Consider the following 42,510-nt stretch of genomic DNA (forward strand, 5'->3'; position numbering starts at 1 on the left):
GCGCCGGGCGCATGGGGCGGGCGCACGCGCCGCGCTCAAGCTTGTCGATGGCGAGGCGCGCGATCCGGGGAAGCGGACCGGCCACGGTATCGTGTGCGGGATGTGCCGTTCGGGGACCTGAGGCGGACAAAAGGGCGGGAAAGAGGAGGGGGCACGGCCCCCTTTTTTACGCCGGAACGCGGGAAGGTGAGAAGGGATGTGTTCCGAGGGCCATTGCCCTCGGGCTCCCCAAACTGTCGACCTCACCGTTCTCATCAAGCGTTGGCTGAACGCGGTGAGGTGGACAGTAGGGGGTCAAGGGGTATTAACCCCTTGAATCGATTTCTCTAATAATAATCATATAAAACAGCTAGTTGAATATTTCTTGGCGCCTTTTTCGGAAAAATTTGCCGACCGTGCGGATGAAGTGCGCCGGGCCATCCGTTCCTTTGTGCAGACACCCCTGAGGTCTTTCGGGGGCAGAAAACGACATCGCAAAGGAGAAGTCTCATGACCAAGAACATTCTCAGCACCGCCGCTCTTGCTCTGGCGCTGGCCGCCGTTCCGGGCGCTGCCCATGCGCAGCTTCTGGGTGGGGGCGGCCTTGGGGGTGGCCTGGGCGGCGGCCTTGGTGGTTCGATGAGTGGTACGCTCGGCGGCGTTGGCAGTTCGCTCGGCGGGATGGGCAGCGCGGCGGGCGACATGAGCGTGACGCGCAGCGCCAACACGGTCCGCTCCAAGGTGAGCAAGACCGCTTCGGGCAGCAGCGAAGCGGCGACCACGACCCCGTCGGTTGCGCTGCCGGACACCTCTTCGGTGGCGGGCACGGCGACCGGTGCGGTCTCGGGCGCGTCGAGCAAGGCGAGCAACCTGGCAGGTTCGGCGCGTTCGGCGGCGGGCAACCAGACCGGCGCGCTGACCGATACGCTTCAGTCCGCGCAGGGCAGCGCGAGCAGCGCCGCGAGCAGCACGGCGAACGGTGCGGCGAATGGTTCGGCTTCGGCTTCGCAGCAGGGCCTGGGGCTGACCGGGTCGGGCAGCGGTTCGTCGGCGAGCGGTACGTCCTCTTCGTTGACCGCGCCGCTGGGCACGGTGGGTTCGGGCGTTTCGCAGGCGCGCAGCACCGCCACGGGCGCGGCGTCGGGAGTGAAGGACAAGGCTACCAGCGCGCTGGGTTCGGCCCGTTCGACCGCCTCGAACGCGGCGAGCGGGGCCAGGGGCAAGCTTACCGATACGCTTGACGAAGCCAGCGCCTCGGGCAGTGGTTCGGGATCGGGCAGCGGCTCGGCCGACACGCCGCTGGGTTCAAGCAGCGGTTCGGGGACCGGTTCGGCCAATGGATCGGCTTCGTCGCGCGGCGTGAGCCTGGGGGCGAGTGCGAGCGCGGACGGTTCGACCTCGGGCTCGGTTTCGGCCTCGTCGGGCAGCTGATCGCGGATCGAGGTGGCGCGTGAGCGCTGCCGACCGCCCGTCCCGCGCTGCGGGGCGGGCGGTTTTCGCGTGTCCTGCTCCGCGCGGATGGTAGCGCTCGCCAAGTGCGTCGAAAAAGTGCTGCAATGCAGCGATTGCCTTTTCGCGGGGAGACGTTATCTCATGGCCCCGCAAGCGTTTCGCGGTAGGTTCGCGTGCGGTTTTTCCGGAGTACTGGAAAAGCTGCGCACGGTGTTGACGGCGAGGCGTACCCCGCCTTCGAGCCGATGGAATTGACGACGCCATGATCTCCCGCCGCTCCCTCATCCATTCCGCGGCCGGGTTGGCGGCGGGTGCCGTGGCGGCTCCGGCCATCGTTCGCGCGCAGAGCTGGTTCACCGCCTATCCCTTCACCCTGGGGGTCGCCTCGGGCGATCCGGCGAGCGACGGTTTCGTAATCTGGACGCGCCTTGCGCCCGATCCTTACGCGCCGCACGGCGGGATGCCGCTCTCCGCGCTGCCGGTGGAGTGGGAAGTGGCGAGCGATGAACGCTTCAGGACGATCGCCGCGAAGGGCACCGCGATTGCCCGTCCCGAGCTTGGCCATTCGGTCCATGTCGAAGTGGCCGGGCTGCAGCCCGACCGGCCTTACTGGTACCGCTTCACGAGCGGCTCGGACCGGTCGCTGACCGGGCAGGCGCGCACGCTGCCGCCGGTGGGCGCTGCGGTTTCGGCGCTGCGTTTCGGGATCTGCGGGTGCCAGCATTTCGAGGCGGGCTTTTACGCCGCCTACCGCCATCTCGCCGCCGAGGACCTCGCCTTTGTCTTCCACTACGGCGATTTCATCTACGAATACCAGTACGATCACCGCTTCGCGCAAGACGGCCTGCCGGTCCAGAAAGTGCGCCAGCACCGGCTGCGCGCGCTCTATTCGGTGGAGGACTTCCGCGCCCATTACGCGCAGTACCTGCAGGATCTCGACCTGCAGTCCGCGCGCATGCGCCACGCCTTCCTGGCGACGTTCGACGACCACGAGATCGAGGACAACTGGGTCGGTGACCATGACAAGGACCCCAGCGTCCCGCCCGAGGTCTTCGCCCTGCGCCGCCAGGCCGCGATGCAGGTGTGGTACGAACACATGCCGGTGCGCAAGGCGCTGTTTCCCCGCGGCGAACTGATCCACGCCAACCGGCGGCTGACGTATGGCAACCTGGCCGCGCTCAACCTGCTCGACACGCGCTCGTTCCGTTCGGACCAGCCGTGCAACGATGGCTGGAGCCCGGCGTGTCCCGGCGTCTACGATTCCAAGGCCGAAGTGCTGGGCGCGGCGCAGGAGGCCTGGCTCGACGCCAACCTCCACCGCAAGGACGCGACCTGGAACGTGATCGGCCAGCAGGTGATGATGATGCCGATCGACCGGCGTATCGCGAACGAGCCCGAGAAGCTGCTCAACCTCGACAGCTGGGCGGCCTACGATGCGCCGCGCAAGCGGCTGATGAAGCGGCTGGGCACGGTTGAGAATGCGGTGGTCTTCACCGGAGACGAGCACCAGAATTTTGCCGGGCTTTTGCTCGATGGGGATAGGCCGGTCGCGGTCGAGAACGTGCTGACCTCGATTTCGAGCGGGGGCGATGGCAGTGACCGGCGCAAGGGCAGCGATCGGATCATGGCCAACAACCCGCAGGTCAAGTTCCTCAACGACCAGCGCGGTTATGGCGTGTGCGAAGTCTCGCCCGAGGCGCTGACGACGCGGTTCATGGTCCTTGACAAGGTCTCTGTACCCGATGGCGCGATCCGCCAGCGCGCAAGCGCCACGGTCGAGCGCGGCAAGGTGGCGCTCGCCATCGCCTGATCCGGCGCCTGATCCGCCGCCTGATCCGCCACGCGCGATCGACTTCGTTTTCCAACGGGTCCGCAGAAGGCCCGCTTTTCCAAATGGGTGCAACACCACAAGGGGGTGGGCCATGCCGGGCCATCCCGACGCAACTCAAGCTCATGGGGCGCTAATACAGATGAGGTACAACAGGATTTCACGTCGTTCGCTGCGGGTCGCGGCGTGCGTATCGGCGTGCGCGGCGCTGGGCGTGGCATCGTCTTCGGCCTTTGCCGACTACAACCCGCGCGAAAGCTTCGCGCCGTTCGCGATGCCTGCTCCCGTCAACGCCTACCGTTCGGCGAGCGGCGTTCCCGGCCCGGCCTACTGGCAGAACGAGGCCGACTACGAAATCCACGCCAGCCTCGATCCCGAGACCAAGGGCCCGTCGCTGAGCGGGTCGGAAGTCATCACCTACACCAACAACAGCCCCGATCGGCTCGACGTGCTGTGGCTCCAGCTCGACCAGAACATGTACAAGGCGAACAGCCGCTCGACCTTCGCGGGTGGCCGCTCGCGTCCGGTCTCGACCGACGGCTTCGTGCTCGACAAGGTCGAGGTGGACATGGGGGACGGGCACTTCGTCGCCGCGCCTTTCCTCGTCAGCGATACCCGCATGCGCGTGACGCTGCCCGAGCAGCTCAAGGGCAAGGGCGGCGCGCTCAAGCTGCGTGTGGCGTGGCATTTCGCGATCCCCGGCAAGTGGGGCGGGCGCATGGCCTGGGGCCAGTCGAAGAAGGGCCCGATCTACGATCTCGCGCAGTGGTATCCGCGCATGGCGGTCTACGACGACGTGCGTGGCTGGGACACGGCGCCCTATCTGGCGCAGGAATTCTACCTCGAATACGGCAACTTCGACTATTACGTCACCGTGCCGTCGTCGATGATGGTGTTCGGCTCGGGCGATCTGGTGAACCCGCAGGAGGTGCTCACCAAGCGCCAGCAGGAGCGGCTGGCCAAGGCGCGCACGAGCGATGCGACGGTGATGATCCGCAGCCCCGAGGAAGTGTCCGATCCCGCGACCCGGCCCAAGAAGGGCGGCACGCTGACCTGGCACTACCACATGAACGACACGCGCGACGTCGCCTTCACGGCGTCTTCGGTGTTCGCCTGGGACGCGGCGCGGATCAATCTGCCCGAAGGCAAGACCTCGCTGGCGATGTCGGTCTACCCGGTCGAAAGCCAGGGCAAGGAAGCCTGGGGCCGTTCGACCGAATACCTCAAGAACGCGGTCGAGAATTTCTCCAAGCGCTGGTTCGCCTACCCCTGGCCGGTGGCGATCAACGTGGCGGGGCCGGCCAGTGGCATGGAATACCCTGGCATCGTGTTCGATGGCATCAACGACAAGGGCAAGGAGCTGTTCTGGATCACCGCGCATGAGATCGGGCACGGCTGGTTCCCGATGATCGTGGGCTTCGACGAACGCCGCGACGCGTGGATGGACGAGGGGTTCAACACCTTCATCGATACCTACGAATCGGATGACTTCAACCACGGCGAATACGGGCCCAAGCGCGACAGCGAATACGCCGAAGGCGGCGGCAACCCGGTCGATGAGATCCTGCCGATCCTCCAGGACCCGCAAGCGCCGATCCTGCTGTCGCGCTCGGACACGGTGATCGAGAAGTACCGCCACGCGATGAGCTACTTCAAGTCGGCGCTGGGCCTGCGCCTGCTGCGTGAACAGATCTTGGGGCCCGATCGTTTCGATCCGGCCTTCCGCCGCTTCATCAAGGCCTGGGCGTTCAAGCATCCCAAGCCCTCGGACTTCTTCCGCGCGATGGAGAGCGAAGGCGGTGAGGACCTGTCGTACTTCTGGAACGGCTGGTACGCGCACAACTGGACGCTGGACCTGGCGGTGGACTCGATCGCTCCGGTCGATGGCGATCCGGCCAAGGGCACGCTCGTCACCGTGGGCAGCCACGACAAGCTGGTCCTGCCCGCGACGCTGCGCGTCCGCTTTGCCGACGGCAGCCACGAGGACTTCCAGATGCCCGCCGAAAGCTGGATCCGCAACACCACCAGCTCGGTCACCATCGCGCCGGGCAAGACCGTCGTCAGCGCCGAGATCGACCCCGATCACGCGCTTCCCGACACGACCCGCGCGAACAACTTGTTCAAGGTTGCGGGACGCTGAATCGGACCGGGACGCCGGGGTTGCGATCCCGGCGTCTCGCGATCGCTGAAACACGGACGGGCTGTGGCGCCAGGCCGGTGCCACAGCCCGTTTGCGTGAATTTGTCGCGGCGCTCAGGCCGGGGTGACGATAATCGCACCGACGTAGGAGCCGGGCTTTTCGGCGTTCATCGTCTTGCCATCGACAGTGATGGTCACTGCCCCGCCGTTCTTGCCGATGAGCCTTGCGCCGGGAAGGATCGTCAGCTTGGTGAGATAGGACGTGCCGGTGACCATCCAGGTGCTGCCCAGATCGAGCGTGACGCCGGTGCCGAATGGCCCCTCGGGCGGGCCGAAGGTGTTGGCGACATCGCCGATCAGGCGGAAGCTGGCCTCGCTTGGCGTTTCGCCGTTGGCGGGGATCAGCACGGCGTCGTCGATGATGACGATGCTGCCGGTTCCCTTGGCCTCGATCAGGCCCTATTCCACGGTCATGCGCACGTGCGTGGGGCATCGACCGTCAGCGTGAGCGATTTGCTCTGCGGCGCGTCCAGGCTGGGCCCTGGGCACGCGCCGCAATCCCGGCGGAACTGGTCGCACCCGCGGTCGCTGGCGCGTTCTGGGCCAGCACGCTGGCGGGCGCGAGCGGGTGGCGAGCGTAAGCGCGGCGCGGGAGGCCCGCAGGGCCTTCGCAAAAGGCTCTATCGGGGTATTCCTCTCGCGTTCTGTCGCTGGATTGGCCCTAGGCTGCGGGTAAAGCCGGGGCAGATGCCGGCGTGTGCGTTGGCGATCGAATTGACGATGTCCGGACCGCCGCCACGGCCGTAGAGCCAGACCGGATCGATCAGGTCGGGCACGCTCGGCGCGCGCGTCGTGGTCCTGCGATCCTCGCGGCCGCCGTGAAGATCGCGCCGCGCTGCGCGAGGACCGGCGCTCCGTCCGTCCGCGCGTGGCGCGCCAGTTCGGTGCTGCCGAGCAGGATTTCGCGATCGCCTCGCAGGATGCGGGCGCGCTCGGTGCTGCGGGCCTGGAGGCTCCAGAAAAGGCGTGCGCCGGCCACCGGCAACAGGCTGGCCAAGGCCGCTCAGCGTGGGCTACTCGGCCCTTTCGCTCGGTCAGTGCGGGGTGAGGGATGGGGAGGAAAGGCCTGGCGAGGCGGGCGCCGTGACCGGGCGCGCGCTTGGGCTGGGTGTGCCGTCCGCCGTGAAATCGGGGCCGGGCATCAGCAGTACGCTCTTGGCCCCGTCGAGCGCGCGGATGCCGAAGCTGGTCTGGAGCGTTTCGACGAAGGTCTGCGAATCCGCCGCGCGCACCGTTCCGCCGATACGCAGCGCGGCGATCTGCGGCGCACCGATCACCAGCGGCTTGGCGCGGTAGCGGTTGAGTTCGGAAACCGCCTGTTCGAGCGTTTCGCCATCGAACGAGATGATCCCGTGCTCCCACGCGGTGCGCTGGGCGAGTTCGGGTTCGCCCAGCGTGGTCACCCCCACGCGGCTGTCGCTGATCGCGGCGTACTGCCTCGCGCTCACCGCGATCGGGGCGATCCCCGCGCCGTGCACCGCGACGCGGCCCGAAAGCACGGTCAGCTCGGTCAACTCGTGCCCGAAGCGGATGTTGAACACGGTGCCCAGCACGCGGAACGAGCAGGCCCCGGCATCGACCACGAAGGGCCGTCTGGCGTCGTGCGCGATGTCGAAGCGGGCCTCGCCCATGAGGAGATCGACCGCGCGGTAGCGCGCGCCGAAGGACACCGCGACGCGGCTGTGGGTGTTGAGGTGAATGTGGCTGCCGTCGGCCAGATCGATCTGGCGGGTTTCGCCGATCGCGGTTTCATAGATCGTGCGGCCCATCCAGTGCCGCAGCCCCAGCGCACCGGTGACGGCAAACACGCCCGAGGCCGCTGCGGCGGCCAGCGTGCGCCGGCTGATCCCGCGGCGCGCCGGATCGGACCGGTCGTTCGCGGGTTCCGGCGCTTCGCCATGGGGGCGTGCCTGCGCAAGAGCATCGCCGGGCGCACGGGGGGCGGTGTCCGCGATCAGCGGGTCGAGCGCCAATTCCTCCAGCCTTCCGGACAGGTCCCAGCTCGCCTCGACTTTGGCGAAGGCGTAGCCGTGCGCGGGATCGCGTTCGATCCAGGCAAAAGCCTGCGTCCAGTCGCCGCTGGTCTGGGCGGCCAGGTAAAGACGCGCAGCCTCAGCCTCGATTTCGCTGCGATGGAGCGATGTCGGTGCATCCTGCTGCAAAACCGAAGTCCTCGTATTGGCCGATGGCCTGGGTAACCTTGAGCGTGGCACGGGCCAGATGCGTGTTGATAGTAGAGACGGACAAGCCCATCTCCTGTGCTATCTCGCCGACCGTTTTACCGTGGACACGGCGCAAGACAAACACTTTGCGGCACTGCGCGGGGAGCGCGGCGACGATTTCCTCGAGCCGGCGCAATTCGTCGCGCGCCTGCAACAGCGCTTCCGCGCTGGCCTCGGCGGCGATCAGCTCGGCATCGCCCAGCGCGTCGAACGAGACGACGCGGGCGCGCCGCGCGTTGTCGATCACCATGTTGCGCGCGATCGAGAACAGGTAGCCCTTGCCGTTCGTGATCGTGCTGAAATTGCGCGCCGCATAGGCGCGGGTCATGGCTTCGGAGACCATGTCGTCGATGTCGCAGGTGTTGGCGAGAATACGGCGAAGCCGCGCGCGCAGCGCGGTTTCATGCGGCAATATGGTGGACTTGAACCAGTCCAGTTTGGCTCTAGCAGGATGCACGGCGCGGTTCCCCCGTTTGACGGCGTCCTTCTCCCTTGGCGCAAGCGGTTGTCTGCGCCCGAACGGCACAGCCCGATTGCTTTGGTCGTGTTTGGAACGGCGGCGCGCATTTGCCTGCGCTTGACCCGATGTTTTCGCAAGCCATGAAGTTTTGCAACTATTTTATCGAAGGCTGTAGCATAAAATCCGAAACCGTCCGTCTTGCCCGGTGAAACGCTGAAAAAGCAGACGGGGGTCTATCGAAATGCGAAGAATGCAGAATGCTATTGGGCTGGGCATTGCTTTTACGGCCATTTATTGCGCGTATGCGGGGCCGGCGATGGCGCAGATCCGTTCCGAGAGCCGCGTCAATTTCGCCATTCCCGCGCAATCGGTACGTTCGGCGATGGACGCTTTCGCGCAGCAGACCGGGATCGAGGTGGTCTACCCGTTCGACCGGGTGCGCGGCATGCGCACGCGCCCCGCGTTCGGCCTGATGACCCCCGAGCAGGCGCTGCACCAGCTGCTTGCCGGAACCGGGCTCAAGGCCACCCGCACGCGCACCGGGGGGATTGCGCTCTCGCTCGTCACGCAGGCGAGCCTGACCAACGCGGCGGTTCCCGCGATGGCCTATGGCGCGGCCGGGGCGGCCGATACGCTGGCCGATGCCGAGGCGTCCTCCCCCCGCGCGGGAGCGAGCGAGCAGAGCAGCCCGATCATCGTCACCGGCACGCGATCGACCAACCGCACCGTTGCCGACAGTCTGGCTCCGATCGACGTGCTCAGTTCGCAGGATCTCAAGGCCAGCGGCAAGCAATCGGTGCGCGATCTGCTGGGAACTCTGGTCCCCTCGATCAACGTTTCGAACGGCGGCGCGGGCGCGAGCTTTGCGGTCAAGACGCTGTCCCTGCGCGGCCTGTCCGGTGACCAGCTGCTGGTGCTCGTCAACGGCAAGCGCCGCCACAACAGCGCCAATATCTTCATCAACGGGTCGACCCAGAACGGCCAGTCGCCGCCTGACCTCGATCTTATTCCCGGCAACGCGGTGGCGCACATCGAGGTGCTGCGCGACGGGGCTTCGGCGCAGTATGGCTCGGACGCGATCGCCGGGGTCATCAACGTGATCCTCAAGGACGATACTTCGGGCTCGATGACGACCACCGGGGGGCTGACCTGGGACGGCGGGGGCGAGCAGATGCGCACCCAGATCGACAAGGGCTTCACCTTTGGCGATGGCGCGATCATCCACCTGACCGCCGAGGGCTACGTGCAGAACAACACGCGTCGCTCCAACCTCAACACCGGGCGCTTCTACGCCTACGAGGGTGAGCTCTATTCGGCGACGAGCGGCACGGCGGACCCGCGCGAGGCGACCGTCAACAGGGACGTAAACCGCGCCGGACAGCCGGGTGCGGTGGGCGGCAATGTCAGCTACAATCTCGTCGTGCCAACCGGATCGGGCGAGTTCTACAGCTTTGCGACCGGCTCCAAACGGCACGCCAACGGCTGGCTGACCTACCGTTTTCCCGATGCCTCCAATAACCTGAGCGACATTTTTCCCAACGGCTATACGCCGCACTTGCACATCTACGACACCGACTATCAGGTCACCGCCGGGTTTCGCGGCGACGGGCCAGCGGGCATCCACTATGACCTGAGCAGTTCCTACGCGGCCGACCGGGTACGCTTTCGCGAGACCACCACGCTCAACGTCTCGATGGGGCCCGACAGCCCGACCGACATCTATATCGGCACGCTCAAGAACTCGCAGTGGACGTCCAACCTCGACCTTTCCAAGGAAGTCTCGCTGGGGCTGGCCGAGCCTCTGCAGATCGCGGCGGGCGCGGAATACCGGCGCGATGGTTTCGGCATCGAAGCGGGCGAGGAAGCCTCGTACATCGATGGGGGCTATGTTTCCACCACCGGCGCGCAGGCGGGCACCTTGCGCACGGCGGGCTCGCAGGGGGTGACCGGCTTTCCCACCGATTCCGCCGGTGACTGGCACCGCAACGCGTGGAGCGCCTACCTCGATCTCGAACAGACGCTGGCGCCGGGCGTCGACGTGGCGCTGGCCGGGCGGCACGAGGACTATTCCGACTTTGGCACCACCAACACCGGCAAGGCCTCACTGCGCATAGAGCCGGTGCACGGCTTCGCGCTGCGCGGCACGGCGAGCACCGGGTTTCGCGCACCCACGCTCCAGCAGGAACACTATTCCTCGGCCAGTACGATCAGCGTGACGGTCGACGGGGTAAGCCAGCTTCTGCCGGTCCAGGCGTTGCCGGTCGATTCCGAGGCCGCGATCGCGCTTGGCGCTTCGCCGCTCAAGCCGGAAAAATCGACCAACTTCTCCGCCGGTTTCGTGTTCACCGCCTTGCCTGGTTTCAGCCTGACCGCAGACGCCTACCAGATCACGATCAAGGACCGCATCCTGCTGTCGAGCACGCTGACCGGGACCACTGTCATGGCCGTGCTGGCCGAGGCGGGGATCACCAATTCGGCCGGCGGGTTCTACTTCTCCAACGCCGCCGACACGCGCACCCGCGGGCTCGACGTGGTGGCGACCTACCGCCAGGAACTGGGCGGGCTGGGCACCGCGACGTTCAATCTTTCGGCCAACTTCAACAAGACCGTGTTCACCCACGTCGACGAGGCGCCCGCCGAGCTGACCGCGGCGGGGCTGGTGCTGATCGGGCGTGATCGCCAGGGGGACTATACGAAGGGCACCCCGCGCGACAAGTTCATTGCCAGCGTGCTGTGGGAGAAGGGCCCGGCGGCGGTGAACCTGCGCGCCACGCGCTACGGCAAGGTGACCGCGGTCAACAGCTCGAGCGCGGCCTACGATGCGGTGATCGATCCCAAGGTGCTGTTCGATCTCGACGTCAGCTATGCCTTGACCGACCAGATCAAGGTCGCGGTGGGGGCGAACAACCTGTTCAACACCTACCCGAACGAACTGCCGACCAACCTGCAATACTACGGGTTCTCCAAATACAACGCCTATTCGCCCTACGGCGTGAGCGGTGGGTTTTACTACGCCCGCCTCAGCTTCGACTTCTGATCGCCCCCCCAGGGACGTGGACTGCCGGCCGGTTGATGCCCTGCAAGGCAAGCCGGCCGGATCTTTTTTGAAGGGAAACGCGCAGACATGACGAACCGTAGCACCCGCTGGTCGATCAACCGCAGGCAGGCACTGGGCGCGGGCGGACTGGCGACGAGCCTTGCCCTGCTCAAGCCGGGGGCCTCGATGGGCGCTGCATCGGGCACTGCGTTGAGCGGCGGCACGGCGGTGTCCGGGCGCGAGACCACGGTGGACGTGACCGAGGCGACCAACGTCGCGCTCGCGCTGTCGCCCGATGGGACGCGCGTTGCGCTCGATTTGCTCGGCATCTTGTGGACGATGCCCGCGCAAGGCGGTCCGCTGACCCGGCTGACCGGCGATTTCGACGATCTCGCGCTGCCCGACTGGTCGCCCGACGGGGCTCGGATCGCCTTCCAGAGCTACCGCAGCGGCAATTTCCATATCTGGGCCGTGCCCGCGGGTGGCGGCGCGCTCGAACAGCTGACCGATGGCCTGTTCGACGATCGTGAGCCGTGCTGGTCGCCCGACGGCAAGACCATCGCCTTTTCGAGCGACCGCGTGGGCGGGCGCTACACCATCCACCTGCTCGACGTGGCAAGTGGGGCGGTGCGCGCGCTTTCGACCGGTTCCTCGCAGGACAGCGAACCGACCTGGACGCCGGACGGCACGGCGGTGGTCTACGTCGCCGACGGCACCCGGATCGTCGCGGTTCCGGTCGCTGGCGGGGCGGCCAAGGTGCTGGCCGAGATCACGCCTTCGGCCGATTTCTTCCATCCGGCCCAGCTGCACGCCCCCGCGATCGCGCCCGACGGGACGCTCGCCTACACGCGCATCGCCGATGGCGCGGTGACGCTGGTCGTGGGCGGCGTGGAGGCGGTGGCGGGGCGCGATCTCTATCCGTTCCGTCCCGCGTTTCGCGATGATGGCGGCTTCGTCTTCGCGGCGGATGGCAAGATCGTCGCGCGCAGCGCGGCGGGGGCCGAAACGGCGCTGCCCTTTTCGGCCAGGGTGCCGGTAACGACGCCGGTCTACGCCAAGCACCGGCGCGATTTCGACAGCACGGCGCCGCGCCCGGTGCTGGGCATTGTCGGGCCGCAACTTTCGCCCGACGGGCGCGAGGTGGTGTTCACCGCGCTGGGCGACATCTGGCGCATGACGATTGGCGCGCGCCCGCAGCGGCTTGTCGCCGGGCCCGATTTCAAGTGCGATCCAGCCTGGTCGCCCGATGGGAAAAGCGTGCTCTACGCCAGCGACCGGGGCGGCACGCTCCAGCTCTGGCTGCGCGATCTGGCCAGTGGCAAGGACCGCCAGATCACCAACGCGCCCGACAAGGGGCTGGTCAGCGGGGCCTTTGCGCCCGATGGCAAGAGTGTCGCCTGTCTCGACCAGAACGGCACCTTGCTGCGCGTGACGCTGGCCGATGGCACCATCCAGCCGGTCTATGAAGGGTTGTGGGAGCCGGGTCGCCCGAGCTTCGGGCCGGACGGTGAGACCATCGCCTACGCCGCGTTCAAGCCGGTCACGCCGCGCTTTCGCGAAGGCCTGAGCGAGATCCTGACGGTCGACACGCGGACCGGCAAGGGCACCTACACACCGCTGATGGAGGGCAAGTCGCTGGGCGTGCGCGGGCTCGACGGGCCGGTCTGGTCGCCCGACGGCGCGCACATGGCCTGCGTCTTTGCGAGCACCTTGTGGGTCGTCCCGGTCGATCCGCAAGGCGGCTTCACCGGCGCGCCGCGCCAGTTGAACAGCGAAGTCACCGACGCGCCGAGCTGGAGCGGGGACGGTCAGACGCTGCTCTATCTCAGCAATGGCAAGCTTCGGCGCATCGCGCTTGCGGGCGGCGCGCCCGAGACGGTGCCCTGCCGGATCGACTGGGCGCTGGCCAAGCCCGCAGGGCGCACCGTGCTTAGCGCCAGTGCGCTGTGGGACGGGCTGAGCGAAACCGTGGCCTCGGGCAAGGACGTCGTGGTCGAAGGCAATCGCATCGCCGCGATCGTGCCGACAGGTTCGGTGCGCGATGCTAACGCGCGCCGGATCGCGGGCGGGGCAGGGACCACGCTGATGCCCGGCCTGATCGACATGCACACCCACCGCCAGATGCAGGGCTACAACTACGGCGATCGCATGGGCCGCGTGTTCCTCGCCATGGGGATCACCGCCACCCGCTCGCCCGGTTGCCCGGCCTACCACATGGTCGAGGACCGCGAGGCGATCGATTCGGGCGCGCGCGTGGCCCCGCGCCACTACGCCACGGGCGAGGCGATCGACGGCGGGCGCATCTTCTACAACTTCATGCGCCCCGTCACCGAACCAGGCCAACTCGAACGCGAGATGGAACGCGCCAGCGCGCTCTCCTACGATATGGTCAAGACCTACGTGCGCCTGCGCCACGATGTGCAAAAGCAGGTGGTGGATATCGCGCACCGCCACGGGCTGCCGCTCAGCTCGCATTACCACTATCCCGCGCTCCACAGCGCGATGGACTGCATGGAGCACATGGGGGCGACCAACCGTTATGGTTATTCGCGCACCATCACCGCGCTCGGCGGCGGCTATCAGGACGTCAACGGACTGTTCGCGGCGGCAAAGGCGGGGAGGACCAACACCCTGTTCGTCGCGCAGGCATTGCTGGGGCTTGACGATACGCTGGTCCACGACCCGCGCATCAAGATCCTGTTTCCGAGCTGGGAATACGCCAAGCTGGTGGCGCGGGTGAAGGCTTTGACGGGCGAGGGGGGCAAGCCCCTGCTGGCCTCGCTCGAACGCCAGGTCGCGCAGATCAAGGCGACGATGGAACTGGGCTGGCATTTCCTGGCCGGGACCGACGCGCCGATCGATCTCGTGGCGATCAGCCTGCACCTCAACTTGCGCGGCATGGCGCGCTACGGCGTGCGCCCGGTCGATGCGCTCAAGTGCGCGACGAGCCACGCGGGGACTTTCCTCGACGAGCCGGTCGGCCGGATCGCGCCGGGGATGCTGGCCGACCTGATCCTCGTTCGGGGCGATCCCCTGAAGGACGTGGCGGCGGCGGCCGACGTGGAGATGGCGATGATGGGCGGAGCCGCGCACAGCCCGGAAAGCCTGATGAAGCCCTTCGTCGCGGTGCCGGACAGCGCCCTGGTCAACCCGGTGGCGCCCGCGCTCGCAGGCGGCAAGCGCGCTTACTGGGAGAGCTTTGCCTATGTCGAGACCGCGCGCAGTTCGTGCTGCGCCGATCACTGGCACGGCGAACACGGCAACGAAGCCGGACACGCGCACGTCCACCGCGCCTGACGGGCTGCGCGCCTGGCGCCCGGCTGCGTGGACACATGGGGCGGTGATGGGAACGAGGCAATGGGGGGGGGGGCGGATCACACCGCCCGCTAAGGCACGAAGCCGAACGTTTGAATGTCTGGCAACCTTTTGAAACATCGCGCGGGCAAGGCGCTTCATCGCCCGTTCAACCCGCACGCGCCATCGCGGCCTTCCACCGAGATGCCGGTCATCCGTTCCCTGTTCGGGACGGGTGGCCGGTTCGTCTCATCCGGCGCCCGCTAGGGCGTGGATCTTGGCAAGGGGGCGCGGTTCGGCTGGTCCGATGCGGGCCTGAAGAGGGCTTGAAATCGCACGCGAAACAGCTTTAGAGCGCGTGCCGACCGGCACCTCATGCTGCGCTGCGGAACATCGTGGCCGGCGGCGGGTTGTCCTCTCGAGCTGGCACGCGGGGCCTTCCGCGTGCGAGGCCGTGGTTGTCCTGTCGCTGTTTTGCCCGTTGCTGATCTGGATGTTTTTGCCGTGCTCAACGCTTCCCGCCTGAACGCCCTTTCGCCGCGCCGCGCTCTCGTCGGGCTGGCCGCGCTTGCCACAGGGCTTGCCGCGCTACCCCTGACGCCGGTCCTGGGCGCCGACGACAAGAGCGCCAATTTCGAACTGCCCGGCCCCGACATCCTCGCCGAAGTGACCCGTAACGGCGAAACGCTGCCGGTCTCGCAGGTGCCCAATCTCAAGCCGGGTGACGCGATCACGCTGCACCTGCCGCGCGGCAAGGACGCCAGCCAGCAGGCCGACGATTTTCTGCTCGTCTCCGCGTTCCTGCGCGGCGCGGTGAACCCGCCGCCCGACGCCTGGATCGCGGGCGCGCGCGGCTGGAAGGACAAGGCGAAGGACAACACGCTCACGCTCAAGGTGCCCGAAGGCGCGCACCAGCTGGTGCTGCTCATGGTGCCGCGCACGGGCGGGGCGGACGGCGTGCTGGAAAAGGCGGTGCAGGGCAAACCCGGCGAATTCGTGCGCGCGGGCGGCGAGCTCTACGAAGCCTCGCTCGACCATTCGCGGCTCGAAGCTTTCATGGGCGCGATCCGCGCGCAGGGTGACCGCGATCCCGAGGCCTTGCAGAAGGTCGCCCCGGTGCTCGCCTCGAGCCTGGGGATCAAGCTGCAGAAGGACTGCCTCGACAAGGTGCTCGACGAGCAGGCCTCGTGTCTGGTCAAGGGGCGCTCCTCGCTGGTGCTGAGCGATCTGCACACCAGTTCGCTCGCCGATACCCTGGCGGGCACGCCGACCGATCTCGCGCTCCAGCTCAGCGCCACGCCGCAGGCCGGGTCGGGTTCGTACAGCGCCTATATCGGCGCCGCGCGCGACATCGCCAAGCTGTTCGGGGCGTTCAACAATCCGCAGTTCGGCTATCTCCCCGCGCTGACCGTGGCGAAGGACGACCGGCTCTCGCTGCTGCTCAACACCGCGCCCTCTTTCGCCAAGCCCAAGTCGGTGATGGTGGTGGGTATGCCCACGATAGAGGACGACGTGCCGCCGCAGCTCCACGCCACGTCGACCGCGCCGCTCTGCGCGGTGCAGGGGCCGGTGATCCTTCCGGTCGACGGCGCGCCGCTGGTGTTCAGCACCGATTTCGCGCACGCCATGCAGGTGCGCGTGACCGCGGCCGACGGGCGCAGCGTCGAGCTGCCGATCGTCGCGCGCGCCGATCACGGCGGCTATGTGTTCGATGCGCGCGCGCTGCCCAAGGCTTTTACCGGAGCGCTGCGCGCCCACGTCCATGGGCGCTGGGGATTTTCAGCTTACGATGGCCCCGATTTCACGCTCCAGCGGCCCGACGGTACGCCCTGGCAGGCGGCGGGCGATGGCGGGCCGCTGATCCTCGGGCGCGACAGCACGGCCACGCTCGCGGGCGTGGCACCGGCTTGCGTGTCGGCGGTCATGATGGAGGTGCCGGGCGCCAAGGGGCCTGCGCAAAAGCTCGACTGGAAGGTCGATGCGATCGACCGGCTGGCGGTCAGCGTGCCGCTCAAGGATGCGCGGCCCGGCCCGGTGCAGCTGGCGGTTCAGCTTCAGGGTCAGAAGGACCCGGTTTCGGTCACGCTCGACACGCGGGCCGAGGCGAGCCGGCTCGACGCGCTCGATCTCCACGCGCAGGACAGCGTGGGTACCCTGACCGGCCAGCGGCTCGATCAGGTCAAGCGCATTACGCTGGGCAAGACCATTCTCACCCCCGACGGCCTCAGCCGCGAGGGCGATCACGACGTGCTGGCGCTGGCGATCGAGGGCGAGCCGCTCCCCGCCGAAGGCACGGCGCAGGTCGCGAAGGTCGAGCTGGCCGAAGGGCGCACCGCCCGCCTGTCGGTCACCATCGCACCGCCGCGTCCGTCGGCGCGGCTGCTCTCGCGCAGCGTTGCCATGCCGGCGCGCGCGGACGGAGCCCGGCCGCTGGCGCTGCAATCGGACGATCTGCTGCCCGAAGGGGGCGAACTGGTCTTCTCGCTCGAAGCGCCTGCGGGCAAGAGCTTCGGCCGCGACGCCGCCGTCGAGATCGCGCAGGGCGACAGCACGCTCGCGCGGCTGACCCTTGGCAAAGGCCTGATCCCGTCGAGCGCGCAAGTCCTCGTCGCGCGCTTCGATAGCGCTTCCTTGCCGCAGGGCACCTATGGGGCGCTGCGCTACCGCGTGCTCGACAACGGGGTGCCGGGCGCCTGGCAGCCGCTCGCAACTTTGGTGCGCCTGCCGCAGATCCGCGCGTTGTCCTGCGCCAAGGGTACAGCGGCCTGCACCTTGACCGGGCGCAACCTGTTTTTCGTCTCGGCGGTTTCGGCGAGCGCCGATTTCGCCCGGCCGGTGGAGGTCCCGGTGGGGTTCACCGGGTCCTCGCTCACCGTCACCCCTTCCGCCGAGGGGACGCTCTACCTGCGGCTGCGCGACGATCCCGACGCGGTGGCGAGGCTCAGCCGCTGATCGCGTCTGTGCCGCGATCGGCGGCACTTTCGCGTTGCAGCCAGTCGCGAAACCGGTCGAGCGCGGGGGAGCGGGCGCCGCTTTCGGGGTAGGCGAGCCAGTAGCTGCGCTCTTCGGTCAGTGCGATCGCGACCGGCACGACCAGTTCGCCCGCCGCGAGCTCCGGGCCGATCAGGAAGCTGGGCAGGAGCGCGGCCCCGGCCCCGGCCTTGACCGCCTGCGCGAGCATCAGGAAATGGCTGAGCGTTTGCACCGCCATGCCCTGCGGCGCGTCGAGGCCGCTTTGCGCGAACCAGCGCGTCCAGGCGTCCTTGCGCCGCGACTGGGCGAGCAGGGGGACGCGCAGCAGGTCGGCGGGCTGGGCGATGGCGAAACGCTCGCGCACAGCGGGCGCGACCACCGGCACGACCTGTTCGCGAAACAGCCGATCGTGCGCGGCGCCCGGCCAGTCGGCCGCGCCGACGTGGATCGCGGCGTCGAACGCTTCGTGGGCAAAGTCGAACAGGTCCGAACGCGCGGTGATGTTGACCACCAGATCGGGGTGCGCCTGGCTGAGGCGGGGCAGGCGCGGGGCGAGCCAGCGCATCCCGAAGCTGGGCAGGACCGCGAGTTCGAGCGCGTGTTCGGGGCCGGGATCGAGCAGCTGCGTGGTCGCCCGGCGGATCGCGGCGAGCGCGGGGGCGATCGCCTCGCGGTAGCGCTGCCCGGTCTCGTTGAGCCGGACACGCCGCCCGCTGCGCTCGAACAGCGAAGCGCCCAGCCAGTCTTCCAGCGCGGCGATGTTGCGGCTCACCGCGCCTTGCGTCAGGCGCAGCGCGCTGGCCGCCGCGGTGAACGATCCGGTGCGCGCGGCGGTTTCGAAACTGTGCAGCATCGCCATTGGTGGCAGGCTTCGCCGGTCATCCTCGTTCATATGCATCACTCATTAGCTTGTGCCTATTTTAGGGCTTTTTCGGCGCATTGAAATGAGGAAAAATAGCGTACCGGCGATGATATGGCCCAAGCCCATCCTTCGCCGTGACACCAACCGTAAGAGAGGCAGGAACGGCCATGGCCATGCGCGAAATCAACTTCGACGGACTGATCGGGCCGAGCCATAACTACGCGGGCCTGTCGCTTGGCAACAAGGCGTCGGCGCGCAACGCCGGGGCCACCTCGGCGCCGCGCGCAGCGGCCTTGCAGGGGCTGGGCAAGATGCGCCGGATGCTGGAACTGGGCCTGGCTCAGGGGCTGTTCCTGCCCCACGCCCGCCCCGCGACCGACTGGCTGCGCGCGCTCGGCTTTGCAGGCGACGATGATGCGGTGTGCCGCGCGGCATGGCAGGCCGAACCCGCGCTGGTGCGCAACGCGCTTTCGGCCTCGGCGATGTGGACCGCGAACGCGGCGACGGTCTCGCCCGCGCCCGACACGCACGATGGGCGCTGCCACTTCAGCGTCGCCAACCTGTCGACGATGCTGCACCGTTCGATCGAACCGGCCGAGACCGAGCGGCAGTTGCGCCTGGCCTTTGCCGACACCCGTTACTTCGCGGTCCACGCCGCGCTTCCGTCCGCGCTGGGCGACGAGGGCGCGGCGAATTTCATGCGGCTGGGCGCGCGCCACGACGCGCGCAGCCTCGAAGTGCTGGTCTATGGCGAGCGCGTCGTCGGTGGGGCCGGGGCTGGAGAGGGCGCGGATTTCCCGGCGCGCCAGCACCGCGCCGCCAGCGCGGCCCTGGCGCGGCGCCACGGCCTTGCCCAGGGCGACTTTGCGCTGGTGCAGCAGGCCGAGGCGGCAATCGCGGCCGGAGCCTTCCACAACGATGTCGTTGCCGTCGCCAACGAGAACGTGNTTGCCCAGGGCGACTTTGCGCTGGTGCAGCAGGCCGAGGCGGCAATCGCGGCCGGAGCCTTCCACAACGATGTCGTTGCCGTCGCCAACGAGAACGTGCTGTTCACCCACGAACAGGCCTTTGCGGATCGCGAAGGGCTTTACGCGCGGATCGCCGAGCGGGTGCCGGGCGCGGTGGTGATCGAGGCGCCCGCCGCGCGCGTGGGACTGGAGGCGGCGGTGCGTTCGTACCTGTTCAATTCGCAGCTCGTCACGCTGGACGATGGCGCGATGGCGCTGATCCTGCCGCGCGAGGCGCGCGAGACGCCGCAAGTCTGGGACTGGTTGCTCGAAGTGCAGGCCGCGGACAATCCGATCGCGCATCTCGAAGTGGTCGATGTGCGCGAATCCATGCGCAACGGCGGCGGCCCGGCGTGCCTGCGCCTGCGCGTGGCGGTGAGCGAAGACGCGCACGCGGCCATCGACCCGCGCTTCCTGCTGGATGATGCCGCGTGCGACCGGATCGAGGCGGTGATCGCGCGCCATTGGCCCGAGGCCATCGCGCCCGACGATCTGGGCGAGCCGGACTTGTGGGCGCAGTGCCGCACCGCGCGCGGCGCGCTGCTGGCGGCACTGGGCTTCGCACCGGGCGAGGTGTGATCGCACGCCATCGTCATTGCACGGAAAAACCCCGCCCGTTCGGTAACGGGCGGGGTTTTCGTTTCGGTACGGCGCCTCCTTCGGGGCCGCGCGCGGGGTCAGAGCTTCGCCTGGACGCCTACGAACATGCGCTGGCCTGGGTAGTACAGGTCGACCGGCATGTCGGCGTTGATGTAGGTCTTGGAGTATTCCTTGGTGATGTTCTGCATCTCGAAGAACACGTTGAAGTGGTAATCGGGGAAGCGCAGCGTGATCTTGCCGTCGAGGTAGCCCTCGCCCTTGCGATAGATCGGGTTGCCGCCATTGTTTGAATCGATGGCGGAAACCAGCCAGCTCGAGCGATAGTTGTAGCTCAGTCGGAAGTTCAGCCAGTCCTTGTCGTAGAAAATGCTGGCGTTGTAGGTGTATTTGGAAAGGCCAGGATATTCCTTCAGCGCCTCGCCGGTCGCATCGTTGGTGAGGTTGGTGCGAATGGCCCGTGCGTAGGTCATGTTGCCCGTCACGCCAAAGCCGTCGAAGGGCTTGGGCAGGAAGCTGAAGACCGTCTGGGCGCTGACTTCGATACCGTCGAGCAGGGCTCCCTGTCCGTTGATCGGCTGGCGCACGGTGTAGGTGTTGCCATCGTGGAAGAGGTCCACGTTGTCGCGCGTGACGTTGCCGATGACGAAGCTGCTTTCGTACTTCTTGTAGTAACCCAGGCTGAGCAGCGTGTCCGCGTTGGGGTACCAGCTCAGGTTCACTTCCCACTGGTCCGCGCGGTAGGGCTTGAGGTCGGGGTTGCCCGCCGAGCAAACATCGTCGGTGCCGGTGATCGTCTGGTCGTCCAGGCAGTTGATGTTGGGGACCAGGTCCGTCGGGCGCGGACGGGCCAGGTTCTTGGCGTAGTTGGCGCGCAGATAGAGGTTGTCGGCTAGCTCCAGGTTGGCGTTGAAGGCGGGCAGGAAATCGTCATAAGTGTTGGAAATCTCAGCCTCGGACGCGGAGATCGTGACCGTTTGCGTGCTGCCTGTGTCGGTAAAGCGGGTCACGCGGTTGACGTAGGTGCCAAGCCCTGCATCCTTGGTGTGGGTCCAGCGTAGCCCCGCGTTGCCGGTCAGGCGCATCCCGAAGACGGTAGTGTCCACATCGAGCATCGCATAGGCGGAGAAGATCGTCTCGGTGATCTTCGCCGAGGGGATCTGCGGGTAGCCGTCGGCGTAGCGTACCAGATCGTGGTTGAACCCCGACAGGTCGTAGTATTCCGAAAGCGCTTCGGCGTTGAAACTTGGGTAGGCGATACGCCCCGGGATCGAGGACGGTGCGCCCTTGAGCCCGGTAAACAGCGGCGCACCGCCGGTGGTCGAGGAAATCTGCGACAGCAACGACTGGTATTGCGCGGTGGTCAGGTAGTAGGTGTTGTTGACACGTGAGGCCGCCGGATCATCATCGATGATCGTGTTGTAGGAGACGTTGGCGTTCGATTGGTAGGTCCCGGTATCGGGATCGATCAGGCGCGAGCCGCCCGCGCCGTAGTTGAGGAACTTCTGGCGACGGGCCTGTGCGCCGAATTCGATCATGCTGATGATCGGGTGATCGATTTCCCAGTCGACGTCGAGTTTGAGCTGGTCTTCGCTGTTGTTGTACTCGGCCGGGCGGTACTGGATGGTCGGGCCATAGACGGGCAGCACGTTGCCACTGGCATCGGTCCGGGTGAAGTCGGAATAGACCGCCGGATCGCCCGCGTCGAAGTCGCTCGGGAACTGGAAGACCGGAATGCCCTGGGCGTTGTTGCGGTCGATGGTGATCCCCGCGACGCTGGTGCCAAAGGCGATCAAGTTGGTCTGCTGATCGGTATGGGCGCTGGCGTGGCTGCCCATGAAATCAACCTTGAAGCGGTTGACGTCCCAGGTGAAACCGCCTGAGAAATACTTCGAGTCCTGATCGTAGCTGAAGTCGCGGCGCTGTACGCCCACGATGTTCGCCGCACCGTTGTAGTTGGGCGAGGTGGCCGAACCGATGTTCACCGCGTTGAGCGCGGTGGTCATGCTGGTGACGACATGGTTGGCGTTGACCGTCGACGTGCCGAGCTGGACTTGCGGACGCGAGGTTGCCCCCGAGGCGTTGGTAGCCAGCGCGGGATCGAGGTTAAACCGCTCGATGCGCGTCAAATCGATCGAGTAGTTGACGTCTTGCAGCGTCTGGTTGCGCTTGTTGATCTGCATGTTGGCAAAGGCGCGCAAGTTGGGGGCGACTTGGTATTGCAGGGTAAGATCGCCCGAAATGCGCTGGTCGTGGCGGTTCCAACTGCGGTAGCGCGGCACGGTGGGCGCCCAGTCGAAGAACTGGGTTTCGCAGGCAAGGCGCGCGGCAGTCGCGGCCGAGGCGGTGGCGCCGGTGACGCCCGAGCAACTCTCGTAGGTGTCGTAGTCCGCATAGTTGGGGTCGGCGACAGTCTTCTCGCTCGAATGGTCGAAGTCGGCGAGGCGCTTCCAGTTGGTGTTCGAGATGTAGTCCTGGCGTGTGTCGACGTCGGAATAGGTGACGTTCACCAGAACACCCAGGCCGTCGATCAGGAACTTGGGAGTGCCGGCGACGAAAGTCACGCGCGGCTTCCAGGTCTGCGCGGTGTCGAGGTGTTGCTGGGAGATGACGCCGGTCAGCAGAGGCTTCTTCAGGTCGAGCGGCTTGCGCGTCTCGATGCGCACGGTGCCGCCGATGCCGCCTTCGGTCAGGTCGACCGAATAGCCCTTGTAGACGTCGATCGACTTGACCAGCTCGGTCGCCAGTTCACGAAAGTCCCCCGTGCGCGAGCCGGTCGCGCTGACCTGGCTGACGCCGTTGATCTCGACGCGGTTGAGGTCGGGCTCGACACCGCGGATCGAGACTTGCACGCCTTCGCCGAAGTCGCGGCTGAGCTGGACACCGGTGATGCGGGCCAGCGAATCGCCCACGTTCTTGTCGGGGAAGCTGGCGATGTCGTCGGCCACGATCGAATCGACCACGGTGTTCGCGTCACGCTTGCGGTTGATTGCCGATTGGAGCGAGGCGCGGGTGCCCACCACGACGATCTCGCGCGCTTCGGTGATGATCTTTTCGGCGGTTCGGTCTGTGATTTCGGCCGGCTCCTCCTTCTTCGGGGGCTGGCTCGACGCGGCGACGTCTTCACCCGTAGTTTGGGCGCCTGTGGTTTGGGCATTGGCGAGCGCCGGGAACAGCAGTGCCCCGGCAAGCGCCAGCAGCGATGCATTGCAAAATGCCCCGTTATTGCGCCAGATTAAACGCGTATTGATCGCACTTTCAATGGCCTGCATTTGCATAGCCGCTCCTCTCTCGTCCCTGTTGCTCTTCTATTCGCCGCGTTGTCGGCGCCTGATCGAATCAGTTTCTAGACCGACATTTATAAAACCGATATGTGGGATGCAATTCTATAATTTGGGTCATTGAGGGCGAGGTGAGCGAAAATGAAGAAATTCGCGCATTTGCGGGCAGCATTTTTTCCGGAACGTGTCTGCATGCGCCGCGAGACGTGTTGATGATGGCGGTCGCGGTGGTGGCCGCGCTGGCCGCTGCGGCCCCGCTCGAGGCTCGGCCGACGGCGGCCTGGAAGGCCGAAAAGCTGGGGCGTGGTGCAGTCGCGGTGCCGGCGCAGGGCGGTGGAATGCTGATTAGCTGGCGGGTGCTCGCGGACGATCCGGCCGATGCGCGTTTTTCCGTTTTGCGTAACGGGCGCCGGGTCCATCGCACGCGCGCTGGCGAGGCCAGTGCCTTTCGCGATGCCGCGGGAACCCCGCAGGACCACTACGCGGTGCAGCGCGAAGGCGGCGCAGGGGCACTGCAGCCCGCGATGGTCTGGCCAGCAGGCTATCTGTCGATCCCGCTTTCACCACCGCCCGGCGGGGTGACCGAGGCCGGGGAGCGCTACACCTACACCGCCAACGATGCGAGCGCAGGCGATCTCGATGGTGATGGCCAGTACGAGATCGTGCTCAAGTGGGACCCCACCAACAGCCACGACAACAGCCAGGCGGGTTATACCGGCGATGTCTATCTCGACGCCTATCGGCTCGACGGCACGCGGCTGTGGCGCATCGATCTTGGGCGCAACATCCGCGCGGGCGCGCATTACACGCAGTTTTTGGTTTACGATTTCGATGGCGATGGGCGCGCCGAAGTGGCGATGAAGACCGCCGACGGCACGGTTGACGGCACGGGGGCGGTGCTTGGCGATCCGGCGGCGGACTGGCGCAGCCACGGCGGCGAGGTGGCCCAGCGCGACCGCACCGGGGCACGGGTCAAGCCCGACGGCACGATGGTGGCGCCCATGGAGGGGCGTATCGTGCGGGGGCCGGAAACCCTCACCGTGTTCGACGGGGCGAGCGGCCGCGCGCTGGCCAGCGTGCCTTATGATCCGCCGCGCTATCCCGGCGGCAACCCGACGCCTGGGGAGCTCGCGCAGAGCTGGGGCGATGGCTACGCCAACCGCTCGGACCGTTTCCTCGCCGGGGTCGCCTATCTCGATGGGGTGCACCCGAGCATGGTCTTCGGGCGTGGCTACTACGCGCGCACCGCGCTTGCGGCGTGGGACTGGCGCGGGGGCAAGCTCACCGAGCGCTGGCTGTTCGACAGCGCGGCACCGGGCAACGCCGACTATGGCGGGCGCGGCAACCACCAGCTGGCTATCGCCGATGTCGACCACGACGGGCGCGACGAGGTGATCTACGGTTCGATGGCGATTGACGACGATGGTACCGGGTTGTGGACCCAGCCGCTCTACCACGGGGATGCGATGCACGTGGGCGATCTCGATCCGGCTCGGCCCGGATTGGAGAAATTCTCGGTGTTCGAGGAGACGGGGCATAACGGGCGCATCGGGTCTGCGCTGATGGACGCGGCGACCGGTGCGCTCCTGTGGCAAAAGTCCGCCGAGCGCGACACCGGACGCGGGCTCGCCGCGGACATCGACCCGCGCCATTACGGCGCCGAGTTCTGGGGCTCCAACTCGGATCGGCTGTTCGACGTTGCGGGAAAGGCTGTCGGTCCCGCGCCGCGTCCGACCAATTTCGCGATCTGGTGGGATGGCGATCTCCTGCGCGAACTGCTCGACGGCACGACGATTTCCAAATGGAACTGGGAGATCGGCAAGGGCGCGGCGCTGCTCGCACCAACTGGCCTTGCCTCGAACAATTCGACCAAGGCGACCCCGGCGCTTCAGGCCGATCTGCTGGGCGACTGGCGCGAGGAAGTGGTCTGGCGCAGCGCGGACAATCGCGAACTGCGCCTCTACACGACGCCCTGGTCCACCACGCACCGCTTTGTGACGCTCATGCAGGATCGGACCTATCGCCTCTCGATCGCCTGGCAGAACACCGCGTACAACCAGCCCCCGCATCCCGGCTTCTATATCGGGGCTGGTGCCGAGGGCGCCAAATAGACCATTAGACGGAGTTTTCGTGGGAGAGGTGGTTGACGGATGCAACCACTATATGAAATATCATCCCACATAAAGAAATTGAGGGTGCGAGAGAGGGTACCGATGAGCAAACTTGTCTGGAGCCGGCGCGAGCTGCTGGCAACCTCGGCGGTGGCCGGGTCCATGGCGCTGACCGCAGCGTCCGGCGTGGCGCGGGCGAAAGGCGAAACACACGGGGGGGCAGAGCCGCTGGGCTCCGGGCTCGACCCAGCTGACGATCTGGTCTGGCTCGACGGAACCGTACCTGCCGGACACGAAGGCCAGGCCTGGGGCCAGCCCTGGCCGCGCGGCACGCGCTATGAGAAGAAGGGCTATCATCTCGAAGGCACAGGCGGCGGGCGCGAGGCGGTGCAGACCTGGCCGCTGGCCTGGTGGCCTGATGGCTCGATCAAGTGGACCGGCCACGCGGTGCCCGCCGATGGCGCCCGGCTGTCAGGCCTGACGGTGCGGCCGGGCGGGGTGGGCGCGACGGCGACGCTGTCCTTGTCCGAAACGGGCGATGCGATCACCGTCACGGTGGGGCAAACGGTCTGGACGATCGGGCGCAGCGGCGAGGCGCTGATCCGCTCGGCGCGGGTTGGCGGGGCCGAGGTGCTTCAGCAGGTGCGTCTCGTCGCCAGCGCGCAGGACCGCCCGGACGATGAGGACGGCGCGCCCGTGCTGTCACGCTGGACCAGCGTCATCACCGGGGCCGAGGTCGAGCAGAAGGGCCCGATCCGCGCGGTGGTCAAGCTGGCGGGCAAGCACAGCGGCGCGGCGGGCGACTGGCTGCCGTTTTCGTTGCGGCTCTATTTTCACGCCGGATCGTCCTGTGTGCGCGTGGTCCATTCGATGATCTTCGAAGGCGATCCGGCCAAGCGCTACATTCGCGGGCTGGGGCTCGAAGGCGCGGTGCCGATGCGCGATGCGCTCCACGATCGCCACGTGCGTTTTGCGGGCGAAAACGGCGGGCTGTGGGGCGAGGCGGTGCGCCCGCTCACGGGCCTCAGGCGCGATCCGGGCGCGGCGTTCCGCGCGGCGCAAGTGGCGGGCGAGCCCGTGCCGCCGCTCGACCAGATGGCCGCCACGGTGCGCGACACGCTGCAATACATCCCCGCCTGGGGCGATTTTCGCCTGCGCCAGCCCAATTCGGATGGTTTTTCGATCATCAAGCGTACCGCGCCCGGCTTCGGCTGGATCGATGTCGATACCGCCGGGCGCAGTCCGGGGCTGGGCTACGTGGGCGGCGTTTCAGGCGGCGTTGCGTTCGGGATGCACGATTTCTGGCAGCGCTGCCCGGTCGGGCTCGACATTGCCGGGGCGGCTTCGGACATGGCGCGCTTCACGGTGTGGTACCACGCGCCCGATGCGCCCGCGATGGACATGCGCTTCTACCACGATGTTCTGGGCATGGAAGATTACGTCCACCAGAACCTCGGGCTCGACATTACCTACGAGGATTACGAGCCGGGCTGGGGCGATCCTTCGGGCATTGCGCGCACGAGTGAGTTTCGCCTCTGGGCCTTGCCCGCAACACCCAGCCGCGAACGACTGGCGACGATGGGCGAGGGGCTGGCCACTCCGCCGCGCCTCGTGCCCAATGTGGCGCGGGTGAAATCGGCCGGGATGTTCGCGCTGTGGGACCCGGTCGCTGCGGGCGGGGCGAAGCGCACCCAGATCGAGACCCGCGCGAAGCGCGAGCTCGATTTCTACGTCAGCCAGGTCGACGAGCGGCGCTGGTACGGCTTCTGGAACTACGGCGATGTCATGCACAGCTACGATAACGACCGGCACGTCTGGCGCTATGACATTGGCGGCTTTGCCTGGGACAATTCCGAACTCTCGAGCGACATGTGGCTGTGGTACGGCTTCCTGCGCACCGGCCGGGCCGACGTGTTCCGGCTGGCCGAGGCGATGACGCGCCACACCGGCGAGGTGGACGTCTATCATTCGGGCCGCTTCAAGGGATTGGGCACGCGCCACGGCGTGCAGCACTGGGCAGACAGTTCCAAGCAGCCGCGCATTTCCAACGCCGCCTACCGCCGCTTCTACTACTATCTCACCAGCGACGAGCGCTGCGGCGACCTGATGCGTGGGTGCCTGGAGGGTGACTACACGCTTCAGCACGTCGACATCGGGCGCAAGGTCATGCACCGCGAGGATGGCAGCAAGCCGCCCGCCGGGACCGGCGCGGTGGTCAACGAGGCGCCTTTGCCCGATGGCCAGATATTCCTCCAGTTCGGCACCAGCTGGGGCTCGCTGATCGCGGCCTGGCTGGCCGAGTGGGAGCGCACGGGCAATACCCGATGGCGCGACCGGATCGTCAACGGCATGCGCTCGATCGCGGCCTTTCCCAAGGGCTGGCTGGTGGGCGGCGCGAACTTCGACCTCAAGACCGGAACGTTCCTCGGCGCGGGCGACACGGTGAGCATGAGCCATCTCAACGGCGTGTTTGGCGTGTTCGAGATCACCGCCGAGCTGCTCGACCTGCTCGACGAGCCTGCCTACCGCGAGGTCTGGCTCGATTACTGCGAGCTCTACAACGCGCCCGAAGCCGAATTCCGGGCGCGCACCGGGGCCTCGGGCAAGGGCCGCGCCTTGACCCAGGCGCATTCGCGCTACACCGCCTATGCTGCGGTCGAGCGGGGCAAGCCCGAGCTGGCCCGGCGTGCCTGGGCCGAGTTCTTCGGATCGGGCGACCGCGAAGGGCGCGACCAGACGCGCGGCGGGCACCGGGTGGATGGCGCCGCCGTGCTCAAGCCGATCGACGAGATCACCGAAGTCTCCACCAATGACGCCGCGCAGTGGGGTATCGCGGCGACCGCCAATCTTGCACTGATCGGCGACAGTCTCGAATGAGGGCGCGCGCGGTTTCGCTGCTGCTCGCGCTTTCGCTGTCGGCTTGCATTCACCCGGCATCGCGGGGGGTGGGTCTGAGCGATCACTTCCGCCATGGCCTGACGGGCTGGAGCCTGGAGGCCGAAGCGGGCGCGGCGGCGCGGGTGCGGGCTGCGAACGGCGTGCTCGACATCGATACGCCCGAAGGGCTCTCGCTGTGGTGGAAGGCGCCGATCACGGGGCCTGTCACCATCACCTTCGAGGTCATGGCTGTACAGGACGGCGGCCCCAACGATGCGGTGAGCGATGTCAACGCCTTCTGGATGGCGCACGATCCGTCGGTCGTGTCAGGATCGCCGCTCGCGCATCCACGCAGCGGCGCCTTTGCCGATTACGACAGCCTGCAGACCTACTATGTTGGCATTGGCGGCAACCGCAACACCACCACCCGGCTGCGCCGTTATATCGGCCGCGCGGGCGATCGGCCGCTGCTGCCCGAAAACGATCGCAGCGACCCCGCGAGCCGGCTGGTGCCCAACCGATGGACGCGGGTGCGGCTGGTCGCGGATGGGCCCCGCATCGCGGTCGATTATGCGGGCAAGCGGTTGTTCGCGCTCGACGATGCGCAGCCCTATACGCGGGGCTGGTTCGCCTTTCGCACGACGAAGAGCCATCTGCGCATCCGCCACTTCCGGATCGCGCCGCGCGATGAACCCCACGGCGATTGAGCGGCGGGGAGCGCGATGCGCTCCCCGCCTGCCTTCAGGCGAAGTCCGAGGGGATCTTGAGCCCGTGCCGGCGGGCAAAGGCGGCAAAGCGGGTGAGCCACTCGCTCGCCCGGCCGTCCTTCTCGAACAGCGGCGCGCCGTGGCCGCCTTTCTCGATGATGTGCAGTTCGCTGGGGATGCCCGCCTTGCGGCAGCCCTCGAACATGCGGATCGAATTGGCGCAGTCGACCACGGTGTCGTCCGCCGCGTGGCCGAGCAGCACCGGCGGGGTGGTTGCCGGAACATCGCGCTGGAGCGAATATTTCTGCGACAGCGCCTCCGACGGCTCGGCGCCGAGCAGTTCGTGGCGCGACTGGCTGTGCGCGAGCGGGGGCTCCATGCTGACGACGGGGAAGAACATCCCTGCGACCACGGGCCTGGTATCCTGCGCATCGGCGGCGTCCTGCGGCGCGTAAGTTTTTACGTTCCAGCGCGTGGCGAGGCTGCCGCACAGGTGGCCTCCCGCCGAAAAGCCGATGACGCCCACGTTGGCGGGATCGATGCTCCATGTCGCGGCGTTGGCGCGGATCACCCGCATCGCGCGCTGGGCGTCTTGCAGCGGGGTATCGGGACCAGCCTCCCAACCGTCGTGCGCGAGCCGGTAGAGCAGTTCGAAGCAGGTCACCCCCTGGCTGGCGAACCAGCGCGAGATCGCCGAGGGCTTCATCCCCACCGCCACGCGCGCGTAACCGCCGCCCGGAATCATCAGCACCGCCGCGCCGGTGGGCTTGGCGGCGGGACACACGGTGAGTATCGGGGTTTCGATGCTGGTCCAGGCGTAATCGTCCGGGTTGCCCTTGTTGGTGCGCAGGATCCGCACGTCCTTGACCCCACCGGTCGGAGCGCCCGGCGCGGCGCCCGGCCAGATTGGAAAGCGCCGGGCGCCGGGAACGTCTGCCCCGAACGCCGCGGTGGAGGCCAGCCCCGCCACGGCCGGGGCCACGGCCAGCGCCGAGGTGAGGCCCGAAACCGAACCCAGGAACTGGCGGCGATCATGCGTCATTGTTTTCTCTCCCACTCGAAAGGTCTGTCATGATGAAAGCGGTTTTGCACGCGCGGCGCGCGATAGGGGCCGCGCTGCTGTTCGGCGCGAGCATCGCGGGCGCGCAAGGTGCAGCGGATGGCCCAGTGGCCCCCAAACCCCTCTATCGCGACCCGATCCACGACGGCGCGGCCGATCCCAGCACGGTCTACGATCCGGCGAGCGGCGAATGGGTGATGTTCTACACCAACCGCCGCGCGGACATCGCGGTGGACTCCCCTTCCGACGTGCGCTGGGTGCACGGTACGGCGATCGGCCTCGCCCGCTCCTCCGATGGTGTCCACTGGCGCTACGGCGGCACAGCGGCAATTCCGGCCGCGTGCACCGGGGCAACGCTGTGGGCGCCCGATGTCGAGCGGTTCGGGGGGCTGTGGCACATGTGGGTGAGCGTGGTCCCCGGCGTCTTTCGCGACTGGAACGCGCCGCGCTTCATCGTCCATCTGACCAGCCCGGACTTGCGCACCTGGACCTGCGGCGACCGGCTCGATCTGGGCTCGGACAAGGTGATCGATCCCAGCGTGGTGGCGCTGCCCGGCGGCGGCTACCGCCTGTTCTTCAACGACGAGCGCATGGGCAAGGCGATCCGCACCGCCGACAGCACCGATCTCGTCCACTGGCAGGTCAGGGACCGGCTGACCGACACGCCGGGCGAGGGGCCCAAGGCGTTCTTCTGGAAAGGCGCCTGGTGGCTGGTGTCTGACGCCTGGAAGGGCCTGCTCGTCCTGCGCTCGGCCGATGGCACGCACTGGAGCCGCCAGCCCGGCTATTTGCTGACCGAGCCCGGCACCGCGCCGACCGACCGCGCCAAGGGCCAGCATCCCGACGTGATCGTGGCGAAAGGGCGCGCCTATATTGTCTATTTCGTGCATCAGGACGGTGAGGATGAAGCAAAGGGCGATCCGGCCTGGGCGCGGCGCAGCGTGTTGCAGATCGCGGAATTGAGCGTGAAGGACGGGGTCCTCTCGGTCGATCGCAACGCGCCCGCGCACGTCGACCTGGCAATGCCCGCAAAGGAGAACGGGGAATGACGCTGGACCGACGTGGGGCCTGTCTGGCGTTGGGGGCCGCCGCGCTGGAAAGTTGCGCGAGCCTGCCAGGCGGGCGGGCCGAAGCCGAGGACGTCCTGTTGTTCGCCTACTTCTCGACCGGCAAGGGCGAGCGTGACGGGCTCAAGCTGGCAGTGAGCGAGGATGGCTTCGCCTTCCGCCCCTTGCGCGGGGGTGCGCCCGTGCTGGTTCCCCAGGTGGGCGAGGCGAAGCTCCTGCGCGATCCTTTCGTGTTCCGGGGCGAGGGGCGCGACGCGCCCTACCACGCGGTGTGGACGAGTGCCTGGGACGGCGTGACGATCGGCCACGCCACCACCCGCGATTTCGTGACCTGGACGCCCCAGCGCGCGCTGCCGGTGATGGCCGGTGTCGCCGGAACGCGCAATTGCTGGGCGCCCGAGGCGATCTACGACCCGGCCCGGCGGTGCACCGTCCTGTTCTGGTCGAGCACGGTCGAGGGGCGCTTTGCCGAGACGGCAGGCACGTCCGAAAACGGCTACAACCACCGTCTGTGGTACACCACGACCAGCGATTTCGAGGACTTTGCCGTGCCGCAAGTGCTTTACGATCCGGGCTTCAGCGTGATCGACGGGACCTTTGCCCGCGCGCCGGGCGGCGGGCTGTGGCTGGTGGTCAAGGACGAGACGGTGACGCCGCCGCGCAAGTGGCTGCGCGCGGCCTCGGCGGGTGGCCCGCTCGGCCCGTTCGCGCCGCTCGGAGCCCCGTTCTCGCCGGGCTGGGTCGAAGGGCCGATGACCGTGCGGCTGGGCGATGCTCTGGTGTGCTATTTCGACGTCTATCGCGATGGGCGCTGGGGCGCGGCGATAACCCGTGACATGGTTCGCTGGGAGGATGTCAGCGCGCGGTTGGACCTGCCGCAGGGCGCGCGGCATGGCTCGCTCGTGCGGGTCGGCCGTGCGCTGGTCGAACGGATCGAAGCTGCCTGAAAGGGCGGCCCCCGGTCGGAGGACACGGGGGCCGCCAGGACCGACATGGGAGGACCGTGCCGGGAACGTAAAAGACGCCGCAAAACGTGGCAACAGGGCCTGAAAAGCGAGGGGTTCCAACCTTCTCCCTAACCTTCTTCAAAAGGCTTCCGGTCGGGTCTCACTTGCCATGAAATCCCATATTGCGGAATGTAGTTCTACCATATACACCTTTTCTGAGAATTCCAGAGGCAAAATGGTAACGGCGCCGCTTCGCGTCCGAACCGTTCCGGACACCGTCACGGGAGAGGGAGAATGGGACCATGCGCGCACCACGGTGGACAGGCGTCAGGCGGTGGGTTTTGGAGCTGGGCGCCTTTGCAACCGCGATGATCGGGCAAGCCGCCCTTGGCGCGACGCCCGTTCGCGCGACGACACTCCGCGCGGCGCCGGACTGGCCGGTGACGATCGATCGCCCCGCCAGCCACGTGTCCGATGCGGGGCAGGGTGGTTTCGTGATCCATCTGCCCGTGCCCCAAGGCACCTACAAGGTGACGCTCACCCTTGGCGACGCGCGCCGACCCGGCCGCACGACCGTCAAGGTCGAGAGCCGCCGTCTGGCCCTTGCTGGCGTGGCGACGCGCGCGGGCGAACGCGTGACCCGATCGTTCCTCGTGGCGGTGCGTGATGCGCGCCTGCCCGCCGATCCCTCGGGCGCGCCCTTGCTGGCCGATCACGTCCTGCTCGATCCGGCCGAGGCCAAAAGCGCGGACTGGGATGACGGGCTGAGCCTGGAATTTCTCGGCATGCCGCAAGTCGCGCGTATCCGCATCGAACCGGCCGAGGCGCCCACGCTGTTTCTCGTCGGCGATTCGACCGTGGCCGATCAGGATGCCGAACCGTACGCGAGCTGGGGGCAGATGCTGCCCGCGATGCTTGACGACAAGGTCGTGGTGGCCAACCACGCCAAGTCGGGCGGGACGATGAAGTCCTTCATCGCGCAGTTGCGCCTTTCCAAGGTCCTCGCGCAGGCGCGCGCCGGAGACTGGCTGTTCATCCAGTTCGCGCACAACGACCAGAAAACCGCCTGGCCGCTGACCTACGTTTCGCCCGACGGCACCTATCCCGCCTACTTGCGCGTGTTCATTGCCGAAGCGCGCGCGCGTGGGATGCACCCGGTGCTGGTCGCCTCGCCCGAGCGGCGCAATTTCGATGCGACCGGGCGGATCACGGACACGCTTGGCGCTTACGCCCAAGCCGCGCGCCGGGTCGCGCGCGCGGAGCAGGTCCCGCTGATCGACCTCAACGCCGACAGCGTGACGATCATGGAGGCGCTCGGCCCCGAGCGGGCGGCGCGGGCCTTTGCGCAGAACGGCGCGGACCGCACGCATACCGACAATTACGGCGCCTGGCTGATGGCCGCCGCCGTCGCCCGGCAGGTGCGCGCGAAGGTCCCCGCGCTCGCCGGGCACGTGACGCTCGGCGCCTTCGACCCCGCCCACCCGCCTTTGCCCGAGGCCGTTGCCATCGCGCCCAGCCTGACACAGGCCACCGGGAAGCCGGCGGGCAACTGAGTGGCCGGGATGGTGCGACGGACCTTTGCGGCAGGCGCCGCGCTGCTCCTGTCCGGCCGCGCGCTGGCCGTCGTCCACGCGCGCCGCGTGCTCGACGTGCGCATGGCGGGGGCGCGCGGCGATGGCCGCACGCTCGATACCGCAGCGTTCAACCGCGCGATGGCCGATCTGGAGCGAAGCGGCGGAGGCACCTTGCGCGTGCCCGCCGGACGCTATCTGTGTTTCTCGATCCGGCTGCGGTCGAACCTGCGGATCGTGTTCGAGCCGGGCGCGGTGCTCGTCGCGGCCGATCCGGCGCTCCACGCCGGGGCCTACGATGCGCCCGAACCCGCCGAGGGGCTCTATCAGGACTTCGGCCATAGCCACTGGCGCAATTCGCTGCTGTGGGGGGAGGAGGTCGACAATCTCGTGATCGAGGGACCGGGCCGGATCGAGGGCGATGGCCTGACCCGCAATGGCCCCGGTGCGCGCTGGAGCGCGGGCCCGGGCGAGAGGCCGTTGTCGATGGCCGCGATGAGCGCCGAGGCGATCGCGCGGCTCGAACCCGAACGGGCCGCGATGAACGGGCTTGGCAACAAGGCGCTGGCGCTGCGCGGCGGGCGGGGCGTGCGCGTTTCGGGCCTCACCATTGCGCGCGGCGGGCACATGGCGATCCTGGCGACGGGAACCCGCGCGCTGGTGCTCGAAAACCTTGTCATCGATACCGAGCGCGACGGCATCGACCTTGATGGCGTGCGCGATGCGCTGGTACGCGACTGCCGGGTCAACACGCCCAACGACGATGCCATCGTGGTCAAGGCCAGTCTTGCGCTGGGGCGCCCTGTCGCCAGCGAAAACGTGGTCATTCGCGGTTGCCAGGTCTCGGGCTTCGATTTGGGGACGCTGCTCGACGGCACCTTCGGGCGCAGCCAGCGGCTCGCGCCCGACCGGGATCGGGTGACCGGGCGGATCAAGCTCGGGACCGAGAGCAACGGCGCCTTTCGCAACGTGCTGATCGAGGATTGCCGTTTCCTCCATTGCCGGGGCCTCGCGCTCGAAACCGTGGACGGGGCGGTGATGGAAAATGTCGTCGCGCGCCGGCTGGTCATGGAGGGGGTGACGAGCGCGCCGGTCTTCGTGCGGCTGGGGCGGCGGCTACGCGGCCCTGCGGGCACCGCGCCGGGCGCGGTGCGGGGTGTCTCGATCGGTGAGATTACCGCGCGCGGGATCGAAACGCCTTTGCCGGTGATCCTGGCCGGGCTGGCCGAGCGCGCCATCGGATCGGTTCACCTTCACGCCATCGACCTGACGTTTGACGGGGGAGGGGAGGCCTTCACCGGAACCGTTCCCGATCGCGCCGAGGCCTATCCCGAGCCCTCGATGTTCGGCGTCTTGCCCGCCTGGGGGCTGTGGGCCCGCCATGTGGAGCGCCTCCACATCGAGGACTTTGTCGCGCGCACGCTCCGCCACGACGCGCGCGCGCCGATGGTTCTGGAAAACGTGGCCGACCCGCGTCTTTCGGGCGTGCATTTCGACAACGCAGGCCATTGACGCCCCGGTCGGATCGAGCTACCAAATATCGGTATTAGTATCCACATAATGGAACATTGGGAGTTGGACGGCGTGGCGCTCAGAGCCTTCAGGATGCAGTTGAAGCCGGGAAACGTGGAGGAATACCGCGCGCGCCATGACGCGATCTGGCCCGAGCTTTCCCAGCTGCTCCACGAATCGGGTGTGCGCGACTACGCGATCTTCCTCGACGAGGAGAGCCTGGCGCTCTTCGCGGTGATGCACCCGACGCCCGACGCCGCGCTGTCCGCCTTGCCCGATCATCCGGTCATGCGCCGCTGGTGGGACTGGATGGCGCCGCTGATGGAGGTCGAGCCGGACAACCGTCCGCGCGAATGGCCGCTTCCCCTGCTGTTCCACATGGACTGAGCCTGCGATGCGCCGTTCGATCCTCTCGCTCGCCTGTCTTGCCAGTGCGCTCGTCCCGCTGACGCCGCGCGCGCAGGTGGCCCACGCGCTGCCCGACACGCAGGCGCCGGTGCGCACGTTCGGGCGGGTGTCGTTCGACGCGCGCTCGCTGATGATCGACGGCAAGCGCCAGGTCATCTGGTCGGGCGAGTTCCACCCCTTTCGCCTGCCCAGTCCCGATCTGTGGCGCGACGTGCTGCAGAAGATGAAGGCGAGCGGGTTCAACACCGTCGCGTTCTATTTCGACTGGGGCTACCACTCGCCCAAGCCCGGCGTGTACGATTTTTCGGGCGTGCGCGACATCGACCGGCTGCTGACGATGGCCGAGGAAGAGGGGCTTTACGTCATCACCCGCGCGGGGCCTTACGTGAACGCCGAATTGTCGCGCGGGGGCTTTCCCGGCTGGCTGGTCAACCAGCGTGCGCGTGCGCGCACCGATGATCCCGAATACCTTGCCGCCGCCGACGCGTGGCTGGACAGGGTCAACGCGATCATCGCGCGCCACCAGATCAACGGCGATGGCAAGGGCCATTCGGGCACCGTCATCCTCCACCAGATCGAGAACGAGCTGGCGCTCACCACCCCGGTCCAGCGCCGCTACATGGATCATCTCTACCAGCGCGCGCGGGCCGACGGGATCACCGTGCCGATCTTCCACAACGATCAGGGCCGCAACGGCTTCTGGGTGCCCGAAACCTCGTCCGTGGCGCATGTCGTCCACGGTCCGAACGATCTTTACGCTTTCGACGGTTATCCCGGCGGAACCTGCACCGTGGGCGGCCAGCCGACCAAGGGTTCGCCGGCTCCCGACTGGGGCTTCTATGGACCGGGCGGCGACCGGGGCGGGGCTTCGGCCTCGCCCCAAACGCCGGGGTTCCTGGCCGAATTCGGCGGGGGCTGGTTCGATTACTGGGGCTCGAACGGGGGCTATGATTGCAACGCGATCCAGCGCGGCAAGCGCTACCAGCGTGTGTTCTACGGCACGAACCTGGCCAACGGGATCGGCATCCAGAGTTTCTACATGACCTATGGGGGGACCAGCTGGGGCTGGTTGCCTGCGCCAGTGGTGTTCACCAGCTACGATTACGGCGCGGCCATTTCCGAGGCCCGCAACCTGCGCGACAAGGCGCTCGAGATGAAGCAGCTGGGCGGGCTGATCGCTTCCTTCCCCGATCTGGCGGGCATGGTCCCGGCGGGTGAGCCGCAGATTTCGGACGCCGACGTTCAGGTCTACCACAACCGTAATCCTGAAAGCGACGCGCGCTTCCTGATGGTGACGCACAAGCCCTCCAACGGGCGGGGCGACGATGTGTTCACCGTCACCGCGAACCTGCCCGACGGGCGCTACACGCTGCCGCTCGAACTCCACGGGTTCGATGCCAAGTGGCTGATCGCGGGCGCGGACCTTGGCCGGCAGCGGCTGGTCTATGCCACTAGCGAGTTGCAGAGCGTCTCGAAGCTGGCGGGGGGCGGCGACCTTGTGCTGCTCTACGGGCGCGCCGGAGAGCCGGGCCAGAGCGTGCTGCGCTATACCAGCGCGCCCAGGGTTGAGGTGCTCGAGGGGGCGCTCGATCGCCAGTCCTTCGACCCCGCGCGCGGCGATCTCACGCTGGCCTACCATCACAAGGCGCGCAGCGTGGTGCGCATCAGCGGGGGCGGGCGCGCGCCGCTCGTCCTGATCCTCGCCGACGAGGCCGAGGGCGAGCGCTATAGCCGCATCGATACCGCAGCGGGCGTCGCGCTCGTGCGCGGGCCCGAACTGGTGCGCTCGGCGCGTCTTTCGGGCTCGCGGCTGGCGCTCAGCGGCGATACCGATGCTGTGAGCCCGCTCGAAGTCTGGGCGCCGGGCACGGTGGGCTCGCTCCGCTGGAACGGGCAGGGCGTGCGCACGGTAAAGGGGATCGCGGGCAGTCTGCGGGCCGTCACCGATCTTGAAGGGCCGCGTCCGATCGCCTTGCCCGCGCTTACGCAGTGGCGCAGCAAGGCGGGATCGCCCGAGGCCGCGCCCGCCTTTGACGACAGCGGCTGGAAAGCCGTCGGCAGCCGGCGCGGGGCGAGCAACACCCCGCGTCCCGACGGGCAGCCCGACATGACCATGGACGCCTATGGCTTTCACGAGGGCGACGTGTGGTATCGCGGTCGCTTTACCGGCGGCGAGGCGGCCAGGAGCCTGACGCTGGCCTATGGCGCGGGCGGGGCGGGGCTGGTCCAGCTCTGGCTCGACGGGCGCTTCGTGGGCGAGGATGAGACTCCCGGCGGACTGCCGCGCCCGATCACGCTGGGCATGAAGACGTTCACGCTTCCCGCTGAGGCGCAGGCGCCGGGCGAGCATGTCCTGGCGGTCATGGTCCGCTCGAACGGGCACAACTGGGACCTTGGCGCGGACGATTTCCACAAGGAGGCGCGCGGTCTGATCTCGGCCTCGCTCGAAGCACCGGGTGGCCCCAGCTTCGCGGTGCCGGTGCGCTGGACCATCCAGGGCGCACGGGGCGGAGAGGATCTGCCCGACCCGGCGCGCGGCGTGATGAACAACGGCGGCCTTTATGGCGAGCGGATGGGCTGGCACCTGCCCGGTTTCGACGATGCGGGATGGGCCCAAACGCCCGTCCCGGCGGGCGAGGCCCGGCCCGGCACCACCTGGTATCGCACCCGCTTCACGCTCGCCGTGCCGCCGGGCGAGGATGCGACGGTCGGGGTGTCGATCGGCGATCCCAAGACCCCGCGTTCGCCCGGCCGCTACCGCGTGCTGCTCTTCGTCAACGGCTGGAACATGGGCCAGTTCATCGCCCACGTTGGCCCGCAGCGCACTTTCCCGATCCCCGAGGGCATCCTCGATCACCACGGCGCCAACACGCTGGCGCTCGCCGTCACCTCGGACGGCGCGCCTGGCGATGCGCTGGAATCCGTGCGTCTCGTCACCTTGCGCAACAGCCGGGGCGGCATCCCGGTACGCCGGGTCGATGCGCCGCGAACCCTTTCGTCCTTACCCGGCGCGCAGCCATGACGCGCGCCGTCCTTCCCGTTCAAAGCGCCCCGGCGTTCAGACCTTACGTTTATCAGGAGACCTTGATTGGCCGCCCTCACGCATGACATTCCGCGCGCGGATGTGACCCGCACCATCGCCCGGCTGATGGACAACCTCGTCAACATCACGGACGATACCGGTGAATTCCTGCTGCGTCTCGACGATGGCCGGGTGATCGACACAAAGGGCTGGGCCGGGTGGGAATGGACCCACGGGGTGGGCCTGTTCGGCATGTGGCGCTATTTCGAGCAGACCGGCGATGAAACCGCGCTGGGCATCATTCGCCAGTGGTTCGCCGACCGCTTTGCCGAAGGCACGCCGACCAAGAACATCAACACGGTCGCCCCGTTCATCACGCTGGCCTACCTCTACGAGCTGGAGGGCGATCCCTCCTACATCCCCTATCTCGATACCTGGGCCGAATGGCTGATGGCGCCCGATGGCCTGCCCAAGACCGAGGAGGGCGGCTTCCAGCACATCGTCTACAACGATGAAAACCCCGGCGAGCTGTGGGACGACACGCTGATGATGAGCGTGCTGCCGCTCGCCAAGATCGGCCTGCTGCTCGACCGTGCGCACTACGTCGAGGAGGCCAAGCGCCAGTTCCTCGTCCACATCAAGTACCTTGCCGATCGCAAGACCGGCTTGTGGTTCCACGGCTGGGACTTCACCGGGCGGCACAACTTCGCCGAGGCGCTGTGGGCGCGCGGCAATTGCTGGGTGACGATCGCCATCCCCGAGATCATCGAGCTGCTCGACCTCGCACCGGGCGATGCCTTTCGCAGCTTCCTGATCGATACGCTCGAGGCGCAGGTGAAGGCGCTGGCCGCGATGCAGGACGCGGAGAGCGGCCTGTGGCACACGCTGCTCGACGATCCGACCAGCTACCTCGAAGCTTCGGCGGCGGCGGGTTTTGCCTATGGTATCCTCAAGGGCGTGCGCAAGGGCTACCTGCCGCGCCATTACGAGGCGGTGGGCATCAAGGCGGTGCGCGGCGTGCTTGCCAATATCGACGATGCGGGCGAGCTGCAGCAGGTCAGCTTCGGCACCGCGATGGGCGATACCAAGCAGTTCTACAAGGACATCGCGCTCACCTCGATGCCTTATGGCCAGAGCCTCGCGATCTGCGCGCTGGCCGAGTTCCTGCGGACCTACATCTAGGCAGGATCGCGCGCTCTTTTCGTGAGCGCGCGATCCCGGCAATTGCATTCGGAGTAAAGCGCCGACAAATACTCCGACATAAAAAGACAAACCGGCAAGGCGCACCAGCCACGAAGTGCGCCCCGGCCCCCTGATTTGGAAGAAGAGGATCGAGCCTGTGGTGACACGAGCCAGTAAACCTGCGCGCAAAGTGCGTCTGCCCAACTTCCTGGCCTATGGCTCGAACGATGTTCTGGGCGCGGGCTCTATGGCGGTCATCTCGGGCTGGGTGCTGATCTTCTACACCCAGTTCTGCGGACTTTCGGCGGGCGAGGCGGCGACGATCTTTGCCGTCGCACGGGTGCTTGACGCCTTCGCCTCGCCGATGATCGGCTATATCTCGGACAATTTCGGGGGAACCTGGCTCGGGCGGCGCTTCGGACGGCGGCGCTTCTTCATCCTTGCCGCGATCCCGCTCCTGCCCAGCTTCGGTCTGATGTGGCTGCCGGGGCAGGACTTCTGGTTCTACCTCGTGACTTACGTGCTGTTCGAACTGGTCTATGCGATGGAGATCATCCCGTTCGAGACGCTGGCCGCCGAAATGGCGAGCGATTACGGCACCAAGGCGCGGTTCGCCGGATGGCGCATCCTGTTCGGTCAGGCTTCGGCGATCCTTGCCGGGTTCCTGCCGCTCTGGCTCATCAACGCGCTGGGGCGCGACAGCGCGGACACGTTCTTCTACATGGGGCTGATCTTCGCAGGCCTGTTCATGGTGACGGCGGGGATGCTTTACCTGTTCAGCTGGGAGCGGCACATGCCCGGCGGCGTGCCTGCACCGGTGCGCGCGCGCGGTGCGGCGGGCCCGCTCGAGGCGCTGAAGGCGCTCTACCGCAACCTGTTCTCGACCATGCGCATCCGCGCCTTCCGGCTGCACCTGGGGATGTATCTGGGCGGCTACATCAGCCAGGACGTGTTCAACGCGGCCTTCACCTTCTTCGTGATCTTCGCGCTGGCGGGATCGACCGCGTTCGCCTCCGAGCTTCTGGGCACGATGTACATCGTCCAGTTCGTCGCGGTGATCCTGGCGATCAACCTTGCGCTGCGCACCGCGCCCAGCCACGCCTACCAGATCGCGGCGGCCTCCTTCGCGGCGGGCGCGCTGACGCTGGTGGGGCTGTGGGCGCTGGGGCTCGAGGCGGGCAGCCAGGCGATCTGGGCGCCGATCGTCCTTGCGGGCCTGGGGCGCGGCGCGCTCAACTACATTCCCTGGGCGACCTACAACTACATGGCCGACGTCGACGAAATCGTCACCGGCACGCGGCGCGAGGGCAGCTTTGCAGGCGTGATGACCTTCGTGCGCAAGGCGACACAGGCGGTGGCTGTTGCAGGCGTGGGCTTCATCATGCAGGCGGGCGGCTTCGTGTCGGGGGCCGAGGTCCAGAGCCACGGTGCGATCCTCACCATCACGCTCCTGCTCGGGGTGGGGACTGTGGGGATGCTGGTGTTCGGGGTGCTGGTTTCGCTGCGTTTCCGGCTCTCGCCGGCCACGCACGCCACGCTCATGGCCGAGATCGAACACTTGCGCGCCGGTGCGCGCACCCCGTCGAGCGCCGAGGCGGGCGCAGTCGTCGAAGACCTGTCGGGCTGGCGTTACGAGCAGCTGTGGGGCCGCAATCCGATCGTCGTGCGTGAGACCCAAGCCGCGGCGAGCGTCTCCCTCGCCCGTTCCGAACGCTGAGGAGCCGTTGGCGCGGCGATCAGGCTTTCGCCGCGCGGTAGCCGACCGCCTCGCTGATCTTGCCCGCGGTGCGCACGATCGCCTCGACCAGCTGTTCGACGATGTCGTCGGTCAGGTAGTGCGCCGCGCTGGCGATCGAGAGCGCGATGCAGATCTGGCGCCGCGCGTCGCGCACCGGGGCCGCGATCGAACGCACGCCGTCGCCGATCTCGCTATCGTGGACCACATAGCCGCGTTCGCGATGCGCCTTCATCTGCTCGACATAGGCCTTGACCTGCGCCGCGCTCGCGGTGCCCGCCTTGGCCTGGCGGTAGAGTTCGGCCCAGGTTTCCTCGCTCTCGTCGAGCAGCAGCGCCTTGCCAAGACCCGTTTCCGCGATCAGGCGGCGGTCTCCGGGAGCCGTCGCCACGCGCAGCCGCTGGCGGCCGGTGACCCGGTCGAGGTGGCGCGACCAGTCGCCCTCGCGCTTGCCCACGAAGACGCAGAAGCCGGTCTCCTCGGACAGCTCTTCCATGAACGGGCGCGCGATGCGCACATAGTCGATCTGCTCGGTCGCCATCACGCCCAGTTCGAGCAGCTTGGGGCCGAGCCCGAAACCTTCGCTGGTGACCGAAAGATAGCCGCGCGTCTTGAGCGCCTGCACCAGCCGGTGCGCGGTGGTCTTGCTCATGCCCAGTTTGCGCGCCAGATCGGCGGCGCGGATCGGACCGTCGATCACCTGGTCGAGAATGTCGAGCGCGCGCATCAGTGTCTGCGCGCCCTTCACCTCCACTTCGCCGCGATCTTCGCGGACCTTGTCGTCTCGAACGCTTGCCATTGTCCTGCCTTGCCGGGAGTGGTCCACTTTATGGGACGCATCTCCATCTATCCCATATTGCTGTAGGGCATCGCGCGCGCGGGTCAACCGGCCACGAAGGTCGGTCGGGCGGGAAAAGACACCGTTCCGGCCCTTGTCACGGAGTCCACAATGTGCAAACCAGTCCCACTATAAGGATCATGTGAGTCCGCTGCCGTGGACCCGACCGACTTGAGAGGAAGACCCATGTTCTGCAAGACCTACCACGCGACGCATCCGGATATGATGGAGGGTGTCTCGAACGAGGCGCTGCGCGATCGGTATCTGGTGACGGGGATGTTC

Annotated in this window: 26 protein-coding genes and 1 pseudogene; 19 read left to right on the forward strand and 8 right to left on the reverse strand. The window is 67.4% G+C overall.

Going from position 1 to position 42,510, the window contains the following annotated elements; all coding sequences use genetic code 11:
- Nucleotides 1–489 precede the first annotated feature (489 nt).
- From MTR62_RS09385 to MTR62_RS09395, 3 genes are all read left to right on the forward strand, one after another.
- Entirely contained in the window at nucleotides 490–1,410 is a 921-nt protein-coding gene (locus MTR62_RS09385; protein ID WP_244019658.1) for a hypothetical protein, read from the forward strand.
- Between the two features lie 283 nt (nucleotides 1,411–1,693).
- The gene (locus tag MTR62_RS09390) at nucleotides 1,694–3,241 is read left to right on the forward strand and encodes an alkaline phosphatase D family protein (RefSeq protein WP_244019660.1); all 1,548 of its coding nucleotides are present in this window, start codon (nucleotides 1,694–1,696) and stop codon (nucleotides 3,239–3,241) included.
- Nucleotides 3,242–3,401: 160 nt separating this feature from the next.
- Complete coding sequence (locus MTR62_RS09395; RefSeq protein ID WP_244019662.1) at nucleotides 3,402–5,399, forward strand: M1 family metallopeptidase; 1,998 nt, start codon at nucleotides 3,402–3,404, stop codon at nucleotides 5,397–5,399.
- Between the two features lie 113 nt (nucleotides 5,400–5,512).
- Here MTR62_RS09395 and MTR62_RS09400 read toward each other — a convergent pair whose 3' ends face one another.
- The 4 genes from MTR62_RS09400 to MTR62_RS09415 form a co-directional block, all read right to left on the reverse strand.
- Entirely contained in the window at nucleotides 5,513–5,806 is a 294-nt protein-coding gene (locus tag MTR62_RS09400) for a hypothetical protein (protein ID WP_244019663.1), read from the reverse strand.
- Nucleotides 5,807–6,221: 415 nt separating this feature from the next.
- Entirely contained in the window at nucleotides 6,222–6,455 is a 234-nt protein-coding gene (locus MTR62_RS09405) for a hypothetical protein (RefSeq protein WP_244019665.1), read from the reverse strand.
- A gap of 37 nt (nucleotides 6,456–6,492) precedes the next feature.
- Complete coding sequence (locus tag MTR62_RS09410) at nucleotides 6,493–7,620, reverse strand: FecR family protein (protein WP_244019674.1); 1,128 nt, start codon at nucleotides 7,618–7,620, stop codon at nucleotides 6,493–6,495.
- Complete coding sequence (locus tag MTR62_RS09415; RefSeq protein WP_244019676.1) at nucleotides 7,571–8,206, reverse strand: RNA polymerase sigma factor; 636 nt, start codon at nucleotides 8,204–8,206, stop codon at nucleotides 7,571–7,573. Before MTR62_RS09415 ends, MTR62_RS09410 begins: the two co-directional genes overlap by 50 nt.
- 250 nt (nucleotides 8,207–8,456) lie before the next feature.
- Between MTR62_RS09415 and MTR62_RS09420 the strand changes: the two genes are divergently transcribed.
- From MTR62_RS09420 to MTR62_RS09430, 3 genes are all read left to right on the forward strand, one after another.
- A complete protein-coding gene (locus tag MTR62_RS09420) occupies nucleotides 8,457–11,177 on the forward strand; it encodes a TonB-dependent receptor (protein ID WP_244019684.1) in 2,721 nt (906 codons plus the stop codon).
- Nucleotides 11,178–11,264: 87 nt separating this feature from the next.
- Nucleotides 11,265–14,474 carry an amidohydrolase family protein gene (locus MTR62_RS09425; protein ID WP_244019690.1) on the forward strand — a complete coding sequence of 1,070 codons (3,210 nt, stop codon included), beginning with the start codon at nucleotides 11,265–11,267 and terminating at the stop codon, nucleotides 14,472–14,474.
- Nucleotides 14,475–14,975: 501 nt separating this feature from the next.
- Nucleotides 14,976–17,423 carry a hypothetical protein gene (locus tag MTR62_RS09430; protein WP_244019692.1) on the forward strand — a complete coding sequence of 816 codons (2,448 nt, stop codon included), beginning with the start codon at nucleotides 14,976–14,978 and terminating at the stop codon, nucleotides 17,421–17,423.
- Here the strand turns inward: MTR62_RS09430 and MTR62_RS09435 are convergent.
- Nucleotides 17,413–18,336 (reverse strand): LysR substrate-binding domain-containing protein, encoded by a 924-nt coding sequence (locus MTR62_RS09435; RefSeq protein ID WP_244019700.1) that lies wholly within the window; start codon nucleotides 18,334–18,336, stop codon nucleotides 17,413–17,415. The genes MTR62_RS09430 and MTR62_RS09435 overlap by 11 nt on opposite strands.
- Nucleotides 18,337–18,473: 137 nt before the next feature.
- Here MTR62_RS09435 and MTR62_RS09440 point away from each other — a divergent pair, with 137 nt between their 5' ends.
- Nucleotides 18,474–19,892, forward strand: coding sequence for an N-succinylarginine dihydrolase (locus MTR62_RS09440; protein WP_244019702.1), 1,419 nt, complete (start codon nucleotides 18,474–18,476; stop codon nucleotides 19,890–19,892).
- A 98-nt stretch (nucleotides 19,893–19,990) separates the two neighbouring features.
- Here the strand turns inward: MTR62_RS09440 and MTR62_RS09445 are convergent, their stop codons facing one another.
- Nucleotides 19,991–23,182: a TonB-dependent receptor gene (locus MTR62_RS09445; RefSeq protein WP_244019709.1), complete on the reverse strand. Its 3,192-nt coding sequence runs from the start codon at nucleotides 23,180–23,182 to the stop codon at nucleotides 19,991–19,993.
- 221 nt (nucleotides 23,183–23,403) lie between these two features.
- Here MTR62_RS09445 and MTR62_RS09450 point away from each other — a divergent pair, with 221 nt between their 5' ends.
- The 3 genes from MTR62_RS09450 to MTR62_RS09460 all read left to right on the forward strand — a co-directional run bounded on the left by MTR62_RS09450 (nucleotide 23,404) and on the right by MTR62_RS09460 (nucleotide 28,886).
- Nucleotides 23,404–25,302, forward strand: a complete 1,899-nt coding sequence (locus tag MTR62_RS09450; protein WP_456152708.1) for a rhamnogalacturonan lyase — start codon at nucleotides 23,404–23,406, stop codon at nucleotides 25,300–25,302.
- Nucleotides 25,303–25,404: 102 nt separating this feature from the next.
- Nucleotides 25,405–28,179 (forward strand): exo-rhamnogalacturonan lyase family protein, encoded by a 2,775-nt coding sequence (locus tag MTR62_RS09455; RefSeq protein WP_244019711.1) that lies wholly within the window; start codon nucleotides 25,405–25,407, stop codon nucleotides 28,177–28,179.
- A complete protein-coding gene (locus tag MTR62_RS09460) occupies nucleotides 28,176–28,886 on the forward strand; it encodes a DUF6250 domain-containing protein (protein ID WP_244019713.1) in 711 nt (236 codons plus the stop codon). The genes MTR62_RS09455 and MTR62_RS09460 overlap by 4 nt, the downstream gene beginning before the upstream one ends.
- A gap of 34 nt (nucleotides 28,887–28,920) precedes the next feature.
- On the opposite strand, the gene MTR62_RS09465 is transcribed toward MTR62_RS09460, so the two are convergent.
- Complete coding sequence (locus MTR62_RS09465) at nucleotides 28,921–29,928, reverse strand: alpha/beta hydrolase (protein ID WP_244019715.1); 1,008 nt, start codon at nucleotides 29,926–29,928, stop codon at nucleotides 28,921–28,923.
- A 29-nt stretch (nucleotides 29,929–29,957) separates the two neighbouring features.
- On the opposite strand from MTR62_RS09465, the gene MTR62_RS09470 reads away from it, so the two are divergent.
- The 8 genes from MTR62_RS09470 (at nucleotide 29,958) to MTR62_RS09505 (ending at nucleotide 41,372) form a co-directional block, all read left to right on the forward strand.
- Nucleotides 29,958–30,995, forward strand: coding sequence for a glycoside hydrolase family protein (locus MTR62_RS09470; protein WP_244019717.1), 1,038 nt, complete (start codon nucleotides 29,958–29,960; stop codon nucleotides 30,993–30,995).
- Nucleotides 30,992–31,960 carry a glycoside hydrolase family 43 protein gene (locus MTR62_RS09475; protein ID WP_244019725.1) on the forward strand — a complete coding sequence of 323 codons (969 nt, stop codon included), beginning with the start codon at nucleotides 30,992–30,994 and terminating at the stop codon, nucleotides 31,958–31,960. The genes MTR62_RS09470 and MTR62_RS09475 overlap by 4 nt, the downstream gene beginning before the upstream one ends.
- 368 nt (nucleotides 31,961–32,328) lie before the next feature.
- On the forward strand, nucleotides 32,329–33,513 hold the full coding sequence (locus tag MTR62_RS09480; protein WP_244019727.1) for a rhamnogalacturonan acetylesterase: 1,185 nt from the start codon (nucleotides 32,329–32,331) through the stop codon (nucleotides 33,511–33,513).
- Nucleotides 33,514–33,522: 9 nt separating this feature from the next.
- Entirely contained in the window at nucleotides 33,523–35,043 is a 1,521-nt protein-coding gene (locus tag MTR62_RS09485) for a rhamnogalacturonidase (RefSeq protein WP_244019729.1), read from the forward strand.
- Nucleotides 35,044–35,136: 93 nt separating this feature from the next.
- Nucleotides 35,137–35,430: an L-rhamnose mutarotase gene (locus MTR62_RS09490; protein ID WP_268739759.1), complete on the forward strand. Its 294-nt coding sequence runs from the start codon at nucleotides 35,137–35,139 to the stop codon at nucleotides 35,428–35,430.
- A gap of 7 nt (nucleotides 35,431–35,437) precedes the next feature.
- Nucleotides 35,438–38,473 (forward strand): glycoside hydrolase family 35 protein, encoded by a 3,036-nt coding sequence (locus MTR62_RS09495; RefSeq protein WP_244019733.1) that lies wholly within the window; start codon nucleotides 35,438–35,440, stop codon nucleotides 38,471–38,473.
- A 66-nt stretch (nucleotides 38,474–38,539) separates the two neighbouring features.
- Nucleotides 38,540–39,655 carry a beta-galactosidase BglB gene (bglB, locus tag MTR62_RS09500; RefSeq protein WP_244019744.1) on the forward strand — a complete coding sequence of 372 codons (1,116 nt, stop codon included), beginning with the start codon at nucleotides 38,540–38,542 and terminating at the stop codon, nucleotides 39,653–39,655.
- A gap of 157 nt (nucleotides 39,656–39,812) precedes the next feature.
- Nucleotides 39,813–41,372 (forward strand): MFS transporter, encoded by a 1,560-nt coding sequence (locus MTR62_RS09505; protein WP_407672659.1) that lies wholly within the window; start codon nucleotides 39,813–39,815, stop codon nucleotides 41,370–41,372.
- 19 nt (nucleotides 41,373–41,391) lie between these two features.
- Here the strand turns inward: MTR62_RS09505 and MTR62_RS09510 are convergent, their stop codons facing one another.
- Nucleotides 41,392–42,189, reverse strand: coding sequence for an IclR family transcriptional regulator (locus tag MTR62_RS09510; RefSeq protein WP_244019748.1), 798 nt, complete (start codon nucleotides 42,187–42,189; stop codon nucleotides 41,392–41,394).
- 225 nt (nucleotides 42,190–42,414) lie between these two features.
- Here MTR62_RS09510 and MTR62_RS09515 point away from each other — a divergent pair.
- A pseudogene (locus tag MTR62_RS09515) lies at nucleotides 42,415–42,510 on the forward strand (5-dehydro-4-deoxy-D-glucuronate isomerase); the annotation flags it as partial.

Origin of the sequence: Novosphingobium organovorum (genome assembly GCF_022832435.1) — a bacterium.
GTDB lineage: Bacteria > Pseudomonadota > Alphaproteobacteria > Sphingomonadales > Sphingomonadaceae > Novosphingobium > Novosphingobium organovorum.

Bases quoted from the DNA above. Each gene is read 5' to 3' on its own strand.
- MTR62_RS09435 (WP_244019700.1), bottom strand. From the start codon at position 18,336: ATGAACGAGGATGACCGGCGAAGCCTGCCACCAATGGCGATGCTGCAC.
- MTR62_RS09465 (WP_244019715.1), bottom strand. From the start codon at position 29,928: ATGACGCATGATCGCCGCCAGTTCCTGGGTTCGGTTTCGGGCCTCACC.
- MTR62_RS09420 (WP_244019684.1), top strand. From the start codon at position 8,457: ATGGCGCAGATCCGTTCCGAGAGCCGCGTCAATTTCGCCATTCCCGCG.
- MTR62_RS09485 (WP_244019729.1), top strand. From the start codon at position 33,523: ATGGTGCGACGGACCTTTGCGGCAGGCGCCGCGCTGCTCCTGTCCGGC.
- MTR62_RS09385 (WP_244019658.1), top strand. From the start codon at position 490: ATGACCAAGAACATTCTCAGCACCGCCGCTCTTGCTCTGGCGCTGGCC.
- MTR62_RS09470 (WP_244019717.1), top strand. From the start codon at position 29,958: ATGATGAAAGCGGTTTTGCACGCGCGGCGCGCGATAGGGGCCGCGCTG.
- MTR62_RS09445 (WP_244019709.1), bottom strand. From the start codon at position 23,182: ATGCAGGCCATTGAAAGTGCGATCAATACGCGTTTAATCTGGCGCAAT.
- MTR62_RS09510 (WP_244019748.1), bottom strand. From the start codon at position 42,189: ATGGCAAGCGTTCGAGACGACAAGGTCCGCGAAGATCGCGGCGAAGTG.
- MTR62_RS09390 (WP_244019660.1), top strand. From the start codon at position 1,694: ATGATCTCCCGCCGCTCCCTCATCCATTCCGCGGCCGGGTTGGCGGCG.
- MTR62_RS09450 (WP_456152708.1), top strand. From the start codon at position 23,404: ATGATGGCGGTCGCGGTGGTGGCCGCGCTGGCCGCTGCGGCCCCGCTC.
- MTR62_RS09490 (WP_268739759.1), top strand. From the start codon at position 35,137: ATGCAGTTGAAGCCGGGAAACGTGGAGGAATACCGCGCGCGCCATGAC.
- MTR62_RS09460 (WP_244019713.1), top strand. From the start codon at position 28,176: ATGAGGGCGCGCGCGGTTTCGCTGCTGCTCGCGCTTTCGCTGTCGGCT.
- MTR62_RS09495 (WP_244019733.1), top strand. From the start codon at position 35,438: ATGCGCCGTTCGATCCTCTCGCTCGCCTGTCTTGCCAGTGCGCTCGTC.
- MTR62_RS09480 (WP_244019727.1), top strand. From the start codon at position 32,329: ATGATCGGGCAAGCCGCCCTTGGCGCGACGCCCGTTCGCGCGACGACA.
- MTR62_RS09395 (WP_244019662.1), top strand. From the start codon at position 3,402: ATGAGGTACAACAGGATTTCACGTCGTTCGCTGCGGGTCGCGGCGTGC.
- MTR62_RS09425 (WP_244019690.1), top strand. From the start codon at position 11,265: ATGACGAACCGTAGCACCCGCTGGTCGATCAACCGCAGGCAGGCACTG.
- MTR62_RS09455 (WP_244019711.1), top strand. From the start codon at position 25,405: ATGAGCAAACTTGTCTGGAGCCGGCGCGAGCTGCTGGCAACCTCGGCG.
- MTR62_RS09475 (WP_244019725.1), top strand. From the start codon at position 30,992: ATGACGCTGGACCGACGTGGGGCCTGTCTGGCGTTGGGGGCCGCCGCG.